45 protein-coding genes, 3 tRNA genes and 1 pseudogene (1 of these 49 only partly in view) are annotated in these 57,671 nt (G+C 61.1%); 21 read left to right on the forward strand and 28 right to left on the reverse strand.

Features of this window, described 5'->3' with window-relative positions:
• Together rfbD and ACILSE_RS06715 are read left to right on the forward strand one after the other, a co-directional pair.
• Nucleotides 1–347 carry the final stretch of a dTDP-4-dehydrorhamnose reductase gene (gene rfbD / locus ACILSE_RS06710; RefSeq protein WP_395716598.1) on the forward strand. The gene continues 532 nt to the left of window position 1, outside the view, so 347 of the gene's 879 nt are visible here — the last part of the coding sequence; its start codon lies beyond the left edge, outside the window; it ends in the stop codon at nt 345–347.
• A complete protein-coding gene (locus ACILSE_RS06715; RefSeq protein ID WP_395716599.1) occupies nt 344–1,090 on the forward strand; it encodes an RluA family pseudouridine synthase in 747 nt (248 codons plus the stop codon). The genes rfbD and ACILSE_RS06715 overlap by 4 nt, the downstream gene beginning before the upstream one ends.
• Nucleotides 1,091–1,101: 11 nt before the next feature.
• Here the strand turns inward: ACILSE_RS06715 and ACILSE_RS06720 are convergent, their stop codons facing one another.
• The 11 genes from ACILSE_RS06720 to ACILSE_RS06770 form a co-directional block, all read right to left on the reverse strand.
• Complete coding sequence (locus tag ACILSE_RS06720; RefSeq protein ID WP_395716600.1) at nt 1,102–2,289, reverse strand: DegT/DnrJ/EryC1/StrS family aminotransferase; 1,188 nt, start codon at nt 2,287–2,289, stop codon at nt 1,102–1,104.
• Between the two features lie 102 nt (nt 2,290–2,391).
• Entirely contained in the window at nt 2,392–2,727 is a 336-nt protein-coding gene (locus ACILSE_RS06725; RefSeq protein WP_395716601.1) for a hypothetical protein, read from the reverse strand.
• Nucleotides 2,724–3,806, reverse strand: a complete 1,083-nt coding sequence (locus ACILSE_RS06730) for a hypothetical protein (protein ID WP_395716602.1) — start codon at nt 3,804–3,806, stop codon at nt 2,724–2,726. The genes ACILSE_RS06725 and ACILSE_RS06730 overlap by 4 nt, the downstream gene beginning before the upstream one ends.
• Nucleotides 3,807–4,065: 259 nt before the next feature.
• Entirely contained in the window at nt 4,066–5,775 is a 1,710-nt protein-coding gene (gene argS, locus ACILSE_RS06735) for an arginine--tRNA ligase (RefSeq protein ID WP_395716603.1), read from the reverse strand.
• A 45-nt stretch (nt 5,776–5,820) separates the two neighbouring features.
• Nucleotides 5,821–6,591 carry a biotin--[acetyl-CoA-carboxylase] ligase gene (locus tag ACILSE_RS06740; protein ID WP_395716604.1) on the reverse strand — a complete coding sequence of 257 codons (771 nt, stop codon included), beginning with the start codon at nt 6,589–6,591 and terminating at the stop codon, nt 5,821–5,823.
• Nucleotides 6,588–7,514 (reverse strand): cation diffusion facilitator family transporter, encoded by a 927-nt coding sequence (locus tag ACILSE_RS06745; protein WP_395716605.1) that lies wholly within the window; start codon nt 7,512–7,514, stop codon nt 6,588–6,590. Before ACILSE_RS06745 ends, ACILSE_RS06740 begins: the two co-directional genes overlap by 4 nt.
• Nucleotides 7,515–7,520: 6 nt before the next feature.
• Entirely contained in the window at nt 7,521–8,213 is a 693-nt protein-coding gene (locus tag ACILSE_RS06750; RefSeq protein WP_395716606.1) for an HAD family hydrolase, read from the reverse strand.
• A gap of 104 nt (nt 8,214–8,317) precedes the next feature.
• Nucleotides 8,318–8,911, reverse strand: a complete 594-nt coding sequence (locus tag ACILSE_RS06755) for a hypothetical protein (protein ID WP_395716607.1) — start codon at nt 8,909–8,911, stop codon at nt 8,318–8,320.
• A 193-nt stretch (nt 8,912–9,104) separates the two neighbouring features.
• The gene (locus ACILSE_RS06760) at nt 9,105–9,770 is read right to left on the reverse strand and encodes a rhomboid family intramembrane serine protease (protein ID WP_395716608.1); all 666 of its coding nucleotides are present in this window, start codon (nt 9,768–9,770) and stop codon (nt 9,105–9,107) included.
• A 66-nt stretch (nt 9,771–9,836) separates the two neighbouring features.
• Nucleotides 9,837–10,292 carry an acyl-CoA thioesterase gene (locus ACILSE_RS06765; protein WP_395716609.1) on the reverse strand — a complete coding sequence of 152 codons (456 nt, stop codon included), beginning with the start codon at nt 10,290–10,292 and terminating at the stop codon, nt 9,837–9,839.
• A 202-nt stretch (nt 10,293–10,494) separates the two neighbouring features.
• Entirely contained in the window at nt 10,495–11,664 is a 1,170-nt protein-coding gene (locus tag ACILSE_RS06770) for a cysteine desulfurase family protein (RefSeq protein ID WP_395716610.1), read from the reverse strand.
• An 87-nt stretch (nt 11,665–11,751) separates the two neighbouring features.
• On the opposite strand from ACILSE_RS06770, the gene serS reads away from it, so the two are divergent.
• The 5 genes and pseudogenes from serS to ACILSE_RS06795 all read left to right on the forward strand — a co-directional run bounded on the left by serS (nt 11,752) and on the right by ACILSE_RS06795 (nt 18,355).
• The gene (gene serS / locus ACILSE_RS06775) at nt 11,752–13,023 is read left to right on the forward strand and encodes a serine--tRNA ligase (RefSeq protein ID WP_395716611.1); all 1,272 of its coding nucleotides are present in this window, start codon (nt 11,752–11,754) and stop codon (nt 13,021–13,023) included.
• A gap of 5 nt (nt 13,024–13,028) precedes the next feature.
• On the forward strand, nt 13,029–13,967 hold the full coding sequence (locus tag ACILSE_RS06780) for a serine protease (protein ID WP_395716612.1): 939 nt from the start codon (nt 13,029–13,031) through the stop codon (nt 13,965–13,967).
• A 44-nt stretch (nt 13,968–14,011) separates the two neighbouring features.
• Nucleotides 14,012–15,661: pseudogene (locus ACILSE_RS06785) on the forward strand (prolyl oligopeptidase family serine peptidase).
• 87 nt (nt 15,662–15,748) lie between these two features.
• Entirely contained in the window at nt 15,749–16,705 is a 957-nt protein-coding gene (locus ACILSE_RS06790; RefSeq protein ID WP_395716613.1) for a hypothetical protein, read from the forward strand.
• Nucleotides 16,706–16,759: 54 nt separating this feature from the next.
• Nucleotides 16,760–18,355: an NAD(P)/FAD-dependent oxidoreductase gene (locus tag ACILSE_RS06795; RefSeq protein WP_395716614.1), complete on the forward strand. Its 1,596-nt coding sequence runs from the start codon at nt 16,760–16,762 to the stop codon at nt 18,353–18,355.
• A gap of 6 nt (nt 18,356–18,361) precedes the next feature.
• Here the strand turns inward: ACILSE_RS06795 and ACILSE_RS06800 are convergent, their stop codons facing one another.
• Together ACILSE_RS06800 and ACILSE_RS06805 are read right to left on the reverse strand one after the other, a co-directional pair.
• Complete coding sequence (locus ACILSE_RS06800) at nt 18,362–20,134, reverse strand: polyprenyl synthetase family protein (RefSeq protein ID WP_395716615.1); 1,773 nt, start codon at nt 20,132–20,134, stop codon at nt 18,362–18,364.
• 127 nt (nt 20,135–20,261) lie between these two features.
• Entirely contained in the window at nt 20,262–21,371 is a 1,110-nt protein-coding gene (locus tag ACILSE_RS06805) for a tetratricopeptide repeat protein (RefSeq protein ID WP_395716616.1), read from the reverse strand.
• Nucleotides 21,372–21,724: 353 nt separating this feature from the next.
• Between ACILSE_RS06805 and ACILSE_RS06810 the strand changes: the two genes are divergently transcribed.
• Together ACILSE_RS06810 and ACILSE_RS06815 are read left to right on the forward strand one after the other, a co-directional pair.
• A tRNA-Gly gene (locus ACILSE_RS06810) sits at nt 21,725–21,798 on the forward strand.
• 108 nt (nt 21,799–21,906) lie between these two features.
• A complete protein-coding gene (locus ACILSE_RS06815; protein WP_395716617.1) occupies nt 21,907–22,473 on the forward strand; it encodes a hypothetical protein in 567 nt (188 codons plus the stop codon).
• A 3-nt stretch (nt 22,474–22,476) separates the two neighbouring features.
• Here ACILSE_RS06815 and ACILSE_RS06820 read toward each other — a convergent pair whose 3' ends face one another.
• From ACILSE_RS06820 to ACILSE_RS06845, 6 genes are all read right to left on the reverse strand, one after another.
• Entirely contained in the window at nt 22,477–22,893 is a 417-nt protein-coding gene (locus ACILSE_RS06820) for a hypothetical protein (protein WP_395716618.1), read from the reverse strand.
• Between the two features lie 8 nt (nt 22,894–22,901).
• Nucleotides 22,902–23,783, reverse strand: coding sequence for a 4-hydroxy-tetrahydrodipicolinate synthase (dapA, locus tag ACILSE_RS06825; RefSeq protein WP_395716619.1), 882 nt, complete (start codon nt 23,781–23,783; stop codon nt 22,902–22,904).
• A 17-nt stretch (nt 23,784–23,800) separates the two neighbouring features.
• A complete protein-coding gene (dapF, locus tag ACILSE_RS06830; RefSeq protein ID WP_395716620.1) occupies nt 23,801–24,613 on the reverse strand; it encodes a diaminopimelate epimerase in 813 nt (270 codons plus the stop codon).
• 9 nt (nt 24,614–24,622) lie between these two features.
• The gene (gene trpA / locus ACILSE_RS06835) at nt 24,623–25,435 is read right to left on the reverse strand and encodes a tryptophan synthase subunit alpha (protein ID WP_395716621.1); all 813 of its coding nucleotides are present in this window, start codon (nt 25,433–25,435) and stop codon (nt 24,623–24,625) included.
• 52 nt (nt 25,436–25,487) lie between these two features.
• Nucleotides 25,488–26,489 carry an ADP-glyceromanno-heptose 6-epimerase gene (gene rfaD, locus ACILSE_RS06840; RefSeq protein ID WP_395716622.1) on the reverse strand — a complete coding sequence of 334 codons (1,002 nt, stop codon included), beginning with the start codon at nt 26,487–26,489 and terminating at the stop codon, nt 25,488–25,490.
• Nucleotides 26,490–26,553: 64 nt separating this feature from the next.
• Nucleotides 26,554–27,117, reverse strand: a complete 564-nt coding sequence (locus ACILSE_RS06845) for a hypothetical protein (RefSeq protein WP_395716623.1) — start codon at nt 27,115–27,117, stop codon at nt 26,554–26,556.
• A 287-nt stretch (nt 27,118–27,404) separates the two neighbouring features.
• Between ACILSE_RS06845 and ACILSE_RS06850 the strand changes: the two genes are divergently transcribed.
• Genes ACILSE_RS06850 through prmC form a run of 5 tightly spaced genes read left to right on the forward strand, consistent with a single transcriptional unit; the run spans nt 27,405 to nt 32,135 of the window.
• A complete protein-coding gene (locus ACILSE_RS06850) occupies nt 27,405–28,367 on the forward strand; it encodes a thiamine pyrophosphate-dependent dehydrogenase E1 component subunit alpha (RefSeq protein ID WP_395716624.1) in 963 nt (320 codons plus the stop codon).
• Complete coding sequence (locus ACILSE_RS06855) at nt 28,364–29,329, forward strand: alpha-ketoacid dehydrogenase subunit beta (protein ID WP_395716625.1); 966 nt, start codon at nt 28,364–28,366, stop codon at nt 29,327–29,329. Before ACILSE_RS06850 ends, ACILSE_RS06855 begins: the two co-directional genes overlap by 4 nt.
• Before the next feature lie 34 nt (nt 29,330–29,363).
• The gene (locus tag ACILSE_RS06860; protein WP_395716626.1) at nt 29,364–30,602 is read left to right on the forward strand and encodes a dihydrolipoamide acetyltransferase family protein; all 1,239 of its coding nucleotides are present in this window, start codon (nt 29,364–29,366) and stop codon (nt 30,600–30,602) included.
• A gap of 31 nt (nt 30,603–30,633) precedes the next feature.
• Nucleotides 30,634–31,230, forward strand: coding sequence for a 5-formyltetrahydrofolate cyclo-ligase (locus ACILSE_RS06865; protein ID WP_395716627.1), 597 nt, complete (start codon nt 30,634–30,636; stop codon nt 31,228–31,230).
• Between the two features lie 14 nt (nt 31,231–31,244).
• Nucleotides 31,245–32,135 (forward strand): peptide chain release factor N(5)-glutamine methyltransferase, encoded by an 891-nt coding sequence (prmC, locus tag ACILSE_RS06870; protein ID WP_395716628.1) that lies wholly within the window; start codon nt 31,245–31,247, stop codon nt 32,133–32,135.
• Here the strand turns inward: prmC and ACILSE_RS06875 are convergent.
• The 7 genes from ACILSE_RS06875 to ACILSE_RS06905 form a co-directional block, all read right to left on the reverse strand.
• A complete protein-coding gene (locus ACILSE_RS06875; protein WP_395716629.1) occupies nt 32,107–33,531 on the reverse strand; it encodes a hypothetical protein in 1,425 nt (474 codons plus the stop codon). The genes prmC and ACILSE_RS06875 overlap by 29 nt on opposite strands.
• Nucleotides 33,532–33,624: 93 nt before the next feature.
• Nucleotides 33,625–37,599, reverse strand: a complete 3,975-nt coding sequence (gene smc, locus ACILSE_RS06880) for a chromosome segregation protein SMC (RefSeq protein ID WP_395716630.1) — start codon at nt 37,597–37,599, stop codon at nt 33,625–33,627.
• A gap of 193 nt (nt 37,600–37,792) precedes the next feature.
• Nucleotides 37,793–39,628: a VWA domain-containing protein gene (locus ACILSE_RS06885; protein WP_395716631.1), complete on the reverse strand. Its 1,836-nt coding sequence runs from the start codon at nt 39,626–39,628 to the stop codon at nt 37,793–37,795.
• Between the two features lie 137 nt (nt 39,629–39,765).
• Nucleotides 39,766–40,866, reverse strand: a complete 1,101-nt coding sequence (gene aroB, locus ACILSE_RS06890; protein WP_395716632.1) for a 3-dehydroquinate synthase — start codon at nt 40,864–40,866, stop codon at nt 39,766–39,768.
• 15 nt (nt 40,867–40,881) lie between these two features.
• Nucleotides 40,882–41,796 (reverse strand): tRNA (adenosine(37)-N6)-dimethylallyltransferase MiaA, encoded by a 915-nt coding sequence (gene miaA / locus ACILSE_RS06895; protein ID WP_395716633.1) that lies wholly within the window; start codon nt 41,794–41,796, stop codon nt 40,882–40,884.
• 445 nt (nt 41,797–42,241) lie between these two features.
• Complete coding sequence (locus ACILSE_RS06900; protein ID WP_395716634.1) at nt 42,242–43,189, reverse strand: hypothetical protein; 948 nt, start codon at nt 43,187–43,189, stop codon at nt 42,242–42,244.
• 353 nt (nt 43,190–43,542) lie between these two features.
• Nucleotides 43,543–44,121, reverse strand: a complete 579-nt coding sequence (locus tag ACILSE_RS06905) for a hypothetical protein (protein ID WP_395716635.1) — start codon at nt 44,119–44,121, stop codon at nt 43,543–43,545.
• Nucleotides 44,122–44,321: 200 nt separating this feature from the next.
• Between ACILSE_RS06905 and ACILSE_RS06910 the strand changes: the two genes are divergently transcribed.
• Together ACILSE_RS06910 and ACILSE_RS06915 are read left to right on the forward strand one after the other, a co-directional pair.
• On the forward strand, nt 44,322–52,064 hold the full coding sequence (locus ACILSE_RS06910) for a hypothetical protein (RefSeq protein WP_395716636.1): 7,743 nt from the start codon (nt 44,322–44,324) through the stop codon (nt 52,062–52,064).
• 13 nt (nt 52,065–52,077) lie between these two features.
• Nucleotides 52,078–52,926 carry a hypothetical protein gene (locus ACILSE_RS06915; RefSeq protein ID WP_395716637.1) on the forward strand — a complete coding sequence of 283 codons (849 nt, stop codon included), beginning with the start codon at nt 52,078–52,080 and terminating at the stop codon, nt 52,924–52,926.
• A gap of 180 nt (nt 52,927–53,106) precedes the next feature.
• Here ACILSE_RS06915 and ACILSE_RS06920 read toward each other — a convergent pair whose 3' ends face one another.
• Together ACILSE_RS06920 and ACILSE_RS06925 are read right to left on the reverse strand one after the other, a co-directional pair.
• Entirely contained in the window at nt 53,107–54,459 is a 1,353-nt protein-coding gene (locus ACILSE_RS06920) for a VWA domain-containing protein (RefSeq protein WP_395716638.1), read from the reverse strand.
• Between the two features lie 11 nt (nt 54,460–54,470).
• Nucleotides 54,471–54,917: a thioredoxin family protein gene (locus ACILSE_RS06925; RefSeq protein ID WP_395716639.1), complete on the reverse strand. Its 447-nt coding sequence runs from the start codon at nt 54,915–54,917 to the stop codon at nt 54,471–54,473.
• A 285-nt stretch (nt 54,918–55,202) separates the two neighbouring features.
• Between ACILSE_RS06925 and ACILSE_RS06930 the strand changes: the two genes are divergently transcribed.
• The 5 genes from ACILSE_RS06930 to nusG all read left to right on the forward strand — a co-directional run bounded on the left by ACILSE_RS06930 (nt 55,203) and on the right by nusG (nt 57,640).
• Nucleotides 55,203–55,277 (forward strand) — tRNA-Thr (locus tag ACILSE_RS06930).
• An 85-nt stretch (nt 55,278–55,362) separates the two neighbouring features.
• Nucleotides 55,363–56,547, forward strand: a complete 1,185-nt coding sequence (tuf, locus tag ACILSE_RS06935; RefSeq protein WP_395716640.1) for an elongation factor Tu — start codon at nt 55,363–55,365, stop codon at nt 56,545–56,547.
• A gap of 151 nt (nt 56,548–56,698) precedes the next feature.
• Nucleotides 56,699–56,774: transfer RNA gene (locus ACILSE_RS06940), tRNA-Trp, on the forward strand.
• 42 nt (nt 56,775–56,816) lie between these two features.
• Nucleotides 56,817–57,035: a preprotein translocase subunit SecE gene (locus tag ACILSE_RS06945; RefSeq protein ID WP_395716641.1), complete on the forward strand. Its 219-nt coding sequence runs from the start codon at nt 56,817–56,819 to the stop codon at nt 57,033–57,035.
• A 35-nt stretch (nt 57,036–57,070) separates the two neighbouring features.
• Entirely contained in the window at nt 57,071–57,640 is a 570-nt protein-coding gene (gene nusG, locus ACILSE_RS06950) for a transcription termination/antitermination protein NusG (protein ID WP_395716642.1), read from the forward strand.
• Nucleotides 57,641–57,671: the final 31 nt, after the last annotated feature.

The following is a 57,671-nucleotide window of genomic DNA, read 5'->3' on the forward strand; positions in this document are numbered from 1 at the left end:
TCGCTGACAAAGTCTCCGTCCCGACAAGCACGGTGGATGTTTGCGAATGGATCGCGCATCTCATCGGGCATCCGTCATCAGGCGTGCTGCATCTTTGCAACAGCGGCATCGCCTCGTGGCATTTGTGGGCCGAGACAACACTCGACATCGCGTCCTGGCTCGGTCTGCCGCTGAAAACCACATCGGTGCGGCCGATCCGGCTCGCCGAGCTCACCCAGATGAAAGCCGCGCGTCCTTTGCATACGGTGATGAGCAATGAAAAGCTCCAGACACTGCTTGGCCGAGAGATCCGCAATTGGAGCACGGCTTTGGAGGATTATCTGACGGCCAGATATCAGAAAAAATGAGTTCAGGGACCGCCATCACCCGCTGTGAGGTTTTGCATGAGGATCGTTTCCTCCTCGTGGTGAACAAGCCGCACGGCGTGCTCTCACACCCGAATCCAAAATCCGCTAAACCGCAGTCCGCGGCCTTTGAGGGCCGTTATGACGCGGAGAGCCGCTGTTTTACCGGCCCTGCGGGAAAAACATGGCTGATTCATCGTCTCGACCAGGACACCTCCGGCGTGCTGCTGGCCGCGAAGGACGAAAAGACGGCCGCCGCATGCCGCGAGGCGTTTGAGGCCGAGTCAGTGCGGAAAATTTACCTCGCGCTCTGCACTGGCGGCGGATTGAAAAACGAAGGTGTATGGCTGGACCACCTCATCACGACGCATGAGCGCCATCAGGTGCGCACCACGGTGCGTCACGGTCCACGTCCGAATGCCGAGGCGAAGTATCGCTTGATCGAGTATTCCCCGGCGCATCGGCTCTCGCTTGTCGAGATCGAGCTGATCACCGGTAAAACCCATCAAATCCGCGTTCAGGCCGCTTCACGACGTCTGCCGCTTGTGGGCGACGATGTCTATGGCTCGTTCGATTTGAATCGCAAACTCCGCCAGAGCCTCGGCTCGCGCCGTTTGTTCCTGCATGCCCATGAACTGCGTCTCAAACACCCAGCCTCAGGCCAGATGCTCATTGTTAAAGCACCACTGCCCGCAGACTTAGGCTCCGTTCTGGCGGCTGCGGGCATGAAAAGCGTCGAAGCCTAAAGCAAACGGCCTCAAGCCAGCCACTCGCTAATCGCGGCGATGACCTCGTTGCGCTGGGCTTCGGTTAGTTCACCGTAGATCGGAATGCTGAGCACCTCGCCTGCGACGCGATGCGAAACTTCGCAGCCGGCGCGTGAGCTGTCCGGCAGGTTCGCGAAACACTTCTGCTGGTCGAGCGTGACCGGGTAGTAGATGTCGCAGCCGATTTTTTTTGCTACAAGATGATCGCGCAGCGAATCCCGTTTGCCGCCGAGCACTCGCAACGTGAACTGGTTCCAGATGTGCGAATTGTGCGCGTAACTGACCGGAAGCACGATCTTCGCGTTCTGTGCGGCCAGCCAGTCGTCCTGCAACTTCACGCACTTGCAGTGCGACGGGTCGGCCTGGACGACGCCGGGCAGTTTCGACAGTTCGGCGATGTAATGGGCCGCGTTGCGCTGGCGGTCGGCGGTGTATTGAGCGTAGCGCTTCACTTTCACGCTCAGCAGCGCGCATTGCAGCGTGTCCATGCGGAAATTGCCGCCGACGTAGTGATGATAGTACTTCGGCTTGCCGCCATGCACGCGCAGTACGCGGGCATATTCGGCCAGGTTGTCGTCATTCGTCACCAGCATGCCGCCGTCGCCGAATCCGCCGAGATTTTTGCTCGGGAAGAAGCTGTAGGTGCCGAATTCGCCCATCGTGCCGGCCTGCCGGCCTTTGTACTGCGCGCCGATCGACTGCGCCGTGTCCTCGATCACTTTGAGGCCGTGTTCCTTGGCCAGCGCCAGGAGCGGGTCCATGTCCGCGCATTGTCCGAACAGATGCACCGGCATGATCACCTTCGTTTTTGCCGTGATCTTTCTGCGCGCGTCGTTCACGTCCATGTTGAAGCAGATCGGGCAGACATCCGTGAACACCGGAACGGCACCGAGACGTGAAACCGCGCCCGCTGTGGCGAAAAACGTGAACGCCGGGCACAACACCTCGTCGCCCGGCTGGATGTCCAGCGCCATGAGCGCCAGCAGCAGCGCGTCCGTGCCGGAGGAGACGGACAGCGCGTGTTTCACGCCGACCATCGCGGCGACTTCCGCCTCAAACGCCTCCATCTCCGGTCCCATGATGAACCTGCCATGATGCAGCACCTTGGTGAAGGCGGTCTGGAGTTCGGATTCGAGGGGCAAGTTTTGGGCGTTGACGTCGAGGAGGGGGACTGGCATGGCGGAGGAGAATGACGAATGAGTAATGATGAATGACGGAGGTGCCAGTGCAAGCTGGGGAAACTTCTCGTCAAGCCAGGCGGCTTCGGTGAGCCTCACATTTCATGTGTAAAGGAAACCGTGACGAATGGCAAAGCCCAGGCATGCGCTGGAAGCATTTGCGAGCAAAGAGAAGGACCACGCGCGCCGAACATTCCACCAGCGGCTCCATAGTGCCTCAACGACCACGGCAAAGGTTTCGGCGATGATCAGCAGCGGAACATAGGGGCCGCTGGACCAAGGCAGGCAAAACCAGATGATCGGATGCGTGATCGCGCTCGCACCGAAGGCGTAAAAAGCACGCCTTGGCTTGGGCAGAGCACGTGCAGCCAGCAGATAAACGGGCACCTCGATCATGTGAGTAAGAAGAAAGGCTCCGGTCCATTCATTGGTGCTCATGCGGATACCTCCACGCTCGTGGGACGCTCCACAAAGAGCCAGGTGGCGGCGATCAGTTCCAGGTATCCATGGAAGAGCGCCATGCGCAGGTAGTTCTCCCGCGCGGCGGCCAGATCAAAAACGGACCACACTGCGATACCGAGCGCCATGACCGCCGCCCCGGCCAGCAGTGGCTTACCCAGGTCAGTCTGCAGGGCGCGTGCGCTGGCGCGGAAGGTGCGTGGAGTCTCCTGCAGCCTGTCGTCCTCGGGAATCAGGCGCAGCCACACACCGTAGTGGACGGACTGGGCAAAAGCGAAGAGCAGCACCAGTCGCAGCGCCCACGGTGCCGCGACACCAGGCGCTAGAAACGACAGATGGTAATTCGGACCCAGACCCGATGGTTGCCACGCAAAACCACGCGCCCAAGGTTCCAGCCAGCCTGCCGCGAGCAAAATGGATGCGATGAGAAACAACAACGGCACCACGGCCTGCCGCCGCAGTCCCTTTCGAGGCCGCCAGCACCACCATAGCAGCACGGCGATGAAGTTATGCAGGTGAGCGAAAATGAGCGCCGCCACATCTCCTGCAGCCCACGCAGCAGCGGTGAGGGCTGCGATGGTTCCCAACGCGATCCCTTTGCGTGTCCAAGTTCCGCGTGCCAGCAGCGCCATCGCCGCGCAGGCCGCCAGACCACTTGTCATGTTGAAATTGGAGGTGCCGGCCAACAGCAGGGGCAAGCCTACTGGCAGCCACAAGATGCGGCGACGATGCAATCCGGGCCGCAACACGAGGTAACGAATGTCCGCCACCAAATGCGGCACGCCGAGCACCACCGGTCCCAGTGCCAGCAGCCAGAAAGGTGAGATCAGCACGGCTGCCAACGAGAGACCGACCACCCCGCAACCGGCTGCCAGAACGCGCAACTCACGCCGCCGCACCAGCGGCTTTACCAGCGGTCCGAGCAGCTTCAGCAGCATCCAACGCACGCGGTCCAAAGGAGCCAGCACTGCCTCAGCACTGGCTGGGAGCTTGGTTTCATGATTCACGAGATGTTCATTGACGCTTTTCCGGCCGAACGTCATGATTTTGCCCGCCATGAGCATCAAACGCCATCTTTTTCCCGTCGTCGGCTCCCTCATTTTGATCGCCGACATTCCGCCCGGGCCTCCACCTCAAAGGCCTGGACCTGACCAGCCTGCGCCCTCCAGCCCCGGCTGCACGATGAGAAAAGCGGCAAGCGCGTCCCGGGCTGCCGAGATGGCGAAGCAGCGCAAGGCGTGATCGAATCAAAAAGTGCTCATCCGCGGTGCGACAGTATCAAGACGCCATATCGGCCACGTTAGATGGTTCGTCGCGTCACATCCTTTCCGTCGTCTGAATGCCCAGCAGGCCCAAACCGGTCTTCAAAACACGGCTGGTAGCTTCGCAGAGCGTCAGGCGAGTGTTTTTGACGGCTCCTTCGGCTCGTAGCACGGGACAAGCCTCGTAGAAGCTGTGGTAGGTGTCAGCCAGCTCGTAAAGGTAGCTGGCGAGCAAGTTCGGGCGGAAGTCGAGCAGCACGTCGTGCGTGGTTTCGGCGAGCTGGGACAGTTTGAGGGCCAGGGCACGCTCGGCGGGCTCCGTGATCGTCAAATCCGGCGTCAGCGTGACGGCCCCGTCTAGCTTGCGGAAGATGCTCTTGGTGCGGACATAAGCGTTGATGAGGTAGGGCGCGGTGTTGCCTTGCAATGCCAGCATCTTGTCCCAACTGAACTTGTAGTCGGTCATGCGGTGCTGGCTCAGCTCGGCGTATTTGACCGCGCCGGTGCCGATGACCTCGGCGATCTGGAGTTTTTCGAGATCGGAAAGCCCCTCGCGTTCGGCGACGACGGCGGCGGCGCGTTCGACGGCCTCGTCGAGCACTTCGAGCAGGCCCACGCTCTCGCCGGAGCGCGTTTTGAACATCTTGCCGTCCTGGCCGAGGATGCTGCCAAAGGCGATGTGCTGCATGCGCGTGGTCTGGCCGCGCTTTTTCGCGACTTGGAATAGCTGACGGAAGTGCAACTCCTGCGGTGCGCCGACGACATACCAGATCTCATCGGCCTTCCACTCGTTGATGCGGTGGTCGATCGTGGCGAGGTCGGTGGTGGCGTAAAGAAAGCCGCCGTCGCTCTTGCGGATGAGGCAGGGCTTGTCGGCAAGCTCCGGCACGTCGCGGAAGAAGACGCAGGTCGCGCCATCGCTGATCTCCGCGATGCCGCTGGTGAGCAGATGCTCGACGAGCGGCGCGAGCTTGTCGTTGTAGGCGCTCTCACCGAGGTAGTGGTCGAAGTGAATGTCGAGCTTGCTGTAAATCTGGCGCAACTGCTCCAGCGAAAGCGCCACGCAGCGGGTCCAGATCTCCATGTTGTCAGGATCGCCCTGCTGGAGCTTCACCAATTCGGTGCGGCAGGTGGTCAGCACGGCCTCGTCGGCCTTCGTATGCGCGTTCACCGCCTTGTAAACGCGCACGAGCTCCTGGATCGGATCTTTGTCGAGCGCCTCGTGATTGAGGATGGTCTTCCAGCCGTGCAGGATCATGCCGAACTGCGTGCCCCAGTCGCCGATGTGGTTGTCGGTGATGACCTTGTGGCCCACGAGGCGGGCGATACGGGCCAGCGAGTCGCCGATGAAAGTGCTTCGGATGTGGCCGACGTGCATCGGTTTGGCGATGTTCGGGGCGGAGAAGTCAATGACGATGGTTTTCGGCTCCACGACTGCCGGAACGCCGGCTTTGTCATCGGACACGATCACGGAGAGCCGCTGCGCGAGCGCGGCGGCGCTGAGCGTGAAGTTCAGGAAGCCTGGGCCGTCGATGCTGGTCTTCTCGCAGAGGTCGGCGACGTCCAGTTTGTCCACAATCTGCTGGGCGAGTGCACGCGGGTTCGTCTTGAGCTGCTTTGCCAGCGTCATTGCCGCATTGCTCTGGTAGTCTCCGTAGCGGGTGTCGGAGGCGATGACGACATTGGGCGTAAAGCCTTCAGGCAGTTCGATGCCTGCCGCGGCGAAGGCGGCTTGCAGGCGGGACGTGAGAATGGCGCGGAACATGGGGTGCGGATTGTGAATGACGAAATCCGAATGTCGAATGGCGAATTACACCCGGCGCACCTCGTCGGCGCTGGTCAGGGTGTGGGTGCTGCCGTCGGGAATTTCGAGGATGAGGTGGCCTTCCTCATTCAAATCGAGCACGCGGCCAAAAACCTCGCCTTGCGGGGCTTGGGCGCGGATTTGTCTGCCGATGAGCCAGCTTCGTTCTCGGACCTCGGCGATGGCGGCGGTGAAGTCGTCTTCGATGCGCTGGAATTCGGCTTGCAGCGTGCCGAGCAGGCGGCTGGCGAGTGTGTTGCGGTCGATCTCGTGAAGGATGGGTGAGGAAAGCTGCTTCAGGAGCGATGTGGCGGGCAGTTCAGACGGAAAGTCGAGCGTGTTGACGTTCAAACCGATGCCGAGCACGAGAAGCAGGCCGTCCGGAGTTGAAACGGTCTCGGCGAGCAGGCCGCTGATCTTGCGGTTGTCCAAATACAAGTCGTTCGGCCATTTGATGCGTGGTTGCAGAGGCAGTTCGGCTTCGATGGCCTTGCAGATGGCCAGCGCGGCCAGGGTGGTGATGCGCGGCCATTTTTCGAGCGGGGAAGGGGGCTGAAAAAGCAGCGAGAACATCAAGTCTTTGCCTCGCGGGGCGATCCAGCGGTTGTCACGACGACCACGACCTGCGGTCTGGCTTTCGGTGAAAATGACCGTGCCGACGGGTGACTGCGCGGCTTTTGATTTGAGCCAGTCACTGGTCGAGTCAACCTCGTCCAGCACCGTGACCTGCCACGGCATCTCTTCGTGATTCAGACGCTCGACATTGAGCGGGATCATGCGCGTTTCCTGTTTGGGTCGCTGGCTTCGCCGTGCTGATGGAGCTCGTCATGATCCCCCTGACATTCGAGGTGGGTGGTGATGAGCACAGGGCGGTCCACGCTGGTCTGCACGGCATGTTCGATCTCGGTGGCGATGCGATGGGCGTCGCGCAGGATGATGTCATCGTCAAAAAGGAGATGCACCTCGACGTAATGCATCTCGCCCGCATCGCGATGGCGCAGTGCGTGGAATTGGAGGCCGTGTTTTTCAGTCTCACGCCGCAGGGCGGCATCGAGCGCGGCATTGAGCCGCGGATCGGCGGTGTCCATCAAGCCGCCGACGCTTTGGCGCATGAGACCGTAGCCGGTCCAGATGATGTTCCCGGCCATGATGAGGCCGCAGATGGAATCCCAACTGTGCCAGCCGGTGATGGCGACGAGGCCGAGGCCGATGATGGCACCAAGACTGGTCCACACGTCGGTGAGCACGTGCTTGCCATTGGATTCGAGGATCAGTGAGCCTTGTTTTCTCCCCGTGCGGACGAGGTAGAGACCGAGCGCGGCATTGATGGCGATGGTGAGCGCGGTGAGCGCCAGGCCCTGGTCCAGATTTGCCGGCGGCAGATGCAGCAGCAGGCGGCGCACGGATTCATAAATGATGAAGAGTGCCGCGATGATGATTAGAGCGCCCTCGATGCCTGCGGAGAAAAAAGCGATCTTAGAGTGGCCGTAGGGGTGATCCGTGTCGGCGGGTTTGTTCAACAAGCCGAGGCTGAAGGCGGCAAACATCACGGCGGCGACATGCACGACCGACTCTGCCGCATCACCGAGGATCGCCGCCGATCCCGTCAGCACATACGCGCCGACTTTGAGCACGAGCATGAGGAAACCGATGGCCAGCGATAGCCGCATGGCACGGGTGGCGTCGGTTGTGTTGCTCATGGCGGATCAGTCTCGCAGCAGCAAATTAACAATCGCGGGCACGTCGGCAAAGGATTCGACCGTGCGCCACGGTTTCAGGGCACTCAGTTCGTCCGCGGAATACTGTCCGGTGGCGACCGCGAGACATTTCGCACCGAAGGCCTCGGCGCAGCGGATGTCTTTGGGGGTGTCGCCGATGACGATGACATCCGCAATGTCGTAGCGGGCGCCGGTGGCGTCCTGCATGCGCCTTTGCGCGATGGGGCCGAGCTGGTTGCGGTCGTGATGATCGCTGCCGAAGCCGCCGTCGAGAAAGCGGTCATAGATGCCGTGGCGGCCGAGCTTGATCTCCGCGCCGCGACGGATGTTGCCGGTGAGCAGGCCGAGATGGGCGTCGGGTTCGTCACGCAGGACATCGAGCAAGGTTTTTACTCCGGGCAGTGTAAAACCGCTGAATTCTTCCGCGTGCAGGCGCCTGTGCAGATGGGCGAGATAGCGATCGAGGAAGGAAAAGACCTCCTCCGGCGTGTGCGGACGATTGACGAGCCCGAACACATCCATCGCGATGGCGGGATCGGTGGCTCCGGCGAGCTGCAGTGGCGGCAGTTCCTCTCTACGGATGCCGAACCATTCCTCCGCGGCGTCAAGAATCGCGGAGCCGCCAGCGCCGTTGCTGTCGATCAGGGTGCCGTCGATGTCGAAGAGAAGAAGGCGGGGCATGGGAGGAAGGAATGACGAAATCCGAATGACGAAGAAGAGCGAAGGCGGTTAGCACTTCGTCATTGAGGCTTCATTCGTCATTCCTCATTCTGGTTTCGTCATTTTCAGTGCGGCTTTGCCGCAGCGCCCGGCTTGGCACCACCGGTGTTCGAGGGGGCGAATTTGGCGACCAGGAAGGCACCGCTGGCAGCGAGGACGCAGCCGAGGATGAAGGGCAGCGGCAGTTTGGTCCAGCCACCTTCCGGCGGATGCACGACCATGGCGGTGATGGTGTTGATGACCGGTGCCCCGGCGAAAACGATGGGCATCACAGCCGCGGCGGCGGCGACGCCGAATCCACCGCCGCCTTTGAGGATCGGTGTTGCGGCCGCTCCGAGAGCAAGCACGAGCGTGAGGGCGCCGAGAGCTCCGGCGATGCCTGCGACGAGGCTCAGCGGGATGCCGCTGCCGGAGTCTCCGGTGAAGCTCCAGTTGGTCCCACGGGCCTTCAGCACCAGCGCGGCCACGATGCCGATGATGGCGTAGGCGATGCACACAAACAGGAAGGCTTTGAGACCGGCATTCGGTGTTTCAGGACCCATGGGCATCTTCGAGCGTGCCGCGTGAAGGATGACGCCATAGACGCCCCAGGAGAGCACGGTGAGAAGAGCGTAGATGAGCCAGGTCTGCATGATTTTGGGTTTGGGTTGGGAGTTCACGAGGAGCGGATGTGGAGGCGATGAATTGCCAAGGGAGAACGCCTGCGACAACGGCTTTGTTCAGTTTTTGTCGTCTTGTGACAACACCCGGTGCTGAGAAAACGGGTAAGTGCCCCAGGGACTTTCGGGTAGCCTGTTGGAGTTGTGGAAGCACCAGATCATGTTCGTTTCGTCAAACCAGGCCCGCTGAAGTCTATTCATCATCACCCCTGAGAATTTGCAGCAGCGAACGATGGTCGAGTTGGGTGAGTTGAAACCAGCCAAGGTGCAGGCACAGCAGGCCGATGCCGACCCCGGCGAGCAGGCCGCCGGTGTGCGCCCAGTAGGCGATGTGGTCACCGCCTGAGAGGACGCCCCAGACATCGAAGATGAACCACAGCATGATCATCACCCAGGCCGGGCATGAGAAGGTGCCGCCCTGCACGAGGAAGAACCACAGCACATTGACACGGTTGAGCGGATACATCGCCAGGACGATGCCCACGATGCCGTTCACCGCGCCGCTCGCTCCGGCGGCGGGTGAGCCGTCCGCCAGCACATGGACCGCCGCAGCAAGGAGCGTGCAGAGGATGAAAACGGGCAGGTAGAGCCAGTTGCTGGTGTTGGTGCAGATCGCATTTCCGAAAACCCAGAGGAAAATCATGTTGCCGATCAGATGGTCGAGGCTGGAATGCAGCAGCACATGGCCGGCGAGGCCGGTGAAGGACCATCCGTTGAGCACCAGGCTGTTGGCGGTTTGCTCAGGGAGACCTCCCCACATGGCTGCGATGGAGATAAAGCTGCAAGCGGCAACGAGCAGCCAGTTCGCCCAAGGGCGTTCTTGAGTGAGTGTTTCAATCTCGTAGGGCAGGAGGAGCATGGCTGTGAGAAGAAGCGGGCATCGCGGCCCGTGATCGAGCGCTTCTTTGCGGCATGGGTGCGCGCATCATTTCCGATCCGGCCTGCGCAGCATCTCATGCGGCGCGGGCTCGATCTTGTCGCGGAAGCGCTGCGGGATCTCGACGGCCTTCATTTTGCCGGTGGCGGGATCTTTGCGGACGCAGGCGGCGGTGATGCGGCCTTCGGCCGCGAGTTCGCTGTCTCCCTTCCAGAAGCGGATGATGTAGCGGATGACCTTCGTGCGCACCTCTTCGACGAGCAGCTCGCATTCAAACTCCTCCTCGAAGCGCAGCGGCGCCATGTAGTCGCAGGAGGCGTGCACTCGCGGCCACCCGACGCGTTCCTCGCCGGCATGGGCCGGATCAACTATGGAAAAGCCGAGACTGCGGAAGAACGCGTGCTCCACGCGCTCCATGTAGCGGAAGAAATTCGAGAAGTGGACGATGCCGGCCATGTCGGTGTCGGAAAACTGGACGCGTTCGGTGCAGGTGAAGCGGTGCATGGTGTTGGGAAAAGGTGCGATCAGGTGGTTTGGATGCCGTGGGGTTTGGCGGGGCGGGAAATGACGAAATCAGAATGTCGAAGGACGGATGAATGACCAATGACATAAAACCGAATGTCGGGCAGGGCATTCGAAGCACTCCGCATTGAGTCATTCGGGCCTGGGCATTCATTCGTCATTCTGATTTCTTCATTCGTCATTTTTAGCTCACGGAGACAAGCTCACCCTCGCCCATTTCGGCGCGCATTTTCATCGCGGCCTCGATCACCGCTCGTGCGGCGGTTTCGGCCTCAGGCTTGGTGTTGAAGCGGTGGAAGGAGAAACGCAGGGTGCAGGCGGCGTCGCGGGCGCTGACGCCCATCGCCTCGAGTGCCTGGGAAGGATGCAGGGCGCCCGTGTGGCACGCGGAGCCGGCGGAGCAGGCGATTCCCACCTTATCGAGGAGGATGAGCATGCCCGCGGCATCGATCCCAGGGACGCAGAACGAGCTCGTGTTGTGCAGACGATGCGTGAGGCTGCCGTGGATGCGCATTTCTGGAAACGCGGCATGCACGACATGCTCGAAACGATCGCGCATGGCATGGATGCGCGCCTTGGTCCCGTCGTTCAAATGCTGCTGGGCAAGGTCAGCCGCCACGCCGAGGGCGACGATGCCCGGGACGTTTTCCGTGCCGCTGCGGCGTCCGTTTTCCTGGCCGCCACCGAGCAGCAGAGGCTCAAAGCGGACGCGTTTGCTGATGTAAAGCGCGCCGACGCCCTTCGGCGCATGCATTTTATGTCCGCTGAGGCTGAGAAAATCGACCGGCACGGATTTCACATCGACCGGCACCTTCCCGGCCGCCTGCACCGCGTCCGTGTGGACGAGGGCACCTGCCGAGTGCGCGATCTCGACGATTTCACGCATGGGCGCGAGCACTCCGGTCTCATTGTTTGCCCACATGATGCAAACGAGCGCGGTGATGCCGGGTTTGACCAGTGAGCGCAGCGCTTCGAGATCGACGCGGCCGTCCGAATGCACAGGAGCGTGGACGACGGTGCCGCCATTTTTCCGCCAGCGCACGGCGGACTCGATCACGGCGGCATGTTCGGTGCCGGTGATGACGAGCTCGCGTGATTCCGGCCAGAGCGAGCGCACCGAGGCATGCACCGCATTGATGGACTCCGTCCCGCCGCTGGTGAAGACGATTTCCTCCGGATGCGCCCCAAGGAGCGACGCCACCTGCTCGCGCGCCCGGTGCAGCGCACGTGCCGCGGTGCGTCCGCCCGCGTGACCGGCGGACGGATTCGCGAAGTAGTCGCGCATGAACGGCAGCATGGCGTCGAGCGCGGCCGGATCGACGGGCGTGGTGGCGTTGGCGTCGAGGTAGATCACGGCGTGATGTTCGGACTCCCGGCGGTGCTGTCAATGCCGCCTTCCCGCACTCGACAAAACGGAGTCAGCCGCTAACCTCCTCGCCCTATGCTCGACATCCGCCTCCTTCGTGAAACTCCCGACCTGGTCAAACAACGCCTCGCCAACCGCGGCGGTGATCATGCGTCCCTGGTCGATGAGGTGCTCGCGATCGACGCGCAACGCCGCGCAGCGGAGACGGAACGGCAGAAATTGCAGGGCGACCGCAACCGGATCAGCAAGGAGATCGGCATAGCGAAAAAAAACGGCCAGGACACCAGCAGCATCGAGGCCGAGGTGCGCGGCATCGGCAGTCGTATCGATGAAATCGGCCGCGAAGCCGATGCGAGCGATGCCAAGCAGCGCGACCTGCTCCTCAGCATCCCGAACCTGCCGCATGAGGCCTGCCCGGTGGGGCACAGCGCCGAGGAAAACCCGGAAGTGCGCGTTTGGGGCGCAAAGCCTGAGTTCTCGTTTCAACCGAAGGACCACACGGCGGTGGCCGGTGCGCTAGGCATGATTGACTTTGAAGCCGGCGCGAAGATCACGGGCAGCGCGTTCGTGGTGTATCGCGGCGCGGGTGCGCGGCTGGAGCGTGCGTTGATCAACTTCCTGCTCGATCTACACACGACGCAGCACGGTTATCAGGAGATCAGCCCGCCGCTGCTGGTGAAGCCGGACTGCCTTTTCGGCACGGGACAACTTCCGAAGTTTGGAGATCAGGTCTATCACAGCCCCGAGGACGATCTGTATCTCATTCCGACCGCCGAGGTGCCGGTGACAAATCTGCACCGCGAGGAGATCGTGCCGCACGACAAGCTGCCGATCAATTATGCCGCCTACACGCCGTGTTTCCGTCGTGAGGCGGGCAGCGCGGGGCTTGGCACGCGCGGTTTGATCCGCATGCATCAATTCGACAAGGTGGAACTCGTGAAAATCACCACGCCGGAGACGAGCATGGCCGAACTGGAGACGCTGACCGGTCATGCGGAGAAGGTGCTGCAACTTCTCGGCCTGCATTATCGCGTGATCGAGCTGTGCACGGGCGACATTGGCTTCGGCTCGGCCAAAACGTATGACATCGAGGTCTGGGCGCCGGGGCAGGGGACGTATCTCGAAGTGTCGAGCTGCTCAAACTTCGGCGACTATCAGGCGCGGCGCATGAATCTGCGCTTCAAGGACGAGAATGGCAAAAATCGCGTCCCGCACACGCTGAACGGTTCCGGCACGGCATTGGCGCGTTTGTTCGTGGCCCTCGTCGAAACGTATCAGCAGGCGGACGGCACGATTGTGATCCCCGAGGCGCTGCGCGGCCACTTTGGGGCCGCCAAAATCGGCTGACCGCCATGAAACGAGTTTGGCTCCTTCTTGTCTTGCTGGTTTCGTCCAGTTTTGCGAACGCGCAGGCTCCGGGCGTGCCGGTTTACGCGGAAGGGCGGGGATCGCGCCCGAACGCGGCGCTGATGGAGCAGGCAAAGAAGCTGCAGGGAGAGTCGGCGCTGCTGTCGATGAAAAAGGCGACCGAGCAGGCCATGCGCAGCACATGCGATCTCGATCTGCCGCCCGCAGATACGAAGCCGCTCACGCCGCGTGAGCGCTGGCAGCGCGCGCGCGCCGGGCACATCCGCGTGGGGCAATTGTATCTTTGCTCGAAGTGCGACCGCTGGCATCTCGATCTTGCCGGTGGTTATGCCATCACGGCTGACGGCGCGGTGGCGACTTGCGCGCATGTCATCGCCCTGCCGCCCGACATGAAGGAGGGCTGGCTCGTCGCGGCGAACGAAGACGACGTGCTTCTTCCGGTGACGCAGGTGCTCGCCTGCAACCCCGGCACGGACAGCGCCATCATCCGCGTGAAATCCGACCAGCTGCTCACACCGCTGCCGCTGGGCCAGGATGTGAGCCCTGGCGACTCCGTGTGGTGCTTCAGTGATCCGGGCGGGAAGCGCGGCTACTACAGCGAGGGCATCGTGAGTCGTTTTGTGAAAAGGCCTTTCATGCGCAAGAAGGAGGCGGAAAAGCTGCCCGAAGGCGCGGAAGTGCCGAAACCCGTGTGGCTGGAGACTACGACGGACTGGGCTCCCGGTTCGAGCGGCTCCGCGATCATCGACCAGTTCGGCAACTGCGTCGGCCATGTGTCGGAAATTCAGACCGTGCTCGAAGAGCCGCTCCCGTTGCGGAAAAAGAAGGGCGAGACGGCCTCACAGCAGCAACTCGGCACGCAGATCGTGTTTCATCAGGCCATCGGCGCGGTGGAAGTGCGGGCGCTGGTGAAAAAACCTTGAGCTGAGCACGCAACTTTGGCGATGGGCGGGGATTCATCCGCGGCATGAGATTCATTGCCGCCTTACTTTGTCTTTCCGCCAGTGTCTTCGGCCAGCTCGCGGGTGTGAAAGCCCACCGTGATCTTGTTTATGTCGAAGGCGGGCACGAGAGGCACAAGCTCGACCTTTATCTGCCGGAAAAGGCGGAAGGCCCGCTGCCGCTGCTCATCTGGGTGCATGGCGGCGGCTGGCAGAATGGCAGCAAGGACGGTTGTCCGCCGTTGCGTGCAGGTTACATCGAACGTGGCTATGCGGTGGCGAGCATCAATTATCGTCTCAGCGGCCATGCGGTGTTTCCGGCGCAGATCGAGGACTGCAAGGCGGCCATCCGCTGGCTGCGGGCGCATGCGAAGGAATACAACCTCGATGCAAAGCGCTTCGGCGTCTGGGGCAGCTCTGCGGGCGGCCATCTGGTGGCGCTCATCGGCACCAGTGGTGACGTGAAGGAGTTCGATGTCGGCGATCATCTCGACCAATCGAGCCGCGTGCAGGCGGTGTGCGATTAGTTCGGCCCGACTGACTTCAGCGTGTTTGTCACCACGCCTGGATATGAGAGTCACGCGACGGATTCCTCGCCCGAGGCGAAGCTCATCGGCGGTGCTGGGTTGGAAAACAAGGACAAGGCCGCGCGTGTGAACCCGATCAGTTATGTGAGCAAGGACGATCCGCCCTTTCTCATCGTGCATGGCGACAAAGACCCCACGGTGCCGATCAATCAAAGCCAGCTTCTGTTTGATGCGCTCAAGCGGACCCGTGTGAGCGCTCATTTTCACACGATTCACGGCGCAGGCCACGGTGGGCCGGGTTTCGCGGGCCAGGACATCAGCGCGATGGTTGCCGCGTTCTTTGACGCACGGCTCAAAAGAAATGTCGTGGAGGTCGAAGCGCGGGTTTCTGAAAGTACCACCGAATCTGGAGCCAGAGGTCGCGATGTGCGCCCGCCTGATCGTGAAGGAACAGTGAGCAAAGGCGGCTTTCAGCTCGATGGCGAGCGCTGGAACTACTGCGATGGCGATTTCACGATGGAAGGCATCCTGTTGAAGCCGGAGGGCAAGGGGCCGTTTCCGGCGGTGTTGATCAGCCATGGCCTCGGCGGCAACGCGCAGAGCTTTGGCCTGATGAAGGCGCGTGAGATGGTGAAATGGGGCCTGGTGTGCATCGCGCCGAATTACACGCACATCGGGCAGGGCGGGGAGAGAGCGCAGTTTGGCGCGAGCGCTGAAAACATCCGCCGTGCGAGCACCTGCCTCGATCTTTTGCGCACCATGCCCGAAGTCGATGCCACACGCCTCGCCGCCTACGGTCACAGCATGGGAGGCTTCGTGACCATCGGTCTCGCAGCGGCGAGAGTGGATGCCGTGAAGGCCGCGGCGATCACCGGCAGCGGCATTTCGCCGCAAGAAGGTTACCCGGCGCCTTCGGCCAAGGCGGCGGAGAGGATTCGCACGCCCTTTTTGATGCTGCATGGCGCGAATGACAACATCGTCCGCCCGGAACAGTCCGCCGCGCTCAAGCTGGCACTGGATCAAAACAAGGTGCCCAACGACCGTCTCATCGCCGACGGGCAGGGGCATCCCATCGACCAGACGATGCGCGACGAAGTCTTCAAGCTCATCCGCGAGTGGTTCGTGAAGCAGGGCGTCCTCAAGCCGTGAGATCCCAGTCCGGCAGAAGCTGATGTCGGAGATTTTGCTTCACAGGCCGATTTTGAACCGTTAGCATGTCTTAACTTCAAACAGATCATGCACCAGCCACGAAACGTCCTCGTCACGGTTGCTCTTCTGAGCACGGTCATCGCCACGGAAATCCACGCCGCCGACACGGTGAGCGTTTTGAGCGCTGAGAAGCCGAAGGTGGCCATTTTTGCCGAGGATGTGACGGTGGACGGCACACGGCGGCCTGATCTTGGCCGGGCTCTCGCGGACAGCCTGAGCACGAACCTGCTGCGTCGCGGTCAGATGCGTGTCTTTAACCTGACCACCGAGGAAACCAAGTCCGGCACGCAGACGCTCGCATTGGCGAAAGACGAGAAGACCCAGGCTCCGGTGATGGACAAGGACGTGGACTACCTCCTGAGCTTCAATTTGTTCTCAAACGCGAACGAGCACCGGCTTACGGTCAAAAAGACGCGTGTCTCCACCTCGGAACTCGTCGATTCGCACCAGTTCTTCACCTATGGCCGTGTGAGTGATGTGTTTTCGCTCATGGGCAAAGTGGTCGAACGAATCGATCCGCTGCCGGTGCGGCATGCGTTTCCGGCCACACAATCACCGGCGGAGATTCGCGCTGCGCAGCCTGACCTTGACCCGCCGCATCGCGGCTTCTGGGCTGGAGACTACGCGAATCCGGCCAGTCCGGCCTATGACCCGTGGCGCGGGAACCTTGTGACCCAGTATGATTTGAAGAATGTGCCAAAGGCGCTGATCTACCGCGAGCTCGGCTCGATCCAGCACATCGACAACACCTGGAAGTTCACCATCGTGCGGCCGGTCAAGGGCGTGGAGCTGCGTCCGAATGATCCGCTCCATGTACTCTATGACGAAGGCGATGTGTATGCGAACCTGCGGGTCGGCACGGTTGAGCGCGAGGGCGCGGTGGCCGATTTCGGCGGAACACCCGAACATCACCCGCTCTTCAACGGCGACAAGGTCTTCGGCTGGCACACGCCGCCGGTGGAAAAGCCCGCGAAAGCAAAGTAGCGCAAGCGTCCCGCTTGCATTTGCATGTTCTGCAAGCGAGACGCTTGCACCACCATGCTGCAGCTCTCCCAGATACTTCTGCCCGTCGATCATCATGAGAATGATCTGCGCATGGCTGTGGCGAAATTGCTGCGCGTCCGTGACGATGATCTGCTCTCCCTCAAAGTGAAGCAACGCGCCATCGACGCACGGCGAGGACATGTGGAGTTCAGCTTCACAGTGCTGGCCGAGGTGCAGGATGAGGCGAAGGTTCTGCGGCGGCTTGGCAAAAATCCGCATGTCGCGCCTGCCCCCGACGAAACCTACCGGCAGATCGCCGAAAACGTGACGCGCAGCCAGCCGATGCGTCCGGTGATTGTCGGAACCGGGCCGTGCGGGCTGTTTTGCGGGCTTTTGCTGGCAAGGGCGGGCTTGAAGCCGCTGCTGCTCGAACGTGGCAAGGCCGCGGGCGACCGTGCGCGAGATGTGACCGGCTTTTGGCGTCGCGGATGGGATTTCAATGCGGAATCGAATGTTCAGTTCGGCGAAGGTGGCGCGGGAACCTTCTCGGATGGCAAGCTCTACACGCAAATTCGCGACCGCGAGCATCGCATCCCCTGGCTGCTGCGGGAAATGGTGGCCGCAGGCGCGCCGGAGGACATTTTGATCAAAAGCCGGCCGCACATCGGCACGGACCGGCTCATCAAGGTCGTGCGGCATGTGCGCGAAGAAATCATTTCACTCGGGGGTGAGGTGCGGTTTGGCGCTCGCGTGGCCGATGTGGTCATCGAGGACGGAGTGATGCGCGCGGTGGTGCTGGCGGATGGCGAAACCATCGAAGGATCGCGATTCATCTTCGGCGTCGGCCACAGCTCGCGGGACACTTTTGAAATGCTGCATCGTCACGGCGTGCCGTTTGAGGCGAAGCCGTTTTCCATCGGCGTGCGCATCGAGCATCCGCAGAAGCTCATCGACAAGACGCTCTACGGAAAGTGGGCCGGCCATGAGCGGCTTGGTTCCGCGCCTTACAAGTTCGTGGCGCACTGCGGCACGGGCCGCGCGGCCTACAGTTTCTGCATGTGTCCGGGTGGCTTGGTCGTCGCGGCTACTTCGGAGCCGGGCATGGTCGTGACGAACGGCATGAGCAGCTATGCTCGCGCCGAGGCGAACGCAAACAGCGGCTTCATGGTCGATGTGCGGCCCGAGGACATGCCTGCGGGCGATGTTTTGAGTGGAATCGAGTTTCAGCGCCAGATCGAGCGGCGCGCGTTTGAACTCGGCGGCGGTGATTATCGGGCTCCGGCGCAGCTTTTGGGCGATTTGCTCGCCGGGCGTGCCTCGACCGGCCCTGGCAAGGTTTTGCCATCTTATCAGCCCGGCGTGGTGTGGACCGATCTGCGCGAATGTCTGCCCGAATACACGATTGAAACGATCCAGGAGGCGATTCCGCGCATCGAGCGCAGCCTGCCGGGTTTTGCGCTCGAAGATGCGGTGCTTACCGGTGTTGAAACACGGAGTTCCGCGCCAATCCGCATTCCGCGTGACGCCCAGACATTCGAATGCGTCAGTGTGAAGCACTTTTATCCCGCCGGCGAAGGCGCGGGGTATGCCGGTGGCATCATTTCCGCCGCCGCGGACGGCATGCGCGTGGCGGAGGCGATTTTGAGGTAGCTGCTGTCAAGCCGTGGCAACCTTTGGAACAAGGTGCTCGGCCGCCTTGGCAGCCTCGGCCAGCAGCTCTGGATTGAGATTTTTCTGCTCAAATTCACGGCACCATCCCTTGATCTCGAGCTCGTTGAAGATTTTGCCGAGCACGCGGCGAAGCAGTCCCTTCAAGTTCGGCAGCTCGACCGCCTGAAGCGAGCGGATGGCGACCTCTTTGTAGCTTTCGAGCAGGTTCATGGCCTTCTCATGCGCGCCGCTGTCGAGCGCCCACTGGCGGATGGTGGCGTTGTCGGGTTTGACGGTCGCGGCTCCGTTCCAGAGGGCTTCCATCTGCTCTTTGACCGCGCCCTGTCCCTTTTCACGAAGAAGGGAGAGCACGATGCTCGGACGCATGCTCCATTCGTTGCCGGCGGCCGAGTCTTCTCCGAGGTCGTCGAGGTCGTCGCGGATCTGGTAAGCGATGCCGAGATTCTCGCTGTAAGCATGCAGAACGTCGGCGCATTCGTCGAGCTGGCCGGCGAGCGCGGCTCCGACTTTGAGCGCGACTTCAAAGGCTGGCGCGGTCTTGCTGCGGAAAATTTCGAGCACTTGCGTGCTGCTGAGCGCGACGGGATGACGCGTCCAGAGCAATTCCGCACCCTGGCCGATGCAAAGTTCGCGCTGGCCTTCCGCGGCGACGAGCAACGCGGCGCTGCGGATGTGGGCGGGAGCGTCGTTGTCGGCGAGGAGGCGGTAGCCTTCGCCGATGAGCAGGTCGCCGATGTTCAGCGCGACTGGAATGCCGTGTTCGGTATGCAGCGTGTTTTCGCCGTAGCGTTCGGCATCGCCATCTTCGATGTCGTCGTGGACGAGCGATGCCTTGTGGAAGATTTCGACGGCGATGGCGGCTTTTTTGACAGTATCGGAGATCGGGCCTTCGGGATCTTCACGCAGCGCCTGGTAAGCGGCGACGGTGAGGAATGGGCGCCAGCGTTTTCCAGCACGGGCGAGCCATTCACGTGCGATGTCGTCGCTGTGGCCGCGTGAAGGGCCCATCAGGGCATCGAGTGATTCGCGGGTGAACCATGTCTTCACCTCGTCGTGCAGCGCGTTGAGGTTCAGGCGGCGTGTTTTGTCGTCGCTGGTGAGATGAATGTAATCCCAGACCCAGTCGATATCGACGACGGTGTCGATGCAGTCGTCCTGCAGCAGCGGCACGGCGACGGCGGGGATGGCGGCGGCCTCGACGTAGGGGAACGTGCGTTCGAGCACCGGAAGGCATGAAATGCCGACGATGGCCTCGATCTTGCCCGTCTGGATGAGCGACATGACGATGGCGCTGCCCTCGGCGACGAGCACGGCGTAGCCGAGTTTCTCAGCCTCGTTTTGGAAGTCCTGGATGGAGCAGAGGCCGCATTGTTTGCAGAGCAGGCCGAACTCATCAAAGGGCGCGGGGCATTTGCTTTCGACGCGCAGACACTTCGGCATCAGCAGCAGGCGCTTTTCATACGGCACAGTGGCGAGGGATTCGCGCCACGTTTCATTGGCGAGCAGCACGCCGACATAATCGCGGTGGATTTTGTCGATGGCGTGGATGGCCATGATTTTGTCCGTGTGCTCCTGAAGCTCATTGAGGGGCACTGGAGGCACGAGTTTCGCCGCGTCGGCGTATTCGCGCACCTGGCGGAGTATCTCATCGCGGTGCTGCTTGGTCTGCGGGATGTTTTTCTTCGGCTGCCGAAGACGGCGGTTGAGGCCGGGGATGGGCGGCGGCAGGGCGGCAGAGCGGACGGCGACGGTGGACATCAGGTGAAAATGACGAATGTGCGGCTTTTAACCGTGGGTGGGGGAGGTTGTCTTGCAGATATTGCGCTCCTCTGTGCAAATCTTGCGCCTCAAAGTTGCACCTTGGTGTGAACTTGCTCTCTCTTTTTCAGACCACGGTGCCACGTCCGCTCTTCGGGGTGGTTTTTTTGCGTGGTTTGGCTTCCGGCATTTCCTCGTCCTGCAAAATGGTGTCCTGCGGCAGCGGTTCGGCGTCATCCTCACCTATGGGGCCGGGCTCGACATAAGGAGTGGCCTTTTGATAGAGCTTCAGACGGGTGGAGAACTCGTCTGCGAGCTTTTTCCGCTCCTCCTCAGGCAGGTCTTTGTCCTCGCCCAGCAGGGAGAGCGAACGCTTTTGCCACAACTCGGCCTCTTTGTACTCGCCGTTGCGGGCAAGGGCGGCGGCCATGGTGTCGATCATCTCATAGGGTTGCTCGTCACTCTGGGCGACTTCGGCGACGAGTTTGAGGGCACGACGGGCGAGAAGCACGGCAGTCTCCCCATTGTGCAGATTTTCCTCCGGGCAAGTGGCAAGGAACCAGGCGAGATTGTTGGATGCCCACGGGTCTTCCGAGCGCGCCGCACGATTATACCAAGCGCCTGCGCGGCGGTAGTCCACCGGGACACCCTGGCCTGTGTAATACATGTTGGCGAGGCGTGTCATGGCCGGCACAAAATCCAGTTGCGCGGCCTTCAGATACCAAAGGGCCGCCTTGGCGGTGCTTTTGGGCACTCCATCGCCACGTTCGAGCTTCGAGGCATAAGCAGTCTGCGAGGGCGGGTTGCCTTGCTCCGCCGCCTTCTTGAACCATTCGGCGGCCTTGGCGGAGTCTTTTTTGACGCCGCGTCCTTCCTCATACATGGCCGCGAGGCTGTGTTGTGAAAGCGCGAAGCCGAGCTCGGCGGAGATGCGGTACCACTCCGCCGCTTTCGCGAAATCCTTCTTCACGCCCACGCCGTCCTCATAGAGGGTGCCCATGATGTGCTGTGCGCGCAGGTGCTTCTGTTTCGCGGCCTTTTCGACAAACTTCACTCCTTCTTTGAGGCTCTTTTTCATGCCCTCGCCGGTGATGAGCCGCAGGCCGAGTTCGAACTGAGCGTCGGCATCACCACGATCCGCCCATGAGCGAAGGTCTTTCTCGTTCACCTGCTGTCCGGATAGCGGCATGGAGGGCGCGAGCAGGGCAAGGAGGCTGGCAATGAGAAAGAGGCGCATGTTCATGATGAGCAAAACTACGTCCGTGAATTGCGCTCTCAACCATCAAAATGCGGCTGAACGTCAAATCCTTTGCTTCAAGGGGCACCTCCAAATCCGGTCGTGCCTTGATCACAGCATCGATACCTGCCTTGCGTGCTTGGGATTCGCGTGGCTTCAGGTTTCTCAGCGAAGGCAGGTTTTGCAGCATGTTTTTGACCTGCATCTTTCAACTGGGAGTGCCGTTATCGCGGTCTTCAACGACTTGAGTCTGGCGGACTCCTGCGGCAGCGCAGGCTCTCGGCAAGCCATTTTTTGTCCGTCGAGCCCGGATTGACATTCCCGCCTCAGCATCCAATCTCTGCACCGTTTTCGCGGGTGTAGTTCAATGGTAGAACACGAGCTTCCCAAGCTTGATACGTGGGTTCGATTCCCATCACCCGCTCCACTCGGCCAAAGCCAGATTCTTTTGTCGGATCAGAAGCCATGTCGATGTGACAGCGGGTGACGAATTTGGCTCGCATCAATCCAGGGCGGGCTGCTAAAACGCTGTTTGATGGAAGGCGAAAGCGAGTTCAACCCCTACGCGCCGCCACGGGCGGCCACTTTGATCGAAGTGTCATCGCCGGATGCAATCCGCCGGGCTCATATTGGCCACGAGACTTCGGTCAAGGCCAGCGGAGGGCTGTGCGCGTTGTGCGGCGGGCTGATGCTGCTGCCGGTCTTCATGGGGCTGATGGAGGCGGTGACCAGTGCCACGAGGAGAAATGACTTTGGGTCATTGATGATGGCTTTGTTGATCGGCGCGGGCTTGTTGGTGCTCGGGGCGAATCTACGGCGTCTGAGGCCGTGGGCCCGGATCGTGATGGCATTGGTTTCGGGTCTGTTTGCGGCGGTCACCCTGCTCACCATCGTGTTCCCGCTGCTGAATGGGTATGTGCTGTGGCTGATGCTGTCGGCGAAGGGCAGGATGGTTTTTTCTCCAGCCTACCAGCAGATCATCGCCTTCACGCCTGATGTGAGGCCGCGCATGTCAGCCATCTCGTGGATTCTTCTCTGCCTCGTGCTGCTGCTCGTGATCGCGATTCTGGCGGCGCTGCTGATCCCGGTCTCCAGGCGATGAGGCTCAATCTGGAGGGGGCAATTCGGTGCGCCCCATCGCGGCCAGCAGGGCGAGAACGCCCCACCATGCCTTCTGACCCGTGGAAAGGCGTGGTTTGCCGTCGCTGCCTGTCACCTTTTTGGCCTCGCCTGTTAGAACGCCAGGTTCCAGCCCGCGCACGCCATTCTTGGGAACAAAGAGGCGTTTGCCATCCCGCTTGTCGGTGAACCAGGTTCCGTCATGATCGGTTCTCGGCTGGCTGGCAGCGTAACCGGTCGGGACGTAGGTTGGTGGATTGCTGGCGACTTGCTGCCAGATCTTGTGGCTGTTCCAATCAGCAACCTCCGAACCCGAGCGTGTGGCGCAGGAAATGGAAAGGAGGGAAAGCAGCGCCAGACACATTGCCCGGGTGAAAAAGACCTGCGGGCGTCTGGTGTCCATGGCTAGGATTACTTGATGATGCCCAGCTTTTTCAGTGTGGTCGTCAGTTCAGCGACTTTTTCCTTCTCCATGCCCACGAGCGGCAGGCGCAGCTCATCGGAGCAGTGACCGGCCAACGCCATCGCCGTTTTGATCGGGATGGGATTGGTGGCGAGCTTCAGGAAGGCGGCGAAGAGAGGATAATACTTCGCGTGGATCGTGTAGGCGGAGGCGTAATCGCCTTTGAGGGCGAGATTCACCAGATAGCTGATCTGCTTCGGGATGAGGTTCGAGGCCACGCTGACGATGCCGCAGCCGCCCACGGACATGAAGGGCAGCGTGAGACCGTCATCACCGGAGAGGATCTCAAAGTCGGCCGGCAGGAGCTGCTTCATCTGGCTCACACGTTCCGGATTGCCACCGGCTTCCTTGATGGCGCGGATGTTCGGGCAGCTCTCGGCGAGGCGCACGAGCACATCGAGACCGATCTCGATGCCACAGCGGCCCGGGATGCTGTAGAGCATGATCGGCAGCTTCGTGTTGTCGGCGATGGCCTTGAAGTGCTGATACAGGCCTTCGGGCGTCGGCTTGTTGTAGTAAGGCGCCACTTGGAGGGAAGCGGTCGCACCAGCGGCCTCGGCTTCTTGAGTCAGCTCGATGGCCTCGCGGGTCGAATTCGAGCCCGTGCCCGCCATGACGCCGCCGCGCCCCTTGGCGAACTCCACGCTGAGCTTCACCACGCGGGAATGCTCGTCGTGATCGAGGGTGGGCGATTCGCCCGTCGTGCCGCAGGGCACGATGCCGGTCACGCCATTGTCGAACTGGAAATCAACGAGACGTTTGAGCGCGGCTTCATCGACTTGGCCGTTCTTAAAAGGGGTGACAATGGCGGTGTGGGTTCCTGCGAACATGAGAAAGGGCGTGGAGCTTAGAGTTGAACGGTGCCTTGGAAAACGAAATCTGCCGGACCAAACAGCGTCACATTCGTGTAGTCGCTCTTGTTCGGCTCTTCGAAGCCCACCTTGAGCGTGTCGCCGCCCTTCACGAGGACGCTGACGGGGCTGGGGGAGCCGGTGAGTTCGTGGTGGATGAGGGCGCAGGCGACCATGCCGGTGCCGCAGGCGAGGGTTTCATCCTCGACGCCGCGCTCGTAGGTGCGGATGGCGATGCTGCCGGGGGCCAGCACCTTGGCAAAGTTCGCGTTCGTGCCCTTCGGCTTGAAGGCCTCATGGTAGCGCAGACCTGCGCCCCACTCGCGGACGGGCACATTGTCGAGGTCCTCGACGAAAACAACAGCGTGCGGCACGCCGGTGTTCACGCTGTGCACGGTGAGATCGGTGCCCGCGACGGGCAGCGTCTGAGCCAGCTTCAGACTGTGCGGGGCGCTCATGTTGATGCGCACCTGACCGGCCTCGAACTCGGCGCTGATCATGCCGGCCAGGGTTTCAAAGCGGATCTTCGTGAGCGTGTCGCCATGCAGATGGTTCACGAAACGGCCAAAGCAGCGGGCGCCATTGCCGCACATCTCCGCCTCGCCGCCGTCGGCGTTGTAGTAGCGCATCTTGAAGTCACCGCCCTCGGTGGCGGGCTCGACGCAGAGCAGTCCATCCGCACCGATGCCGCGATGGCGGTCGCACAGCTTCTCGATCTGCTCCTTGGTGAGGGCCAGCTTGAGGTCACGATTGTCCAGCATGACGAAGTCATTGCCGGCGCCGTTCATTTTGGTGAATTGGAGGGTCATGGTAAAAAATTAAAGGGCATGCACCGCATCGACGAGCGGCTTCACGAAGGCCTCGACCTTCGCGGCGCAATCGGGCGAAATGCCGTTTTGCTCGATGAGCTTCACGATGGCGCTGCCGACGACGACGCCATCCGCCTTGCTGGCGATTTCAGCAGCTTGGGAGGGATTCGAGACGCCAAATCCAACGCACACGGGCACCTCGGTGGCCGCCTTGATCACGGCCACCTGCTCGGCGATGCCGGTGGCGATCTCCGCCTGGGCACCGGTGACACCGAGACGGCTCACGTAATACACAAAACCCTCGGCGCTCTTCGCGATGCTGGCGATGCGATCCGCGGGTGAAGTGGGCGCGATGAGCTGGATGTGGCGGAGGTCCGGCGCGGGCTTCAGTTCGGCATTCTGCGCGGCCTCATCCGGCGGCAGGTCGAGCACGAGCACGCCATCGGCTCCTGCAGCCGCCGCATCGTGGTGGAAGCGCTCGTAGCCATAGGTGTAGATGGGATTCAGGTAGGTGAAGAGCACGAGCGGGATCTGGCTCTCCGTGCGCAGCTTGCGGATCATTTCGAGCACGCCGGGCGTCGTGGCACCGGCCTTCAGGGCGCGGTCGGCGGCCATTTGATTCACCACGCCATCGGCCAGCGGATCGGAGAAGGGCACGCCCAACTCCACGATGTCCACCCCGGCGCGTTCCAGGCCCAAAACGATGTCGATCGTGGCATCGAGCGTGGGATCACCGGCGCAGACATAGGCCACGAAGGCCTTCTTCTTCGCGTCACGAAGGGCGGCAAAACGGGCGTCGATGCGGTTGGTGGGAGCGGGCATGGGGCGGGGTGCTTAGCCTTTCTGGCGTGGCTTTGCAAATCCCGCGTTGCCGTCAGGCTTCGTCGCCGAGGCGCTTGTCGGGGACGAGGTAACCCTGGACGTAGTCGCGGACGGCTTCTGTGAGCGTGGTGATGTCTTGTGTGAAGCCGGAGGCGCGGAGCTTGGCGATGTCGGCGCAGGTGTAGTATTGATACTTCGACTGCAAGTGCTCCGGCATGTCGATAAACTCGATGTTCGGGGCTTTGCCGAGCGCGGTAAAGATGGCGGTGGCGAGCTCGATCCAGGTGTGCGCTTTGCCGGAGCCGAGGTTGAAGAGGCCGCCGGCACTCGGGGTCTCGGCGAGGTGGAGCGTCATGTGGATGGCGTCTTTCACATAAAGGAAATCGCGCATCTGCTCGCCGTGCTTGTAGTCGGGGCGGTGGGATTTGAAGAGCTGCACCTTGCCGGTGGCGAGGATCTGACCGCAGGCTTTGTGGACGAGGCTGCGCATGTCGGCTTTGTGGTCCTCGTTGGGGCCATAGACGTTGAAGTACTTGAGCCCGACGATGCTCGGCAGCCAGCCTTCACGCTTCGCGTGGAGGTCGAAGAGGTGCTTCGAGTAGCCGTACATGTTCAGCGGACGCAGCTTGTGGATGTCCGGGTCCTGATCGTTCATGCCGTGCGCCCCATCGCCATAGGTGGCGGCGGAGGAGGCATAGACAAAGCGGGTCTGATTCGCGAGCGACCACTGGCAGAGCTGCTTGGTGAACTCGTAGTTGTTCCGCATGAGGTAGTCCGCATCGCGTTCCGTGGTGGCGGAGCAAGCGCCGAGGTGCAGGACGTGGTCAAAGCGGCCAAGTTTCGCGGGCGAATGCTGCACGGCGCCCAGCAAGTCGTTGCCATCAATGTAGTCGGCAAAGCGCAGCGGGACGAGGTTTTTCCATTTCTCGTCCGTGCTGAGGCGATCACACACCACTATGTTTTCGCAGCCACGGCGGTTCAGTTCCCAGACGAGGGCGCTGCCAATGAATCCGGCTCCGCCGGTGACGAGGATGCGACTTTCTGTATTCTTCATGCTTCCCGCTGGTAACGGGAAAATAGGAGGGATTCAAGCCGCAGCTTGGGCGGCGCTTCGCAACTTATGCGGCGGCCAGAGTCTCGGACGTCGTGGTCGTGAGGATGGGGATCTGCTCACGCCAGAGCGCCGGGTGCAGGAAAACATCCCGTGGATCGGATGAGCCTTCACCCTGCCAGCCGACCAAGGACTCCATGACCATCGGATATGGGCACTGGATGGCAGGGTAGAGCCACTGCTGGTCAGCCACGACGAGCTTGGGAATCAAGGCCTGGCCGTGGAATTCGATTTCCCAACCCAGAAGCAGAGGTTCCTCGTCAGTGAAGCCCGCGAGTCCGAGGGGATGCTCGACCCAGCCTACAAGGCCGCTGCCATTGAGCACGTCCCAGACTTCGCGCATTTCCAGTTCGACGCGCACTGCGAAGCCAGTGGTTTTTGGAGTGCCGCCGTTGACGGGATCACGATTAATGAGGCCAAAAAGGATGCTTTTCGGGCAGGATTCTGGGACGATGTCCACTTGGAATCCAAAACGGATGGGATGGTCTGGCAAAACGAGGCTTCCGAAACTCTGAACTTGGAAATCAGAGAAGGCAGGATCGAAGGCGACGGTGGCAGCGAGTGACTCCATAGAATTCTAAAAAGTTTGGATTACTTTATAAAATTTCAAGAAGATTATTTGCTAGCTCATATTTTGTCACTCCTAATCTCAAAAAAATCACCCGAAGCCAACAAGCCGATCGGATGCCACCCCGGCAACGAATTCATCGCCTAGGGCATTACGAGTGGCGCGATGGTTGACGAGAGAGCGTGTTTTTGATACCAGATACATTCGTGGCCACTGCTTCCTCGAAAACTTGTGCTGATACCGTCGTGACGGCGGATTTTCGTGCCCAATTCCTTCTTTCCTACCAGCACATGCTGCTATCCCGGGTTTTGGAGGAAAAGCTGGGCTCTCTTTACCGTGCCGGGGGGCGTATCGTGGGCGGTGTTTATCTTGGAAAAGGGCAGGAGGCTTTCAGCGCCGCGCTCGGGGTTCAGTTGCAGGCAGGCAGGGATGTTTATGGCCCTTTGATTCGTGACCAGGCGGGGCGAATTGCCTTCGGGGAACCGATTTTGGAGTGTGTCCGCACCTATTTGGGTGCTGTCACCGGTCCGATGCGGGGACGTGATGGCAATATTCATCGTGGTCGTCCTCGTGACGGCTACATGGCGATGATCAGCCACCTTGGGAGCCTTTTGTCGGTGGTGGCGGGAGCCTTGTTCGCTCGCCGCCTGTCGGGCAATCTCAAGGACGGTGTCGGAGCCACCAGCATCGGTGACGGCGGCACCTCCACAGGCGCGTTTCACGAAGGCCTGAACATGGCCGCAGTTGAAAAACTGCCTCTCATTGTGAGTGTGGCCAACAATCAATATGCCTACTCCACTCCGAACAACCGCCAGTATGCCTGCAAAAACCTGGTGGACCGGGCTGTCGGCTACGGTGTCGCAGGCTATTCCGTGGATGCCACGGATCTCGGAGCCTGCCTGAACGTTTTCCGCACGGCTGTGGAATGTGCGCGCAACGGCGGCGGACCGCAGATGATTGTGGGCAGCTTGCTGCGGCTTTCGGGGCATGGTGAGCACGATGATGCGTCCTACATACCCAACTCGGCACGCAAAGGCCCGGGGACGGGAGACTGTCTCGTGATCGCGGAGCAACGAATCATCGACGAGGCATGGATGAGTGAAAAAGAAGTCAGGGATTACCACGCTGAAGCGCGCGCCAAAGTGGATCAGGCGATCTCCAAAGTGTCCAAGGAGCCCTCGCCGGATCCCTTCAAGGAAGGCTGGCAGGCGCTTTCCAGCGCCGATCTTGTGGAGGGGCAGCACGAGGCATGAGCATCACTTATCTGGAGGCCATTCGTGAGGCGCAGTATGAGGCTCTGCGCAATGATCCTGCCGTTTTTCTCTACGGTCAGGATATCGACACTTTCGGCGGTGCGTTCAAGGCCACGAAGAACCTCGGCCATGAGTTTCCCGGGCGTGTGTTCGATTCTCCCATCAGCGAGGATGCCATGATCGGCCTTGCGGTTGGTGCGGCCGTTGAAGGAGCGCGTCCCATCGTGGAGATGCAGTTCGCAGACTTTTCGTCGGTGGGCTTCAATCAGATCGTCAACCAGGCCGCCACGCTCTACTGGCGCACGAACACACCCTGTCCCATCACCATCCGTCTGCCCTCGGGGGGCACGGCGGGCAGCGGGCCTTTCCACAGCCAGTCGATGGAGGCCATTTACGCGCACTATCCCGGGCTTGTCATCGTCACGCCTGCCACTGTGGAGGATGCCTACTGGATGCTTCTCGACAGCGTCGCCATCAACGACCCAGTCGTCTTCTGCGAGCACAAATTCCTCTATTACCATCTGAAGTCCGACGAGATCGGCCAGCGCACACTGCCGGTTGGCAAGGCGCGCATTGCCAGGCCCGGCCGCCACGCGACCATCGTCACCTACAGCGCCATGGTGCATGAGGCGCTGCGCGCAGCGGAGGAGCTCCAGCTCGACGGCTACTCTATTGAGGTCGTCGATCTGCGTTCAGTGAAGCCCATGGACACAGATACCATCCTCGCATCCGTGGCCCGCACAGGGAGGCTGCTTGCCCTCGGTGAAGCATTTCCCTGGGGCGGAGTCACTGCGGAAATCGTCTCCCGCGTCGCCAGCGAGGCTTTTCATCTTCTGGACGCCCCGCCCATGCGCCTGAACTCCAAGGACACCCCCATTCCCTATCATCCCAATCTCTGGAAGGCGCACCGGCCCACCATCGCCACCATCGCCGCCGCCCTCCGTCGTCTGCTGCGCTACTAATCAGCATCAAGTATCAAGATTCGAGCATCCCGTCATGCCTTCCATCCCCATCCTGATGCCACAGCTTGGCGAATCCATCGCCGAAGCCACGATCATACGCATCCTTGTCGAGCCAGGGCGTCAGGTCGAGGCGGGTAGCGATCTTTTTGAGGTCGAGACCAACAAGGCCACCATGTCCGTCTCAGCGCCCTGCGCTGGTAAGATCGGTCAAATCGTCGCCGTCGCCCAAACCAGCTACGCAGTCGGTTCCACGCTCGCTTCCTTCGAGATTTCCGAGGACGACGCCCAGTCGCTCGGCTTCACCGACGCGCCAAAGCAGGACTTCGAGTCGCAACACTCCACCAGCGCCACTGACGTCGTCGAAAACCTCCACTTCCAGATCAGCGACGACGACGTCATCTCCACCCGTCAGCCCACCGTCGAGCCCGTCGTCAGTGGTGGTCTCCCGGTGCCGGCCGGGGCCACTGGCGCCAGCTTCATTTCCCCGCGCATGCGCGCACGCATGCTCGAACTCGGGCTCAATGCCGCCGACCTCGCCGGTGTTCCCGGCACCGGTGCCGGTGGTCGTGTCACCGTCGAAGACTTCGAGTCCTTCCTCCGGGGACTCGAGCAGCACCGCATGACGCCCGCCTCGCCCATGCGCATCGCGGTCGCGGACAGCATGCGCCGCAGTTGGACGCGTCCGCTCGCCACCGTCGGCAGCCCCATCATGCTCGACGCCATGCTGGCGCATCGCAAAAAAGCAGATCCAAAGCCCGGCCCCGCCCTTTACGTCATTCGCGCACTGGCCCTCGCCCTCGCCGAAAACACCGCCGTTGCCGGACGCCTCATTGGCAACCGCATCGTCCATCCGCGTGCCATCGACATCGGTTTCGCCGTCGAAGTCGAGGACGGCGTCATGGTCCCCACGCTTCGCGAGGTGGAAAAGACCCCGCTCGTCAAACTGGTGCCCACTTACAACAAACTCGTCGAACAGGCCCGTGCGCGTCGTCTTCCCAGCGACATCAACCGACCAGGCATCGCCACCGTCACCAACTTCGGCACCTTTGGCATCGTCTGGGCCACTCCCATCCCGCTGCCCGAGCAAAATCTTGTGCTCGGCCTCGGTGCTGGCAGCAAAGTCCCGCACTGGAGTGACGAGGTGAATCAATTCATCCCCGTCACCGAGGCCGAACTCACCCTCAGCTTCGACCACCGTGTGCTCGACGGCGGCGGGGCCGGACGCTTGCTGAAGCGCATCGCCGAGCTTCTCCAGAAGCCCGAACTCCTTTAAAACGAGTTTTTCAACTCGTTCGAGCGCTCGCATGCAAGACAAACCCACGCTTCGCAAACAAATGCGCGAGCGCCTGCGTGCCATCGACGAAACAACACGCTCTGATGGCGGTGCTCAAATCTCCGCACACATCCTGCGTCTCGCATCTTCATGGCCGTCGAACACGACCATCGCTCTCTTCGGCGGCCTTAAAAGCGAACCCGATTTCCTCCCGCATCTCATCATGCCGCTCACTGAGCAAAGGGCGCGTTTGGCATGCTTTCAAATCGACACAGGTGAACTCCGCCCGCGTCAGATTCATGGCATGGAAGACCTCCAGCGCGGCCAGATGAACGTCTGGGAACCCAAACCCCACTGTCAGCCACTCGAAATTGCTGTGCTCGACATTATCCTCGTCCCAGGTCTCGCCTTCACCTGCGGCGGACTCCGCCTCGGCCGTGGCGGCGGCTACTACGACCGCCTTCTCGCCAGTCCACACTGCAAAGCACATCGCCTCGGCATCGCCTACAATGTGCAGATCGTCGAATCCATCCCCGTCGAGCCGCACGATCAGCGCGTACATAAAATCATCACCGAATCCGGCTTGATCCAGGCCCCAGGAGGGCAGACTGCCATGTCCGCCCATTAACCTTTTCGTCGCGCATGAAACAACTCCTCGAAATCCTCCAGTCCGGCGCCGCCTACCTGGAGAAAAGAAAAATCGAGGAAGCACGCCTCAACATGGAGCACCTGCTCGCGCATGTCCTCGGCTGCCGCCGGCTCGATCTATACCTCCGCTTCAACGAATCCATCCCCGAGGCCCAACTGACCACACTGCGCGAACTTCTGCGCCGTCGTGGCGAAGGCGAGCCTCTGCAGCATCTCCTCGGCACCGTCGAATTCTGCGGTCACGAACTCATCTGCGACCACCGCGCCCTCATCCCGCGTCCTGAGACCGAAACACTCGTTGAACTCATCCTCAAAAAATTCGCCGTGCCACCCGCCCGCGTCCTCGACATGGCCACCGGCTCCGGCTGCATCGGCCTCAGCCTCGCCAAAGCCTGGCCCGCGATTGAAATCATCCTCGCTGACATCAGCGAAGACGCTCTCGATCTCGCACGCCTCAACGCCTCACGCCTCGGCATCACGCCCAAGTTCATCCGCAGCGACCTCTTCGAAAAAATCACCGGCACCTTCGATCTCATCGTCGCCAACCTCCCCTACATTCCCACCGCTGAGATTCAAACTCTCCGCCCCGAGGTCAAACGCGATCCTCACATCGCCCTTGATGGCGGCCCCGATGGACTCCGCATCGTCGAAAGCTTTCTCAACGACGCTCTGCCTCACCTCAACACGGGCGCCCTCATCGCCCTCGAACTCGGCCACGACCAGGGCCCTCCCGTTGTGACTCGGTGCACCGAACTCGGCTATCGTAATGCCGTGACCGCTGCCGACCTCTCAGGCATCCATCGTTTCGTATTTGCGACAGCTCCGGAATGCAAGGCCGAACACGTGGCTGCTGAACTCACAGCTCCCCCATCCCTCCCCGCTTGATCCAAACGTTCAGCGGCTCAAATGCCGTCATGTCGAGCGTGAGGCCGCAGCCGAATGGCGCGCTGTTGATGCTGTTCGTGTTGAGCATGCCTTTCTCAATGCGGAGCGCGGCGAAATCTGCCTGATGCCTGTGGTAAAGGCCCGCGTGGGCCTGGAGCGCGGCTTCTTGCACCTCCTGGGGATACATGCTCAGGCCGCGGAAGTAATGGTGGCCGTTGCGCTCGACGTGCGTGATGCCGAGCAGTGTCATGACGCTCAAATCCTGCAACATCGCCACCGGCCCGATGCCGGCGAGGTCCTCGCCGCTAAGAATCGGGCCGCCGGGTATGCTGGCGGCGCGTTTTTTCAGCAGCGCCGCGTTGGCGAGGCCTTTCACGATGCCTTTGCAGTTCTTGTGGCTCGTGCCGCGATAGCCGAGGTCCAGCGCGAGCGGCAGATCCTTCAACGAGCCGTCACTTTCGTCGATGATCATGCCCGGGCCGGACCGCACATCTTCAGAGAGCGCCTTGGAGCGATGCAGCGCCTGTTCGATCAGCAGCACGCTGCGTAACAGCGGCGCAAGCGATGCGTCCGCCTTCAAGGCCTCATAAAAGTCGCAGAACGAGGCAAGGTCATGAAACTGCTCGTTGCCGTCCAGTGTGGAATGAAAGCCATCCGGACAATGAGCGGTGATGACACGTGTGATTTCACGCAGTCGCGGCAGGTCCACCTCCGTTTTGCCGCAGACTTTGATTTTGAAGTAGCGCAGGCCGTAGGCGCGGATGGACTCCTCAAGTGTGTAAGGCAGCCCGTCATCCAAACTGCCGTCCGCAGACGTTAGCGCATCACCCAGACCAATCGTGTGCCGAGCATGCACATGTGACAGTGGCTGCGGCATGATCACATCACTCACGCGCATGCCGCGCAGTTCTTCGCGCAACTCGCCGAGATCAATGCCGAGTTCATCCGATTGCAAAACGGCATGCAATGGCCGCACCAGCGCCTTGCACAGGCCGTCCAGCACCGCGCGCTCGATCAAACTCACGCCGAGATTCGCCAGCAGCGGCGGCACGGAGCTCACCTGCGCCCAGTTTGCCTGCTCCGCGTAAAGATCGCGCCACCAGGCGAAGAAGCCGGTTTCTTTTTCCGCCGCGAGCCGCCCGATGCGTGATGCATTCTGTATCACGGCGATCATCTCCGCCAGATCTACCTCGAACAACGTATCCGGGTTCTTCGTAAACCACTTCGGCGGCAGTCCTTCGCTCGCCAGGCCACATGCCGGCCTCCCATTGACGAGCAGATCCACCTTCACAAACAAATGCGGCAGCGCATTCATGCTGGCGATGCCATACTTGAACGGAAACCGCGTCCGCATGGGCAGGACGTGGAAGTGGAAGGCCTCGATCGCGAAAGTCATGGCGGACAGGAAGCCGGAACATCCGGTGATGACAAACAAAAAGGCCTTCAGCACATGCCGAAGGCCCCTTTGTTCATGGATTGAGCGCGTGGATCAAACCAGCGCCGCAGGCGTCTGCTCCTCTTGCTCTTCGATGGCGGTCAGGCGTTCCTGTTCCTCGTCGAGGTTCTCGTGGATGAGTTCGGACTGCTCTGATTCGCCATCCTCAGTCTTACGGCCGCGTTTCGGCTTGGCAGGAGCTTCGAGGGCTAGTTCCTGGTCGGACTTCTTGAGCGTGCGTGTGTCCTCTGTGGTCATGCGGACTCCGACGGGCTTCGACACGCCGAATTCCTGCATGGTGACACCGTAGATGACATCCGCGCGGCTCATCGTGCGCTTGTTGTGCGTGACGATGATGAACTGCGAGTTGTCGATGAAATTGTCCAGCATCTTGAGGAAGCGGCCGATGTTCGTTTCGTCGAGCGGAGCGTCCAACTCGTCCAGCACGCAGAAGGGCGAGGGCTTGACCTGGTAGATCGAGAACAGCAGCGCAACGGCGGTCATGCTGCGCTCGCCACCGGAGAGCAAGCTGATCGTTTGAAGCTTCTTGCCCGGCGGTTTGGCGATGATTTCGATGCCGGACTCGAGCGGGTCTCCCTCGTCGATGAGCATGAGATCGGCCTTGGCCTGGGGGCCGAAGAGCTCCTTGAAGTTGTTCTGGAAGAAGCCGCGCACGAGCTGGAACGTCTCGCTGAACATCGTCTTCGTGGTCTCGTTGATCTTTGCGATGACCTGATGCAGCTCCTCCTTCGACTTCACGAGGTCGCCGTGCTGCGTTTCGAGGAAATTGTGGCGCTCCTCAAGCTCTTCGAACTCCTGGATGGCGTCGAGGTTCACCGGGCCGATGCCTTCGAGCTTCTGGCGAAGCTCATAGACGACTTCCATGACGAAAGCCCAGTCCGGCTCGGCTTCCTGGCCCGGGATGACGACATCGTCGATGTCCACCTCGTCGTCGCGGTTGGAGATGGCACGGATTTCGGGTTTCTCCGCGGCCTCTTCCTCCTGAACAGGCTCGGTGACATCTGACATGTCAGTCTGGTCAGACACGTCTGACTGTTCGGATGTCTCCGTGGCAGACGCGGCCTTCTTCCCGCGGCTGCGGTTCTTCTTCTGCTCCTCGATGGTGACCATGAGGACGTGGTAATCCGGCTCGAAAGCGCTGATGTGGAAGCTGTAGCGCTCCTGCACCTGATTGATGAGATTTTCGAGACGAAGATCGACACGCGTCAACTGCACCTCGGCGCGGTTGCGGGATTCATTGAGGCCGTTGTAGCTCTGGCGCAGTGCCACGAGCCGGGTTTCAAGTTCGGAGACTTTTTCAAAGAAGGCGGCACGTTCGTCGCTCTTCGAGTTCAGATGATCCTCGATGGCGCCGATGGCACCGCGCTGGGACTCGATCTGCTCGTTGAGACGGGAGTTCTCGGCCTCGCTCTGATTGATGCGCATGCGCCAGGTGTTGATCTCCTGGTCGTAGCGGTCCAGACCGACTTGAAGCTCTTGCAACCGGGACGCCATCGGCGCTTTCTGACGTTCGAGAGACTGCAGGGCGCTTTGCTCTAATGCGAGGGAGGTGCGCAGCTCGTTGAGTCGTTCGCTGGACTCAAGTTCGCGGCGCAGGAACGACTCCATTTCGACTTCCAGCTCGCCTTCACGCACGCGTGCGGCCTCGAGCTGCTCCTGCGCGATAGCGGCCGCCTCACGCATCTGATTGATCTGGCTTTCCGAGCCGCCGATGCGCTCGTCGATCTGCGCCTGATCCCATTCGACGCTCTCCAGCTTTGCCACGGCCTGCTGAAGAGCACGCTGCACGACGGAGGTCTTGCCTTGAAGCTGGGAGAAGCCTTCGCGTGCGCGCTGGCTCTGCTCGCGCAGGGTGATTTCCTCGCGCTGCTGGTCTTCGAGCTGCGCATTGAGCTGGGTGAGCGCCTCTTCCTTTTCGAGAAGCTGGAAGTCGAGCGCCTCGACCTCCGTGCGGAGCTGGCGCACCTCGGCCTCGCGGCGCAGGGTGGAGGATTCCTCGTGCTTCGACGCGCCGCCGTAGATGATGCCGTCGGTGGAGATGAATTCGCCGCGCATCGTCGCGATCGCGAGATGCGGCATCTCACGCTTCAAGCGCAGGGCAGTGTGCATGTCATCGACGACGAGCACATTGTGCAGCAGGTGGTCGATGAGGCTTTGCACGCCGGTTTTGACGCGCACCTTGTCCGTGGCCCATGCGATGGCTCCGGCGGGCATCAACTCGCGGTCGCCGTTGCGATGCAGTTTGCAGAAGTCCTGCGGGAACAGCGTGGCGCGGCCCATCCTGTGGTCGTTGAGACGATCCACGATCTGCGCTGCGAGTTCGCTTTCAGTGAGCAGCACGGCCTGCAAATGATCACGCAAAGCGGCCTCCACAGCGGGAATGAAAGCGGAGTCGGTGACTTCGATGCTGGAGGCGAGCAGTCCGCGGACGCCGGTGGAATAGACCTCGGGATTGTCGAGGCCGCGCAGCACGCTCTGTGTGCCTTCGGGCAGTCCTTCGCCTTTCTGCAGCAGTTGTTCGATTACTTCGAGGCGTGAGCGGCGCTGGGTGACACTGCGTTGGAGTTCGTTGAGCTCCTGATGCATCGCGTCACGCTGACGGCGCTTCTCGATGATCTGGCGGGCGCATTCCTTGGCTTTTTCGTCGAGATCGTTGCGCGTTTCCTCCAGTTCGTGAATCTGCCGCTGCAACTCGTCGAATTCGAGCTGGCTGGCCTCCTTCGCCTGCGCGGCGGCCTGACGGTCGCGGCTCAGCGCCTCATGACGCTGGCGGTCGGCGCTGATTTGATTCGTCAAACTCTGAGCGCGGGCCTCCGAGGCGGCGATCTGGCCTTCGAACTGGCGGATGGACTCACGCACGGCACGGCGGTCGCCTTCGAGACGGCTGCGTTCCGGCAGAATGCTCTGATGCAGGCTGGAGTGCTCGTTCACCGCCTGCTGGCGTGTTTCGATGTTCGCGCGGATGGCGAGCACCTGCTCGTCGGCTATGGCCATCTGGTGCCGTGCCTCGTCGATGAGCTGCTGGCTGGCATTGATCTGCTCCTCGTTCTGCTTGATGCGGCCCTCCAGCTCCTCGTTGCGCTCCTTGTTGAAGCCGATGCGGCCCTCGGCGCTCTGCATCTGCGAGCGCAGCTCCTGCGCCTGCTGGCGGAGTTGGCTGATCTGCGATTCGATGGCGTGATAGGCCTCGCGTGTCTGGGCGGCCTCGGTTTCCGTGGTTTGAAGGTTGCGCTGCACCTCGTCGAGCTGCGCGGTGAGCATGCGCGCTTGGTTTTCGAACTCGGACTTCTCGCCGGAGAACTCGGTGTATTGCTTTTGCGCGAGGTGGGTGTCGAGCAGGCGCGTGTCTTCGAGCAAAGCCTGATAGCGGCGAGCTTTCGCGGCCTGACGCTGCAGACTGCCCATCTGGCGCTTCACTTCGGCGATGATGTCGGCGACGCGAAGCAAGTTGGCCTCGGTGTATTCGAGCTTGCGCAGCGCCTCCTTCTTCTGCGATTTGAATTTGGTGATGCCCGCGGCTTCCTCGAAAACGCTGCGACGATCTTCGGGCTTCGAACTCAGCAGCATGTCGATCTGGCCCTGCGCCATGATCGAGTAAGCCGCCCGGCCGATGCCGGTGCCGGCGATGAGGTCGTGGATGTCCTTGAGACGGCAGACGGTGTTGTTGAGGCGATACTCGCTCTTTCCATCGCGATACACACGACGTGTCAGCGAGACTTCATTGAAATCGACGTTCAGCGCCTGCTCGCAGTCCGCCATCGTGAGCGTGACTTCGGCGAGGCCGACTGGCTTGCGCTTGTCGGTGCCGTTGAAAATGACGTCGGCCATTTCATCACCGCGCAAGGCTTTGGCCGAGGTTTCGCCGAGGACCCAGCGGATGGCATCGACGACGTTCGACTTGCCGCAGCCGTTCGGACCGACGATGCCGGTCACACCTTTGTGGAATTCAAAGTGGGTCTTGTCGGCAAAGGACTTGAAGCCGTGAAGGGTGAGGCTTTTCAGATACATGGCGGTTGGAAAGGCAAAAGGTTGAGGCGTCGAAAGAGTTGCTGAGGTGGACTGAACCATTCCGCCGCCGGTGGCTGCAACAAGGAAGCCATTTTTTTACCCTATCTTGGGGTTTGTTAAGGTATCCAAAACAAGATGTGGGATTTTTTCGGGCCCCTGATCTGTGAATAAGCGACGGGCCTGTGAACAAGTTTCAATACACCGCCTTGCGGTGGAAAAGAAAGCTCTCCAGCAGCAGCAGGGCAAGCGCGAGCCAGATCAAACGCTTGGGCCAGGTGCTGAAAGCGCTGGCCGTGATGATGGTGGCGTTGGTTGGCGGTGTGAGCGTGGTTTTCGCGTCGAGTTTCGGCAGATTGGACTCGGCGTCGGAAATGAGGGCGCAGGTGCCGCCGCGGTCATTGCCGACCTCCCAACTGCCGATGCGATTGAGTGTGAGCAGGCCGTTCGCGGGAGTGTCCGAGATTTCGATGAATTGAGAGCCATCCCACGCGTGCCATTGCACGAGGCTGTCAGTGGCGAGCATCTCGCCGGTGTGCATCGTGCGCATGTCGGCGAGCGCGTCGCTGTTTTCGGCGCACCAGTAGAGCGCGTTGCCGAGAATAAGCGGAAAAGATGGGAGCAAAGCGAGCTGCTCCGACTGTGCCGGTGAAAAGGCGGTGACGACGAGGCGCTGGCCGTTGAATTCGCCGGCGGCGAGCACGGGTTCGTTGCCCGCGATCCACAATGGCTCCAGTGAGGCGGGCAGATCGAGCACGGTGGTCTGCGTGACGGCGATGCGGCTGCTGCTGGCGCGGAACAACACCGCATGATCCGGCTGCACGGCGCGCACACTGTCATGCGGCACTCCGCGGGTCACACGGGCGCGCAGCGGGCCGGAATTTTGCTGCGGTGTGAGCGCGATGACGGGTTTGTCCGCAGGCCAGTCCTTTGGAAGCCAGTTTTCGAAGATGAACACATCCGGCTGCTCCTTCGGCGGCCATGCGGCGGGATCACCTTTCTTCATTTCGATGCGTCCGGCCTCGATGAGCGATGAAAGCGCGACTTCGGTGAAGGGATCAGGCTTTTCGGCGAACCAGGCGACGTGGAGCGGCCGTGTTTTCGGCAGCGGCGCGGCGAGCCCGTCATCCCAGCCGAAACAATCGCCTGCGGTGGCCAGCCTCATCTCCAGACGCTGCCCGCGCAGGCCTTCGAGTGGGAGGATGAGCGCGGTGGATTCACCGGGAGCAAGTTCAAGCTCGCGCAGTTGGGCGATGCGTCCTGCGAGGGTGACTTCGAGCGTGGAGGTGGTCTTCGAGGCATTGCTCGCGGCGGCGCTGACTTTGACAAAAGCCTCGTAGCGATCACGGGCGAGCGGACTGTGGCGAATTTGGAAGCCGGTGATGCCGACGTTGAGCGGTTCGGGCAGCGCGGAGGAAATCAAATCCAGATCAGGCACCTCGGACGGGGCGGAATCAGAGGCAAGCCAGATGCGGGAACGTGCTTCGAGATCGGCAAGGCGTTTGGCGACGTTCAACGCGGCCTCGACCTTGCCTTCGACGGGCGCGGGAGCGAGTTCGTCGAGAAGCCGCAGGCATTCGCGTTGGTTCCGGCTGCGTGAGAGCAGGACGCGCGGGCGTGAGTCGAAGGCGATGAGCGATAGGACGACTTGGTCTGGTAAAGCGCGCACGCGTTCCTTCACGCGGCGTTTCACCTCATCGAGACGGGCAAGACCCTGCAAATCCCGCGCGGCCATCGACGCGGAACAATCAACAAGGATGACGACCGCACCGGGAGAGTCGGCTGAAATGTCACTGCTGGGCCGTGCGAGGGCGAAGATGGCAAAGAACAGCACGAGCAACGTGAGCAGCAGGGAGAGCCACTTTTTGATGCGCCGCAGCCATGCGGACTCCTGGTGCTCACGGGCGAGCGATTTGAAGAACAGCAGCGTGGAAACCGGAACGCGTTTTGCCTGACGGCGGAACAACCACAGCGCGAGCGGGATGAGCGCCAGCCAGGCAAGGTGGAGGTAGCTGGGGGCGAGGAAGCGCATAACCAAACTAGAAATGACGAAACCAGAATGGTGAATGACGAAGAAATGATGAATTCCCAATGACGAGCGACGGAAGTGATGGGTTCTTCGTCATGGTCTCATTCATTCGTCCTTCCTCATTCTGGTTTCATCATTTCTTATCTCCGCAGTTCATCCAGCGCCTGTTTCAAGTGGCCTTCGATGACGTCCTTGCTGACATAGGCTTCGCCGATCTTGCGGAGGAGGACGAAGCGGATCTTGCCGTTTTCGAATTTCTTGTCCGTGCGGGCGATGCGCATGATCTCCTCGCTGTCGAGATCGTCAGGCAGGCGTGCGGGGAGATCACACAGTTTCAACAGGGCGACGATGCGTTCGTAATCGTCCGCCGTGAGGTCGGAAATCTGCACGGAGAGCCATGCGGCGGCGCGCAGGCCGAGGCTGATGGCCTCGCCATGCAGCAGCCGTCCATAGCCGGCGGCGGCCTCGATGGCGTGGCCGAGCGTGTGCCCGAAATTCAGCAATGCACGCGTGCCGATGGTCTCGAATTCGTCCGCCTCGACGATGGCGGCCTTGATGGCGATGTTGCGGCGGATGAGCGCGACAAGGTCGCCTTTGCCCGCGGCGATGTTGTGGATGGCGTCAAACATTGAGGCGTCGCGGATGCAGGCATGCTTGATGATCTCGGCGAAGCCCTCGTTCCACTCGCGGGTGGGCAGGGAGTTGAGCGTGTCGAGGTCGGCGATGACATGCACGGGCTGATGAAAGCAGCCGACCATGTTTTTCGCGTGCGGGAGGTTCACGCCGGTCTTTCCACCGACGGAGCTGTCAACCTGCGAGAGCACGGTGGTGGGCACCTGGACATAGGGAATGCCGCGCTGATAGATGGCCGCGCAAAAACCGCCGAGGTCGCCGATGACACCGCCGCCGAGGGCGACGAGGAAGCTTTTGCGGTCAAGACCGGCACGCACCATCTCTCCGAGCACGGTCTCGCTGCAGGTGAGGGATTTTGAGGACTCGCCCGCGGGCACGGTGATGAGATGCGGTTCCTTCCCGGCGGCGCGGAGGCTTTCGAGCACTTTTTCAGCGTAGAGCGGGCCGACGTTCGAGTCCGTGACGACGGCGCACTTCACGCGGTCGGGCAGCTTCTTGTTCACCTCCTCGCCCATCGTCTTGAGCAGATCGCGTCCGACCTGCACGAGGTAACTGCGCGGGCCTAGGTTGACGAAGACGGGACGGGCTGGCTGGACGGGCGGAGGCATTGGAGAATGACGAAATCAGAATGTCGAAGGACGAAGGCCCGGGCAGGCCAGGACACGTTCGAGGACGTACTCTGCCGTCGGAAGGGAATCGAGGCAAATCGTTTGGAAGCAGCGTTCGCGGCGGAACCAGGTGATCTGGCGCTTGGCGTAGCGGCGCGTGGCCTGCTGGATGGCGGCGATGGTGTCAGCGAGCGAAGCACGGCCGGCCAGATGCTCGCGAACTTCACGGATGCCGATGGCCTTTTCCGCTGTGGGTGACATTTCGCCCAATCCGGCGACTTCGTCGATCAATCCGGCGGCGAACATGTCCAGCGTGCGCTGATTGATGCGCGCGTAGAGCGTCTCGCGGTCTTGTTCGAGGAGGATGCCGGTCACCTGTGGCTCGTTTTCGGCAAAGGAGCGCCGCAAAGCGGACTGCGGTCGGCCGGTGAGCAGGCAGATCTCGAGCGCGCGTTCGACATAGCGCGGATTGCGCAGGTTGACCGTGGTGGCGGCCTCGGGATCGCGCTGGAGCAGCCAGATCATCTTTTCACCGGTGCTGAGGTGCTTGAATTTCTCCCGCAGCGGCGGTGAGGCGGCGGGCAGGGGGGAGAGGCCGTGTGTGAGCGCCTTGAGATACAAACCTGAGCCGCCAACGACGATGGGCACACGGCCGCGCGCGGCGATTTCTTCGATCACCGGCACGGCGAGCGCATGGTAGCGCTGCGCGTCGCACGATTCAGTGAGCGGCAGCACGCCATAAAGATGATGCGGCAGCCGCGCACGGTCCGCGGCGGAGGGTTTCGCCGTGAGGATGTCCATGCCCGCGTAGAGCTGGAAGGCATCCGCGTTCACAATCTCGCCGCCCACCTCCTCCGCCAGGGCGAGGGCGAGGGCCGACTTGCCGGAAGCCGTGGGGCCGGTAATGAAGAACGTGGAGGTGGGGAGCATGGATCACTCTGGGGCTGGCATCATAGCCGCCCGTTCCGCCGACTCAAGCCGCGTGCCGTCACGCGATCCCGTGCCTGCATGGGCCGAAAAATGATCCAGAAAGGGCCAACAGTCCCCGGGTCTGAGCCTCTGGGGAGCGTTGCCGACTAGGACAGGAGGGCAAACCTCTGCGTTTGCCGAATTGGGCAAGGCAGATTCGAAGGGAGCGCGGACGCCCTCGTCCGCTTTCAGGAGCGGCGACGACTCGTCGCCATCCATGCAAAGCCGACGCATCGTCGGCTCTCCCCAAGGAGGGAAATGTTGCCGAATTCAGCAGGGCAAAGTCGAAGGGATCGCGGACACTCCTGTCCGCTGTTTGGGAACCACCTTAGCGCGCAGGAGTGCACGCGCCCCTCTCCTCATCTCCAACTCTTATGGTCTCCTTGTCTTATGGTCCTTGCCCTCCTTACCTCCGCAGCGCGTTGATCAGCTCATCCAGCTTGTTCGCGATCTGCTGCACCTCACTCTGCGTTGGCGGATCGCTCACCACGAGGTTGAGCAGACTCACCGCATTGCTGTTGCTGCTCGTGTTGCCGATCGCCGTGTCGAGCTGTGACTGCGTCACCTCGCCGGGCGGGCCTTGCGGTCCCGTGCCGCCGTCGCTGCCGTTCAAACCACGTGGGATGCCGAAGGTGAAACGCACGTTGTAGCCATCGAAGCTCGTGTTCACATAAGCCGCGTCGCCGGGATTGAGCGTTATCACGCCATCCACCAGCGCGTTGCCAAAGGGTGGTCCCTGCGGGCCTTGGGAGCCTTGCGGTCCTTCGTTGCCCTGCGGGATGCCGAAGTTCAGGCGCACGGCGCTGCCATCGAAGTTTGCCGAGACACTCGGCCAGCCCCCCGGCGGGAGTTGCGTCACGTTATCGACGACGAAGTTCGTGAAGGGCGGTCCTTGGGCACCATCGCTGCCATTGCTGCCGGGCGTGCCGGTTTCACCGCGAGGAATGCCGAAGAACAGCCGCACCGCGCTGCCGTCGAAGTTCGCCTGCACCGTCGCATTGTCGCCGGGGTTCAGGGTGGTCACGCCATCGACGACGAAGTTCGTGAACGGCGCTCCCTGTGCTCCGTCATTGCCCGGCGGGCCTTGCGGTCCGTCGCTGCCGTTCTGGCCTGCTGGTCCTGTCGGTCCGTCATTGCCTTGGGGAAGATCGAAGCTCAGATGCAGCACGTTCCCGCTCACACTCACCGTCACCGCTGCGGGTGATCCGGCAGGCAGCGTGTTCACCGCATCCACTTGCGCGGAAGTCACTCCGCTGACGGCGTCGATGAGGTCTTTGAGGCCGTTGAACTGGGTGCGCATCGGCGCGGATTCGAGCGGGGTGCCGTTGGCAGGGAAGGCGGGGTCGAAGGGCATGGCGTTTCAGAAGACTATGAGACTTGGAGACCGGGAGAAGAGGAGGAGGGGAGAATCCACCCAAACGGCCGACATCGGAGCTCGGCGTTCGCACCTCGGAGGTCGGACGTCCATGCCTGGCAGGTCGGAGCGCGAAGCTCAGAGGTCGGACTGCCGAGCTTTTCGGTCCGCTTTCCGAGCTTGGAGGTCGGAGCGCCGAGCTTTTCGCTCCGACATCGGTGCCCCAGGGGTCGGAACGCCGAGCTTTTTGCTCCGACGTCCGACCTCCGAGGTCGGAATTCCGACCTTTTTGCTCCGATGTCCGACCTTTTTGGTCGGATGTTTGAGCGTCAAGATGCTCATTTTCAATGAGATCACGGATTGGGCGGGGTCGGAGGCGTGCTGCCGCCACCGCCGCGTGGGAAGAAGCGCTTCAGGTTGTCCAGCACGGTGTTGGCACCGGGGACGTTGCGCTTGGCGGCCTGCTTGACGTTGTTGTAAAAGCTCAGGTAGGCTAGGTAGGTGTCCACCCCGGCTGCGGTCAGCGTGTCCTCCAGTCCTTCGCACAGGGCGCACATTTGCTGGTGCAGGTCGCGCAAAGCGGTGCGCAGGGCGCGGTCCTTGGCCACCTCGGTCATATCGACAAAATTGGGCACCATTTCGGGGTGCGCGGCCATTTCCTGGGAAAAGGCCTCGTCCATGCCGTCGCGGATGGCGCTCATCTTCGGAAGGGAGCTTTTCTCGTCGGCGGTGAGGTTGAGCAGGAAGGGCAGGAGGTCGGAGATTTCTCCGAGCTTGGTGAGGATGGTGGCCTTGTCGGCGGGGGCCAGCGTGGCTGAGATGCGGTTGTCCATGGTGGTGTGTGTGTTTGTGTTGGGTGCCACAAAACCATCCCAGGTGAGACCTGGCGTGTCCCACGCCAGATTGGAGTCCCAAGTAAGAGGCTGCGGCATGGGCGGCAGGATGCTCAAGTGACACGCGTCCCTCTACTACATAGGACGCTCATCATTGTTATGGATGAATGACCCATGATCTGCTAGGCGCGCGCGAGGGTTGAAAGCTGGGGCTTACGATCATCTTACAGGGATGGTCTTGTCAGATGGGGGGGGGGATTAGGTGAGATTTGATTTCATTCTTCCAATCGCGCTCCCGCATGAACGTCACGCTGCTCTCCCGTCTCCGTCGCGCCCGCTGGGTGCATGGTTTGCAACTTCTGGTCTTCACCTGCTGGGTGGCGAATCCCTTCCCCGGTGCGTTTTCCTACTGGACGGACACGAACGGGGACCGAGTGAAGGAGGAAGTCGCCAATCCACCCGAGGGGGACTCGTGGTTTGATCAGGATTCGGACGGTGATTCGCTCACCAATTCACAGGAGGCGGTGTTTGGTTCCGATCCCTACCAGATCGACGCGGATTTCGACGGGCTGACGGATCAAATCGAGCGGGATTACGCGGACCCGTCCGCGCCGTTTGATCCGTGGAACTGGGACAGCGACGGGGACGGCTATTCCGATCACGATGAGTTCTATCAACGTCTCTGGGGCTGGCAGCCGCAGATCAATTACCTGAACCTCACCCCCGGCGGCTTTTACAGCTATGCGGACGCGGACGGTGATGGCACGAAGAACCCGGAGGATTGGGATTTCAATGTGGACCGCGATAACGACGGCACGGTGAACTGGCAGGACGGATCACCCAGTTTCAACGGCGTGGGCGGCATGTACATGGATGATGCAAACAACGGCGTGTGGCAGGACCCGGGCGTGTGGATCGGCGGGAACTGGTATCCTTCCGGCACGGTGGACAGTGACATGGACGGCACACCGGATCATCTGGACGTGTATCCTTGGGGCAGCTTTTGGTACAACGGCACCGAATACGGCGGCTCGTGGCAGGACAGTGATTACGACAGCATCCCGGACGCGGCGGACGCCTGGCCGTATGATGCGAACAACGGCCAGTTTTACTACAATGGCTCCTGGTACTCCGGGTCGTGGCAGGACAGTGACAGTGACGGGATTCCCGATGTGGCGGACGGATGGCCTTATGATTCGAGCAACGGCGCGAATTACTATTACAACCCGACTTACGACTACAACGGCACCACCTACTACGGCTACTGGTCTGATTCCGACAATGATGGCGTGCCTGATCCGGCCGACTCGCATTCTTGGAACAACAGTCTTTGGACCGACTTCGACAACGACGGGCGCAACGCCGCCGAGGACAGCCACCCTCAGTATTCCTGGCTGTGGAGCGACTGGAACTTCAACTGGAGCAACAACGACAACGATGGCGATGAGGACGGCATTCCTGATGCGCGTGACAGCCATCCGCGTGAATCCTGGCGCTGGAATGACTGGAACAACGACGGCAGCAATGACGATCCCTCCAGCGACTTCGACGGCGACGGGCGCACGCTGGAAAACGATTCCCATCCTGCGAATGGCTCTTTGTGGAGCGACTGGAACTTCAATGGCACCAACAACGACGCGAACGGTGACGAGGATGCGCGGGAGGATGCGGAGGACAGCCATCCGCGTGATCCGAACCTGTGGAGCGACTGGAATGGCAACGGCACCAACAACGACAGTGATGGCGATGAGGACGGCACCGCCGACGCGGAGGACAGCCATCCGCGCTTCAACGGCCTGCGCAGTGATTGGAATGGCGACGGCGATGACAATGACGGCGACTGGGACGAGGACGGCATCGCCAACGGCAGTGATTCGCATCCGCGTGACGGTGGTGTGAGCAGTGATTTTGACGGCGACGGTCGCAACGAGGCCGATGACAGCCATCCTCAGAACAACAGCCTGTGGAGCGACTGGGATAGCAACGGCGTGAACAACGACGCCGATGGTGATGAGGACGGCTGGGGCGATGGCAGCGACAGCCACCCGCGCCAGAACCATCTGTGGAATGACTTCGACGGGGACGGTGTGAACCTCGACCACGACAGCGATCCGCAGAACAACAGCCTTTGGAGCGACTGGAATCACAACGGCACGAACAACGACGCCGATTGGGACGAGGACAACGTGCCGAATGAAAACGACAGCTCACCCTATGTGGCGCTGCTGTGGAGCGACTGGGATCAAAATGGCGTGAACAATGACAGCGATGGCGATGAGGACGGCGCTGCCGATGGTCTCGACAGCCATCCCCGCAACGCGGCGTTCTGGGGCGACTGGAACTATGATGGCCAAAACGATGGCCCGCAGGACAACTCCGACGGCGACGCGCGTGACAACGGCACGGACAGCGATCCGCTCAATGCCGCGCTGTGGAGCGACTGGAACCATGACGGGGACAACAACGACGCAGATGCCGATGAGGATGGCTACGTTAACGAGGACGACAGCCATCCGTTTGATCCCGCGCTGAGCACGGACTGGAACGGCGATGGCGACAACAACGAGGCGGACATGGACGAGGACGGCCGCATGAACGAGCACACGGCTGCTGATGGTTCCTTCGTGTCCAATCAAGACAGCCACCCGCATGACGCGGCGTTGTGGAGCGACTGGGACGGCAACGGCACGAACAACGACACCGATGGCGACGAGGACGGCGTGCTTGATGCCAATGACAGCCATCCTTTCCACGCGCACTTGTGGAGTGACTGGGACTTCAACCAGACGAACAACGACACCGACGGTGACGAGGACGGTGTCATCGACAGCCAGGACAGCGATCCGCGCAACAACGCGCTCAAGAGCGACTGGAACCACGACGGCGATGACAATGAGAGCGACTGGGATGAGGACGGCCACGACAACGGCAGTGACAGCCATCCTACTGATTCGGTGCTTTGGGCCGATTACGACGGCGACAACCGCAATTCCGAGGACGACAGCGATCCCGCCGATGGCTCGCTCTGGAGCGACTGGAATCATGACGGTGACAACCACGCCACCGATGGTGACGAGGACGGCCAGCCGGACTACGCCGACAGCGATCCGCGCAATCCCGACCTCTGGATCGACTGGAACCACGATGGCTACAACGACGGCAGCGAACCTGCGGACCGCGATGGCGACGGCCTCTTCGACAACGTGGACAACTATCCCGATGATCCCTACAACAACGCGGACAGTGACAGCGACGGCCTCACCGACTACGACGAGGTGATCCTGCACGGCACGGAGCGCTTCGATGTCGATAGCGATGATGACTTCCTCACGGATTACGAGGAGCTGCTTGTTTATCACACCAACCCGCTGGCGCAGAGGACCAATGCCTCTCAAAGCATTGTGGACGGCTACTTGTTCCGAGGTCAGGACAGCGATGGTGACGGACTGCCCGATCTGCTGGAAGATCACTATGGCCTGAACAAGAACGATTACAATGACGCCGCTGGCGATCTCGACGGCGATGGCGTGAGCAATTTGCAGGCGTATCAGGGCGGCTGGAGCCTGACCGTGTATCTGGACACGTTTGATGCGGACGGGGACCGCATCACGGACGCGGTAGAGGATCGCTGGGCGGCGGTGGCGGCGGGCAGTCTGGACAAGAACAACTTCGACGACGCGGTGGGGGATTTTGACGGCGATGGCGTGATGAACTTCGAGGAGATCAAGCTGGGCTTGAGCGTGACGCAGGCGGTGTCCACCCGCAGCGATGGCTTGAGCGACCTCCAAGTGCTGGCCTGGGCGCTGCAACTGGGGGATTACCGGCGGGAGGCGGATTACGTCCAGGCAGCATGGGAGCAGGTGCAGTTGCCTGATCATGCGCACCGCTATCTTTTGATGGTTGATTTTGGTCCCGGTGGCTCATGGGCCAGCACCTATTCCAATTGGTGCGCCGGGCTGGCCAACTTTGCCACGCAGTTCACGCCGCCGGTGCCGCAGCGCCTTCACGCCGCCGATGCGGACGGCGACGGCATGAGCAATGTGTGGGAGTACCGCCACCGTTTGAACCCGCGCAGCGTGCATGACGGCGGTTATGCGGACATGCTCTACACGCCGGAGAACCTCCCGGTGATGCAGAGCTTTGAGGCGTTCGCAGAGACCTGGACAGACTACCTCAGTGTGAACGAGGCCTATCAGTGGTACCAGCAGTCGTTCCAGCGTGAGGTGGCGGCGTGGGCGCTCATCGACCCGGACGGCGACACGCTTTCCAACCTGAAGGAATTCCAGCTCGGCACGAATCCGCGCATCGCCGACACGGACGGAGACGGGGCCAGCGACCTGGTGGAAATGCAGGCGGGCACCAATCCTACCCTAGCTGGCGGCGGCACCTTCACCGGCGGCAGCACGGGCGGAACCGGCGGCAGCGGCACCACGACTGGATCAGGGAGCAGCGGCAGTACGGCGGGCGGCGGATCAACGACGACAGGCGGCACGAGCACGGGCGGTGGATCAACGACAGGCGGCGGTACGAGTGGCGGCACACCACCAGACGCGGAAGCGGTGGTCGTCTCACGCGGTGCGCACGCGGGACTTGGGTCTGAAACGCGACAGTCTGTTCGACTCGAGCCTTTTGACACAACCGGGCTCCATCGTTACAGCCAGGAAGCCCAGGAGAACTATGATGAGGCCAAAGAGGACGCGGAGGAAATCACCGTGGACGAGCCTCCGCATGAGGTGGCGGTAAGGTGGGAGTTTTCTGTGGAAACAGGCATGGGAATGGAGCGCCGCGAGCACTTCGGCACCGAGGCCGAAGCGCAGGCGGCAAAAGATGCGCAAAGTCCTGAGGGCGGCAGCGATCCTCAAACCAACGACAAACCCTGGCAGTGGCGACTGATCGGCAAGAAGCAGACGAGCGACGGACCTGCGGAAGTGCGGCAAAACTACACAAGGAAATCTTGGGACGCGCCGCCGGAGGTGTTCAAGAGCGCCGATGAGCTCGAGGAGATGACGGCGGACGCGCCCGCGGGGTGGGCGGAGGAGATTTTGCAACCGCCCGGTAGCCCGCTGGGGCCTGAACAGTGGATGACACGCACGGAGAAAGAAACCAGCGCTCAAGGACGGTGGGTGACGACGGAGGAGGGCGGTGAAGGATCCGGCCCGCGCTTTCCAGAAGGCGCGGCGGTGGAAGTGCGGCTGAAACGCGTCGATGTGAGCGCGGAGGCCATGCAGCAGCGCGTGACGCGCACGTTCCTGCGCATCACGCAAACGGTGGATGACGATCCTGAGACGGAGGACGCTCCGCCCGTCGTGGCCCCGGTGACGCTGACCATCGAGCCGGGCCAGAAAGTCTCGACCACAGGCACCGGCCCCGGCGCGGCCAATGGCTGCGTGGTGCTGCTGGGCAGGCCGCCGGAGAACAAGACCGCCACGATGACCGACCAGCTCGTGCCTTTGCAGATGGTGTCGCGGGACAAATACTTCGCCGGTTCTCTGCAAATCCCCGCAGGCTGGGAGAAGCTGGGGCTGGAGTTCGGCACGGAGGGTGAAGACCTCGGCAAGCACGCCGGGTTCGATGGCATGGCACCGGAGCCGGGCAAGGAACCGGCGAAGGTGTTCAGCTCGCTGGAGGCGCTGCTCGAAGAAGGAGCGCTGGAGCAGCAGCCCATGGAGGGCGAGAACACGCAGGAGCAGAAGGTGTGGTTCGTGCGCGAAGGCGGCAGGCTCAACTGGTACACCTGCTTCAACAGCCTGGGGAACGTGCAGTTGAAGATCCACTTCAAAGACACCGTGGTCTGCACGCTCGAGCATGAGCTGAAGACGGACCAGAGCTTCGCCGGCTGGATCACCTATGTGGACCAGTGGGTGAAGGGCACGAGCTTCCAGTGGGACGTGCCGCTGGAAAACCTGCCGCTGCCCACGCAGACGCTCGCCTCCGTTATCGCCGCCGGTCCTGCGGCGGCAGATGCGGGCATGACGGCGCTGGCCGCAGGCAACGCGCTGCTCTCCGGCGCGGTGCTGACCACGGAGACGAACGTGCCGCTGGCACCGCAGAGCCTCGCCGTCACGCTCGGAGAACCTGTGGCCGACCTCAGCGAACTGGGCAATCTCAGCACCGTGCGCGTGCTGCCGCTGGAGACGCTGAACCTCCAGCCCGCGCTTACGCTTGATCCCAACACGGTGTACTGGCTCGCAGGGAACACGCTCACGCCGCTGACGGACGCGCAAGTGGAAGCACTGCTGCCGCAGGCGGGCAGCGTCACGCTCGGCGTTCCCATCGACTCCGGAGCCTCTGGCGCAGGGGCGAATCAAAACCAGAACCCGCCTGCGAACAACGGCGCTCCGTCCTCGAACGTCCCGGCAGACGATCTGGACAACATGACCCGTGCCTGCCTGATCCCGATTTTCCTGGTGATCTCGCAAGTCGAAGGAATGGAGGCGGTGACTCGCGGCGCTCTGGATGGTTTCAAGTCGGGCGTGGAGGACGACTATCAGATGCTGATGCTGCTCAAGAAAGGCTTGATCTTCGTGGGCGGGTTGACGGAGCAAGGCATGAGTGACATCGCCAGTTGGAAGACGGACCGCAAGAAACGCGCCACCGCCATCTTGGCCTTGGCCGGACACATCAGCGAGGAGTTCGTGTTCAAGCCCATCCGCGAGTTCCATCAAGAAATCTCCACCTGGGAGGGCTTCAAGCGGCGGGCCTTCATCACCATGCAGGCGGCCTATGAGCTGCAGAAGCAGTTCGTCAATGCCCATATCCAGGCCTTCACCGTCGCGAAGGACAACGCGCCGAAGCTCGTCGATGCCATGACCTCCTGGATGGATGATTTCAGCAACCGCATGCTCGTCCAGTCGGAGGGGACAGTTTTTGCGAACGCCGCGTGGAACAAGGACACGCTGGTCGGCGACTTCATGGAGCAGAACCGTTATGTGTGTTACACCTTCGGGCACACCTTTGGCTACATCGTCGAGCAGGTGCTTTCTGGAGTGGTGCAGGCGGGTGTGGGGAAGATTGCTTCAGTACTGGCGAAGGGCACGGCGAAGCTGGCGGGCAACGTGCTGAAGCGCAGCGCCTTCGCCGTGGCAGGGAAGATGCATGTGCTCAAGCAGTACCTCGCGGGCGTGTGGTCGCGCAGCGAGATGGGCTTTGTCCAAATCAGCATCGGCAACGCGGCCAAGCAGCCGGTCAATGCCACAGCCAAAAAGACGCTGGCGGAAGAGCTGGAGGAGCAGCTCGCCCGAGCAGCGGTGATCAATCGAGATGTCTTTAACACACGAAAAATCCTGGCGACCATCGCCGAGGGGGCGAACCTCAAACGCCTGGTGGCCACCCAAGCCGGTAAGGATGCCGTGTGGCAGCGGCTCTCACTGCTCACGCATCTGATGGGCGAACAGGCGGATGAAACATTGATGACCAACTTCCTCAAGGTCATGGACCAGAAGCTCATCTATGACATTGGCGGCCAGCCGGTGGACTGGGCGGATGATTTTTTGCGGGCCTTCAGAGGCACCCCCTCGTCGTTTGTGAACCGCGCACCGCTGGACTCATTCAGTGACAGCGCCAAGCTGCGTCTCAAGGAATTCCTGAGCGAGCCTTTCCCTGGCTATGCTTGGACGTTTGAGGATGAGATCACCGAAAACTGGAAGGAACCCATCGTGCGCGGCATCCTGGTGGAACTCGATCAGTTTTACAAAGGTGGTCTCAAGGCAGCAGGCTGGACGCATCTGCCGCAACGTGAGGCAGTGGATTTTCTCGATCCGACAGGCTTCATTGCGAAGCAGGTCAAGTCGCTCGGGACCGTGAACAGCGCCACACTTGAGAAGATGAAGACGGCACTGAAAGACCTTGCAGATTTTGCGCCTGGCAGTGGTCGAACAAAGTTGGTCCTTGAAATCCATCAAAAGCCGGGGATTGCTTCGCAAGTTGACGCACTGAGGAATACACTGGAAAGCTACTTAAATAGCGGAGTGCGCGCAAGTTTGCCCGAAGGCACCACCCTTAAAATTGAAGTCTTCGATTATGAGTTCATCCCCAAACCATAGCCACCAGTCCCACTTGTTTGGCTTTTTTGATGCACCATCAATTCCCGCCGCCCAGGTTTGGCTGGCTATCCATAGCTATATGGAGGAGATCGGTGTGGCGAAAACAGGCTATGACCTTTCCCCAGGTATTGGCAAGCGTCGCGGATATCGTGAGCGGTATCTTGATCGCAGGCTTATTGCAGCTGAAATTGCTGAGGAACTTTCAAAGGATGACAACAACGGCTACACCATTGATCACGGTGTTCGTGGCCAAGCCCTTCCACTTCAGCATTTTGTGCTTCGCCCGTCCCCAAACCAGCGAGTAGGATTTCAAATGCTGGATGTCAGAACGGGCACTTCAGAGGACACGATCCAAGATTGGACCCCCTTGGTTGAAAGGCTCACTGCACTGGGAAATCTCGTGTGGCTGGGTAACACATGCACTCCTTACATTGCATGGCAGAACTGTTCGATTCCTCAAACCTACGAAAAGCAGTACGGTAGCATCGTGGATTTCGAGACCTATGAGCTTCATGGCGATGTTACTCTGAATGTTCGACGCAATCCCGGCTCAAATCACATGCACGACGGAGTGATGACACGTGCGAATTCCGAACTGTGGCTTGGACCACAATTCTGGAACTTTGCGCCCTGCACCAAGGAAGAAGTACTGGCCGCTGATTTCTTCCTCGAGAAGCGCGACACGCTGCACTACCTCTACCTCAAGTCTTGGCCGCATCCCTTCACACGTCCTGATGGCGAGCAGGGCCGCGTGCAGCAGAAGCTCTGGCGTCTGCTCTACAAGCAGGACTGCGAATGGCCCCCCGGCTCCGGCGGCATCTCCGATGTCCCTGTCGGCGGTCCACCCGAACTGATGCCCTGAGTGGCATAGCTCGAATTCGCCAAGAACTGAACCAGCCAGGTTGCACATAGCGCTTGAGCGAGCGTCCTGAAATCAGCCGCAATGGCATGCAGGCTGATTTCCCCAAGGGTGGTACTGACAACCACGTGCACGCGTGTAGCACCCGGCATCGCGGTGGTGACGTGGTTGTCGCTCACGGCGTCAAGGCGGGAGGGTGAAGGTGCCGCCGCAGGCGTTGGCGATCTGATTGAGCAGTGAGGGCATGTCGGCGTTCTGCGCGGGCTGCTCGCCGATGCTGATGGTGTGGATGCGGGTCTTGTATTTTTCGTGGATGCGGCGTGCGAGGTCGAGCACCTGCGCGGGCGTGCCGTCGCTGGGGACGCCGTCGCTGAGGAAGTAGATGGCATCGAGGTTGCCGGCGGGTAGGACGCGGGAGAGAGCGTGGTTGAGCGCCTCGCACATGGGGGTGCCGCCGGAGGCCTGGATGCGCTCGATGAAACGGGTGGCCTGGCGGAGGTTGCGCTCGTCGTTTTTCTCGATGCCACGGGCGGGGAAGCATGAATCGACGCTTTCTCCGAAGGTGATGATGCCGTAGCGGACGCTGGCGGGTTTGTTCTGCATGGCGGTGAGAATGTTGGTCATCTGGGCCTTGAGCCTGCCGATGCGGTCGTCCGCGGTCATGCTGCCGCTGACATCGAGGATGAAGAGCGCTCCTTTGGCCCGGAATTCCATGCCGTAGAAGGTGGCCATGTTGGCCGCCGGGTCGTCATCAAGGGGCTTGAGAAGCTTCCGGGTCTTGAGGTAGTTCTCGTAATCGAGGGCGGTGAACCGCTTCCACGGAATGGAGGGGCCTTGGGCCGCGAGCCAGGTTTTCCATTTATCCGCTTCCTCGGCGAAGTCCTGGCCGGTGAGGCGGTAGAGGGAGCCTTGGGCGGTTTTGCCGATGGCGTCGTCGCCGAGATGGGGGAGGAGGGCCTCGAGGGCCTTCACATGCTGCATGCCGCCGAGCGCCTCGGCGGCGCAAGAACGCAGTACGTGGGCGTTGGCGGGGTCGAGGAGGGCGGCGACGCGGGTGACAACGGTCTCCGGATTGTCAGGGAAGGCTCCGAGCGCTTTGGCGGCGAGAGCGATGCGCGTCGGGTCGCGGACTTCGGCAAGCGGGCCTTTGACCTGGGTGAGGATGCCCCAGAAAAATGCGCGTGCCTCCAGCAGGCCGAGGCTGGCGAAGAACTGCAACTCGTCATCATCGCAGTTCGGGTGTTTGGCGAGCCAGCCGGCCAATTGCGTGCGCGTCCCGCCCGGAGGCCAGTTGGCGACGATTTCCGCAAGGCGGAGCTTGATGCCAAGACCGACGCGTTTGTCGCCGATGATGGAGAGCACGGCGTCGGCGGCGAGTTTGTGGTCGTGCAGGTCTTTGAGCGCGGCGAGCGCATCCTGATTGCCCGCACGGACGTTTTTGACGACGCTTTTCAGCAGGGCCTCGGACTCATCGGCAGCCGGCAATGCCACGACGGGCAGCATTGCCAGCAGGATGAGATGGCGGACGCTGCGCATGGATGATGGGCTTATTTGGCCCCGGTGGCAGGCTTGGCCGCTTTCTCCTTCAGTTCGTCGAGCAATGTCGCTTTGTAGCCGGAGCAGCGATAGACTTCCTTGCCGTCGGCATCCACGAGGATGATGGTGGGGAAGCCGTTGACTCCGAATTTGCTCTTGAGGGCGTCATTTTGCTCCTTGGTTTTCTTGGGCAGGTTTTTTCCGTGAGGAAAGTCGAGCTCGACCAGGATCAGGTTTTCCTTGGCAAACTTTTTGAAGGCAGATTTTGAAAACACCTCGTCATCCAGCTTGACGCACCAGCCGCACCAATCCGAGCCCGTGAAGTCAAGCAACACCAGTTTTTGCTCTTCTTTCGCCTTGGCGAGCGACTTTTCGTAATTGTCGTCCCAGCCGGTCTTGGCCAGGGTGGCGGTGGTGGTGATGAGGAGGGAGAGGGCGGCTGTGACGAGTGTTTTCATGGGATTGCAAGGTTGTTGAGGCGTGCGAAGGCAGGGTAGGGGAATTGCTTTTCCGAGCCAAGCCTAAAGTGCACTCGGTCGAAGCCTGCCGCCGCGCTGTGGCGGCATCTTTCGCAAACTTTGGAAATAATCTTTGACAGAAATGCCCCCCGTCCTACTGTCGCGACACTTTTTCGGTAAAAGGCCGGGGCGTATTGTCTCTTGACGCCAGTTCAAGGGATTCATGTGTCCCGGTTTTCTTGTCGAAAGAGGAGGAGGTCTCTCAGCAGGCCGCCGCCAGACATTGCTGTTGTAGCTCAGTGGTAGAGCACGTCCTTGGTAAGGACGAGGTCGTGGGTTCAAGTCCCATCAACAGCTCCAGTTCCGGCAGCGTCATTTGAGGGGTCTTCGAAACACGACAAACGAACACAGTCCCCAAGCGCACCCCCTCACCTAAACCTACTCCATGGCTAAAGAAGCATTCCAACGCAACAAGCCGCACGTTAACATCGGCACCATCGGCCACGTTGACCACGGCAAGACCACCCTGACCGCCGCCATCACCACCGTCCTTGCCAAGAAGGGCATGGCCCAGGCTCGTGCTTATGATCAGATCGACGCAGCTCCTGAAGAAAAGGAACGCGGCATCACGATCAACACCGCCCACGTGGAGTATGAAACCGAGAAGCGCCACTACGCGCACGTCGATTGCCCCGGCCACGCCGACTACGTGAAGAACATGATCACCGGCGCCGCCCAGATGGACGGTGCGATCCTCGTCGTGTCCGCCGCTGACGGCCCGATGCCCCAGACTCGTGAGCACATCCTGCTCGCCCGTCAGGTAGGTGTGCCCGCCCTCGTGGTCTTCATGAACAAGGTGGACATGGTGGACGACGCCGAACTCCTCGACCTCGTCGAGATGGAAGTGCGCGACCTTCTTTCCAAGTATGACTTCCCGGGTGATGAAATCCCGATCGTCAAGGGTTCCGCCCTGAAGGCGATGGAAGGCGACGCCACTCACGAAGCCAACATCCTCAAGCTCATGGAAGCCGTGGACAGCTACATCCCGCTGCCCGAGCGTCCGATCGACAAGGACTTCCTCATGCCTGTGGAAGACGTGTTCGCCATCGAAGGTCGTGGTACCGTCTGCACCGGCCGTGTCGAGCGTGGTATCATCAAGAAGATGTCCGAAGTCGAGATCGTTGGCATCCGTCCGACCGTCAAGACCACCGTCACGGACATCGAAATGTTCCGCAAGCTGCTCGACGAAGGTCGTGCCGGCGACAACGTGGGTCTCCTCCTGCGCGGCACCAAGAAGAATGAAATCGAGCGCGGCCAGGTCATCGCCAAGCCCGGTTCCGTGACTCCTCACAAGAAGTTCAAGGCCGAGGTCTACGTCCTCTCCAAGGACGAAGGCGGCCGTCACACGCCGTTCTTCAACAACTACCGTCCGCAGTTCTACTTCCGCACGACGGACGTGACCGGCTCCGTGACCCTTCCTGAAGGTGTCGAAATGGTGATGCCTGGTGACAACGTCTCCATCACCGTGGAGTTGATCACCCCGATCGCCATGGAGAAGACCATCCGCTTCGCCATCCGCGAAGGCGGCAAGACCGTCGGTGCCGGCCGTGTGGCTGACATCCTCGACTAAGCCAGCTTGTTCGTTTGTCTCGAACCCCGCCGGGTCTGGCGCTTCAGACCCGGTGGTGGTTTCGTCTCCGGCAAGGAGAAGAAACGAGGCGGCGGACTTGCCAAACAGTCATCCATCCGTTATCAATCCCGCGAAGCGTTCTCGCTCACACAGGTCAGTAGCTCAATTGGTAGAGTAGCGGTCTCCAAAACCGTCGGTTGGGGGTTCGAGTCCCTCCTGGCCTGCCAGCGAATAGCCCGGGATAATCCGCAGAATACGAAACGCTTCACATGAGCCGCATCCGCAAATACATCAGCGAAGTCTATCTCGAACTCAAGAAAGCCACATGGCCTTGGGATCCAAAGGAGAAGGGCTTTGCCAAATACCGCGAGCTGAATGAATCCACAGTGGTGGTCTTCATCGCCATGATCCTGCTCGGAGCCTTCGTGGCCGCTTTCGATGTCAGCTTCAAGTGGGCCTTTGAGGCCGCTCAGAAGCTCGGCATGTAATTTCCCTTTCCATCCTTTCCCCACCCTTCCGCCCTATGGGAGCCATCCCCGCACCCCGCGACCAGTGGTTTGTCATCCACGTCCGTTCCGGCCTTGAACAAAAGGTTCGTGACAGCATGCTCCGCCGCATTGAGAAGGAGGAGATGGGCGACTATGTTTACCAAGTGCTGGTGCCCATGGAGCGCGTTGCCGAGGTGAAAAAAGGCAAGCGCAGCGAGAGCAACCGCAAGTTCTTCCCCGGCTACGTCATTGCCAACTGCCACCTGCTCGACGAGCACAACCGGCTCGTTGACCGCACCTGGTATTTCGTGAAGGAAACCGACGGCGTTCTCAACTTCGCCGGCACGAAGGACCATCCGATCCCCATGCGTGCCAAGGAAGTCGAGGCCATGCTGGCCCAAGTCCGCGACAAGGACGATGGAGCCGTGCCGAAGATCGCCTTCAACCTCGGCGACACCGTGCGCGTGGCCGATGGCCCCTTCGAAAGCCAGACCGGCACCGTGGAGGAAATCGACCCCGACCGCGGCTTGCTTCGCGTGTCCGTGAACATCTTTGGACGCTCCACGCCGGTCGATCTCGAATACTGGCAGGTTGAGAAAGCCTAAACCCGCCCGGCTAACCCCATTTCCAACTCAA

It is taken from the genome of Prosthecobacter sp. (genome assembly GCF_044236155.1).
Taxonomy (GTDB): Bacteria; Verrucomicrobiota; Verrucomicrobiia; order Verrucomicrobiales; family Verrucomicrobiaceae; genus Prosthecobacter.

Bases quoted from the DNA above. Each gene is read 5' to 3' on its own strand.
- prmC (WP_395716628.1), top strand. From the start codon at position 31,245: ATGAAACAACTCCTCGAAATCCTCCAGTCCGGCGCCGCCTACCTGGAG.
- ACILSE_RS06845 (WP_395716623.1), bottom strand. From the start codon at position 27,117: ATGGAGTCACTCGCTGCCACCGTCGCCTTCGATCCTGCCTTCTCTGAT.
- ACILSE_RS06855 (WP_395716625.1), top strand. From the start codon at position 28,364: ATGAGCATCACTTATCTGGAGGCCATTCGTGAGGCGCAGTATGAGGCT.
- trpA (WP_395716621.1), bottom strand. From the start codon at position 25,435: ATGCCCGCTCCCACCAACCGCATCGACGCCCGTTTTGCCGCCCTTCGT.
- rfaD (WP_395716622.1), bottom strand. From the start codon at position 26,489: ATGAAGAATACAGAAAGTCGCATCCTCGTCACCGGCGGAGCCGGATTC.
- nusG (WP_395716642.1), top strand. From the start codon at position 57,071: ATGGGAGCCATCCCCGCACCCCGCGACCAGTGGTTTGTCATCCACGTC.
- ACILSE_RS06885 (WP_395716631.1), bottom strand. From the start codon at position 39,628: ATGCGCTTCCTCGCCCCCAGCTACCTCCACCTTGCCTGGCTGGCGCTC.
- ACILSE_RS06920 (WP_395716638.1), bottom strand. From the start codon at position 54,459: ATGCGCAGCGTCCGCCATCTCATCCTGCTGGCAATGCTGCCCGTCGTG.
- ACILSE_RS06925 (WP_395716639.1), bottom strand. From the start codon at position 54,917: ATGAAAACACTCGTCACAGCCGCCCTCTCCCTCCTCATCACCACCACC.
- ACILSE_RS06750 (WP_395716606.1), bottom strand. From the start codon at position 8,213: ATGCCCCGCCTTCTTCTCTTCGACATCGACGGCACCCTGATCGACAGC.
- serS (WP_395716611.1), top strand. From the start codon at position 11,752: ATGCTCGACATCCGCCTCCTTCGTGAAACTCCCGACCTGGTCAAACAA.
- miaA (WP_395716633.1), bottom strand. From the start codon at position 41,796: ATGCTCCCCACCTCCACGTTCTTCATTACCGGCCCCACGGCTTCCGGC.
- dapF (WP_395716620.1), bottom strand. From the start codon at position 24,613: ATGACCCTCCAATTCACCAAAATGAACGGCGCCGGCAATGACTTCGTC.
- ACILSE_RS06800 (WP_395716615.1), bottom strand. From the start codon at position 20,134: ATGTCCACCGTCGCCGTCCGCTCTGCCGCCCTGCCGCCGCCCATCCCC.
- ACILSE_RS06805 (WP_395716616.1), bottom strand. From the start codon at position 21,371: ATGCGCCTCTTTCTCATTGCCAGCCTCCTTGCCCTGCTCGCGCCCTCC.
- smc (WP_395716630.1), bottom strand. From the start codon at position 37,599: ATGTATCTGAAAAGCCTCACCCTTCACGGCTTCAAGTCCTTTGCCGAC.
- ACILSE_RS06875 (WP_395716629.1), bottom strand. From the start codon at position 33,531: ATGACTTTCGCGATCGAGGCCTTCCACTTCCACGTCCTGCCCATGCGG.
- ACILSE_RS06850 (WP_395716624.1), top strand. From the start codon at position 27,405: ATGCTGCTATCCCGGGTTTTGGAGGAAAAGCTGGGCTCTCTTTACCGT.
- ACILSE_RS06945 (WP_395716641.1), top strand. From the start codon at position 56,817: ATGAGCCGCATCCGCAAATACATCAGCGAAGTCTATCTCGAACTCAAG.
- argS (WP_395716603.1), bottom strand. From the start codon at position 5,775: ATGTTCCGCGCCATTCTCACGTCCCGCCTGCAAGCCGCCTTCGCCGCG.
- ACILSE_RS06795 (WP_395716614.1), top strand. From the start codon at position 16,760: ATGCTGCAGCTCTCCCAGATACTTCTGCCCGTCGATCATCATGAGAAT.
- dapA (WP_395716619.1), bottom strand. From the start codon at position 23,783: ATGTTCGCAGGAACCCACACCGCCATTGTCACCCCTTTTAAGAACGGC.
- ACILSE_RS06760 (WP_395716608.1), bottom strand. From the start codon at position 9,770: ATGCTCCTCCTGCCCTACGAGATTGAAACACTCACTCAAGAACGCCCT.
- aroB (WP_395716632.1), bottom strand. From the start codon at position 40,866: ATGCCTCCGCCCGTCCAGCCAGCCCGTCCCGTCTTCGTCAACCTAGGC.
- ACILSE_RS06780 (WP_395716612.1), top strand. From the start codon at position 13,029: ATGAAACGAGTTTGGCTCCTTCTTGTCTTGCTGGTTTCGTCCAGTTTT.
- ACILSE_RS06725 (WP_395716601.1), bottom strand. From the start codon at position 2,727: ATGAGCACCAATGAATGGACCGGAGCCTTTCTTCTTACTCACATGATC.
- ACILSE_RS06720 (WP_395716600.1), bottom strand. From the start codon at position 2,289: ATGCCAGTCCCCCTCCTCGACGTCAACGCCCAAAACTTGCCCCTCGAA.
- ACILSE_RS06820 (WP_395716618.1), bottom strand. From the start codon at position 22,893: ATGGACACCAGACGCCCGCAGGTCTTTTTCACCCGGGCAATGTGTCTG.
- ACILSE_RS06815 (WP_395716617.1), top strand. From the start codon at position 21,907: ATGGAAGGCGAAAGCGAGTTCAACCCCTACGCGCCGCCACGGGCGGCC.
- ACILSE_RS06765 (WP_395716609.1), bottom strand. From the start codon at position 10,292: ATGCACCGCTTCACCTGCACCGAACGCGTCCAGTTTTCCGACACCGAC.
- ACILSE_RS06730 (WP_395716602.1), bottom strand. From the start codon at position 3,806: ATGGCGGGCAAAATCATGACGTTCGGCCGGAAAAGCGTCAATGAACAT.
- ACILSE_RS06900 (WP_395716634.1), bottom strand. From the start codon at position 43,189: ATGCCCTTCGACCCCGCCTTCCCTGCCAACGGCACCCCGCTCGAATCC.
- ACILSE_RS06865 (WP_395716627.1), top strand. From the start codon at position 30,634: ATGCAAGACAAACCCACGCTTCGCAAACAAATGCGCGAGCGCCTGCGT.
- tuf (WP_395716640.1), top strand. From the start codon at position 55,363: ATGGCTAAAGAAGCATTCCAACGCAACAAGCCGCACGTTAACATCGGC.
- ACILSE_RS06790 (WP_395716613.1), top strand. From the start codon at position 15,749: ATGCACCAGCCACGAAACGTCCTCGTCACGGTTGCTCTTCTGAGCACG.
- ACILSE_RS06905 (WP_395716635.1), bottom strand. From the start codon at position 44,121: ATGCCGCAGCCTCTTACTTGGGACTCCAATCTGGCGTGGGACACGCCA.
- ACILSE_RS06740 (WP_395716604.1), bottom strand. From the start codon at position 6,591: ATGATCCCGCTCAATGTCGAGCGTCTGAATCACGAAGAGATGCCGTGG.
- ACILSE_RS06860 (WP_395716626.1), top strand. From the start codon at position 29,364: ATGCCTTCCATCCCCATCCTGATGCCACAGCTTGGCGAATCCATCGCC.
- ACILSE_RS06715 (WP_395716599.1), top strand. From the start codon at position 344: ATGAGTTCAGGGACCGCCATCACCCGCTGTGAGGTTTTGCATGAGGAT.
- ACILSE_RS06910 (WP_395716636.1), top strand. From the start codon at position 44,322: ATGAACGTCACGCTGCTCTCCCGTCTCCGTCGCGCCCGCTGGGTGCAT.
- ACILSE_RS06745 (WP_395716605.1), bottom strand. From the start codon at position 7,514: ATGAGCAACACAACCGACGCCACCCGTGCCATGCGGCTATCGCTGGCC.